The organism is Hyphomicrobium sp. (genome assembly GCF_035548195.1).
Taxonomy (GTDB): domain Bacteria; phylum Pseudomonadota; class Alphaproteobacteria; order Rhizobiales; family Hyphomicrobiaceae; genus Hyphomicrobium_B.
On the sequence record NZ_DASZTY010000038.1, the window covers coordinates 1 to 47635 of the forward strand.

The 47635-nt window shown below is 59.2% G+C and carries 46 protein-coding genes; 27 read left to right on the forward strand and 19 right to left on the reverse strand.

From position 1 onward, the window contains the following. The 14 genes from VHB22_RS16095 to VHB22_RS16160 all read left to right on the forward strand — a co-directional run. The coding region (locus tag VHB22_RS16095; RefSeq protein ID WP_325458005.1) for a site-specific integrase at window positions 1-1000 on the forward strand (1000 nt) is incomplete at its 5' end. Beyond that, window positions 997-1431, forward strand: coding sequence for a hypothetical protein (locus tag VHB22_RS16100; protein WP_325458006.1), 435 nt, complete (start codon window positions 997-999; stop codon window positions 1429-1431). The genes VHB22_RS16095 and VHB22_RS16100, both read left to right, overlap by 4 nt. A gap of 84 nt (window positions 1432-1515) precedes the next feature. Continuing rightward, a complete protein-coding gene (locus tag VHB22_RS16105) occupies window positions 1516-1689 on the forward strand; it encodes a helix-turn-helix domain-containing protein (RefSeq protein ID WP_325458007.1) in 174 nt (57 codons plus the stop codon). Next, window positions 1686-2084 (forward strand): hypothetical protein, encoded by a 399-nt coding sequence (locus VHB22_RS16110; RefSeq protein WP_325458008.1) that lies wholly within the window; start codon window positions 1686-1688, stop codon window positions 2082-2084. Before VHB22_RS16105 ends, VHB22_RS16110 begins: the two co-directional genes overlap by 4 nt. A gap of 225 nt (window positions 2085-2309) precedes the next feature. Continuing rightward, entirely contained in the window at window positions 2310-3143 is an 834-nt protein-coding gene (locus tag VHB22_RS16115) for a bifunctional DNA primase/polymerase (protein WP_325458009.1), read from the forward strand. Next, window positions 3136-4176 (forward strand): AAA family ATPase, encoded by a 1041-nt coding sequence (locus VHB22_RS16120; RefSeq protein WP_325458010.1) that lies wholly within the window; start codon window positions 3136-3138, stop codon window positions 4174-4176. Before VHB22_RS16115 ends, VHB22_RS16120 begins: the two co-directional genes overlap by 8 nt. Window positions 4177-4304: 128 nt before the next feature. After that, window positions 4305-4952: a hypothetical protein gene (locus VHB22_RS16125; protein ID WP_325458011.1), complete on the forward strand. Its 648-nt coding sequence runs from the start codon at window positions 4305-4307 to the stop codon at window positions 4950-4952. A 62-nt stretch (window positions 4953-5014) separates the two neighbouring features. Beyond that, window positions 5015-5551 carry a hypothetical protein gene (locus tag VHB22_RS16130; RefSeq protein ID WP_325458012.1) on the forward strand — a complete coding sequence of 179 codons (537 nt, stop codon included), beginning with the start codon at window positions 5015-5017 and terminating at the stop codon, window positions 5549-5551. Continuing rightward, window positions 5544-7163, forward strand: coding sequence for a hypothetical protein (locus tag VHB22_RS16135; RefSeq protein ID WP_325458013.1), 1620 nt, complete (start codon window positions 5544-5546; stop codon window positions 7161-7163). Before VHB22_RS16130 ends, VHB22_RS16135 begins: the two co-directional genes overlap by 8 nt. Next, complete coding sequence (locus VHB22_RS16140; RefSeq protein WP_325458014.1) at window positions 7163-7447, forward strand: hypothetical protein; 285 nt, start codon at window positions 7163-7165, stop codon at window positions 7445-7447. Before VHB22_RS16135 ends, VHB22_RS16140 begins: the two co-directional genes overlap by 1 nt. 110 nt (window positions 7448-7557) lie before the next feature. After that, complete coding sequence (locus VHB22_RS16145) at window positions 7558-8187, forward strand: hypothetical protein (protein WP_325458015.1); 630 nt, start codon at window positions 7558-7560, stop codon at window positions 8185-8187. A 186-nt stretch (window positions 8188-8373) separates the two neighbouring features. Continuing rightward, window positions 8374-9318, forward strand: a complete 945-nt coding sequence (locus VHB22_RS16150; RefSeq protein ID WP_325458016.1) for a tyrosine-type recombinase/integrase — start codon at window positions 8374-8376, stop codon at window positions 9316-9318. A 226-nt stretch (window positions 9319-9544) separates the two neighbouring features. Next, window positions 9545-10378 carry a type IV toxin-antitoxin system AbiEi family antitoxin domain-containing protein gene (locus VHB22_RS16155; protein WP_325458017.1) on the forward strand — a complete coding sequence of 278 codons (834 nt, stop codon included), beginning with the start codon at window positions 9545-9547 and terminating at the stop codon, window positions 10376-10378. Beyond that, window positions 10365-11345, forward strand: a complete 981-nt coding sequence (locus VHB22_RS16160) for a nucleotidyl transferase AbiEii/AbiGii toxin family protein (RefSeq protein ID WP_325458018.1) — start codon at window positions 10365-10367, stop codon at window positions 11343-11345. Before VHB22_RS16155 ends, VHB22_RS16160 begins: the two co-directional genes overlap by 14 nt. 93 nt (window positions 11346-11438) lie before the next feature. Here the strand turns inward: VHB22_RS16160 and VHB22_RS16165 are convergent, their stop codons facing one another. The 4 genes from VHB22_RS16165 to VHB22_RS16180 are packed head-to-tail and all read right to left on the reverse strand — an operon-like array spanning window position 11439 to window position 14031. Further along, window positions 11439-12005, reverse strand: a complete 567-nt coding sequence (locus VHB22_RS16165; protein ID WP_325458019.1) for a hypothetical protein — start codon at window positions 12003-12005, stop codon at window positions 11439-11441. 4 nt (window positions 12006-12009) lie between these two features. Further along, window positions 12010-13095, reverse strand: a complete 1086-nt coding sequence (locus tag VHB22_RS16170) for a hypothetical protein (RefSeq protein ID WP_325458020.1) — start codon at window positions 13093-13095, stop codon at window positions 12010-12012. A 2-nt stretch (window positions 13096-13097) separates the two neighbouring features. After that, the gene (locus VHB22_RS16175; protein WP_325458021.1) at window positions 13098-13388 is read right to left on the reverse strand and encodes a hypothetical protein; all 291 of its coding nucleotides are present in this window, start codon (window positions 13386-13388) and stop codon (window positions 13098-13100) included. Next, window positions 13381-14031: a ParA family protein gene (locus tag VHB22_RS16180; RefSeq protein WP_325458022.1), complete on the reverse strand. Its 651-nt coding sequence runs from the start codon at window positions 14029-14031 to the stop codon at window positions 13381-13383. Before VHB22_RS16180 ends, VHB22_RS16175 begins: the two co-directional genes overlap by 8 nt. Before the next feature lie 260 nt (window positions 14032-14291). Between VHB22_RS16180 and VHB22_RS16185 the strand changes: the two genes are divergently transcribed. Genes VHB22_RS16185 through VHB22_RS16195 form a run of 3 tightly spaced genes read left to right on the forward strand, consistent with a single transcriptional unit; the run spans window position 14292 to window position 15366 of the window. After that, a complete protein-coding gene (locus tag VHB22_RS16185) occupies window positions 14292-14531 on the forward strand; it encodes a hypothetical protein (RefSeq protein WP_325458023.1) in 240 nt (79 codons plus the stop codon). 27 nt (window positions 14532-14558) lie between these two features. Next, window positions 14559-15017, forward strand: coding sequence for a hypothetical protein (locus VHB22_RS16190; protein WP_325458024.1), 459 nt, complete (start codon window positions 14559-14561; stop codon window positions 15015-15017). Further along, a complete protein-coding gene (locus VHB22_RS16195; RefSeq protein WP_325458025.1) occupies window positions 15010-15366 on the forward strand; it encodes a hypothetical protein in 357 nt (118 codons plus the stop codon). The genes VHB22_RS16190 and VHB22_RS16195 overlap by 8 nt, the downstream gene beginning before the upstream one ends. A gap of 54 nt (window positions 15367-15420) precedes the next feature. Here VHB22_RS16195 and VHB22_RS16200 read toward each other — a convergent pair whose 3' ends face one another. After that, a complete protein-coding gene (locus tag VHB22_RS16200) occupies window positions 15421-16140 on the reverse strand; it encodes an outer membrane protein (RefSeq protein WP_325458026.1) in 720 nt (239 codons plus the stop codon). Window positions 16141-16438: 298 nt separating this feature from the next. Here VHB22_RS16200 and VHB22_RS16205 point away from each other — a divergent pair, with 298 nt between their 5' ends. Then, window positions 16439-16843, forward strand: coding sequence for a GNAT family N-acetyltransferase (locus VHB22_RS16205; protein WP_325458027.1), 405 nt, complete (start codon window positions 16439-16441; stop codon window positions 16841-16843). Between the two features lie 11 nt (window positions 16844-16854). Here the strand turns inward: VHB22_RS16205 and VHB22_RS16210 are convergent, their stop codons facing one another. The 4 genes from VHB22_RS16210 to VHB22_RS16225 form a co-directional block, all read right to left on the reverse strand. Then, window positions 16855-17997 (reverse strand): alpha-hydroxy acid oxidase, encoded by a 1143-nt coding sequence (locus VHB22_RS16210; RefSeq protein WP_325458049.1) that lies wholly within the window; start codon window positions 17995-17997, stop codon window positions 16855-16857. Window positions 17998-18054: 57 nt separating this feature from the next. Beyond that, a complete protein-coding gene (locus tag VHB22_RS16215) occupies window positions 18055-18432 on the reverse strand; it encodes a cyclophilin-like fold protein (protein WP_325458028.1) in 378 nt (125 codons plus the stop codon). 255 nt (window positions 18433-18687) lie between these two features. Then, entirely contained in the window at window positions 18688-19932 is a 1245-nt protein-coding gene (locus tag VHB22_RS16220) for a beta-ketoacyl-[acyl-carrier-protein] synthase family protein (protein ID WP_325458029.1), read from the reverse strand. 96 nt (window positions 19933-20028) lie between these two features. Continuing rightward, window positions 20029-20298 (reverse strand): acyl carrier protein, encoded by a 270-nt coding sequence (locus tag VHB22_RS16225; RefSeq protein ID WP_013215797.1) that lies wholly within the window; start codon window positions 20296-20298, stop codon window positions 20029-20031. A gap of 327 nt (window positions 20299-20625) precedes the next feature. Here VHB22_RS16225 and VHB22_RS16230 point away from each other — a divergent pair, with 327 nt between their 5' ends. Together VHB22_RS16230 and VHB22_RS16235 are read left to right on the forward strand one after the other, a co-directional pair. Beyond that, window positions 20626-22347, forward strand: coding sequence for a long-chain fatty acid--CoA ligase (locus tag VHB22_RS16230; protein ID WP_325458030.1), 1722 nt, complete (start codon window positions 20626-20628; stop codon window positions 22345-22347). Continuing rightward, the gene (locus VHB22_RS16235; protein ID WP_325458031.1) at window positions 22344-22778 is read left to right on the forward strand and encodes a MerR family DNA-binding transcriptional regulator; all 435 of its coding nucleotides are present in this window, start codon (window positions 22344-22346) and stop codon (window positions 22776-22778) included. Before VHB22_RS16230 ends, VHB22_RS16235 begins: the two co-directional genes overlap by 4 nt. 48 nt (window positions 22779-22826) lie before the next feature. Here the strand turns inward: VHB22_RS16235 and mfd are convergent, their stop codons facing one another. Together mfd and VHB22_RS16245 are read right to left on the reverse strand one after the other, a co-directional pair. Continuing rightward, window positions 22827-26312, reverse strand: a complete 3486-nt coding sequence (mfd, locus tag VHB22_RS16240; protein WP_325458032.1) for a transcription-repair coupling factor — start codon at window positions 26310-26312, stop codon at window positions 22827-22829. An 8-nt stretch (window positions 26313-26320) separates the two neighbouring features. Next, complete coding sequence (locus VHB22_RS16245) at window positions 26321-26593, reverse strand: succinate dehydrogenase assembly factor 2 (protein ID WP_325458033.1); 273 nt, start codon at window positions 26591-26593, stop codon at window positions 26321-26323. A 227-nt stretch (window positions 26594-26820) separates the two neighbouring features. On the opposite strand from VHB22_RS16245, the gene recG reads away from it, so the two are divergent. After that, entirely contained in the window at window positions 26821-28935 is a 2115-nt protein-coding gene (gene recG, locus VHB22_RS16250) for an ATP-dependent DNA helicase RecG (RefSeq protein ID WP_325458034.1), read from the forward strand. Here recG and VHB22_RS16255 read toward each other — a convergent pair. The 4 genes from VHB22_RS16255 to glmU all read right to left on the reverse strand — a co-directional run bounded on the left by VHB22_RS16255 (window position 28932) and on the right by glmU (window position 34480). Further along, on the reverse strand, window positions 28932-29771 hold the full coding sequence (locus VHB22_RS16255) for a DUF502 domain-containing protein (RefSeq protein ID WP_325458035.1): 840 nt from the start codon (window positions 29769-29771) through the stop codon (window positions 28932-28934). The two genes, recG and VHB22_RS16255, sit on opposite strands and share 4 nt — an antisense overlap. A gap of 42 nt (window positions 29772-29813) precedes the next feature. Next, entirely contained in the window at window positions 29814-31070 is a 1257-nt protein-coding gene (locus VHB22_RS16260) for an SPOR domain-containing protein (RefSeq protein WP_325458036.1), read from the reverse strand. 94 nt (window positions 31071-31164) lie between these two features. Continuing rightward, complete coding sequence (gene glmS, locus VHB22_RS16265; protein WP_325458037.1) at window positions 31165-32985, reverse strand: glutamine--fructose-6-phosphate transaminase (isomerizing); 1821 nt, start codon at window positions 32983-32985, stop codon at window positions 31165-31167. A gap of 142 nt (window positions 32986-33127) precedes the next feature. Then, window positions 33128-34480: a bifunctional UDP-N-acetylglucosamine diphosphorylase/glucosamine-1-phosphate N-acetyltransferase GlmU gene (glmU, locus tag VHB22_RS16270; protein ID WP_325458038.1), complete on the reverse strand. Its 1353-nt coding sequence runs from the start codon at window positions 34478-34480 to the stop codon at window positions 33128-33130. A 354-nt stretch (window positions 34481-34834) separates the two neighbouring features. On the opposite strand from glmU, the gene VHB22_RS16275 reads away from it, so the two are divergent. Then, window positions 34835-35689 (forward strand): SPOR domain-containing protein, encoded by an 855-nt coding sequence (locus tag VHB22_RS16275; RefSeq protein WP_325458039.1) that lies wholly within the window; start codon window positions 34835-34837, stop codon window positions 35687-35689. Window positions 35690-35816: 127 nt separating this feature from the next. Here VHB22_RS16275 and ypfJ read toward each other — a convergent pair whose 3' ends face one another. Beyond that, window positions 35817-36770: a KPN_02809 family neutral zinc metallopeptidase gene (gene ypfJ / locus VHB22_RS16280; RefSeq protein ID WP_325458040.1), complete on the reverse strand. Its 954-nt coding sequence runs from the start codon at window positions 36768-36770 to the stop codon at window positions 35817-35819. A gap of 140 nt (window positions 36771-36910) precedes the next feature. Then, entirely contained in the window at window positions 36911-38350 is a 1440-nt protein-coding gene (locus tag VHB22_RS16285; protein ID WP_325458041.1) for a malonyl-CoA decarboxylase, read from the reverse strand. Window positions 38351-38432: 82 nt separating this feature from the next. Between VHB22_RS16285 and VHB22_RS16290 the strand changes: the two genes are divergently transcribed. From VHB22_RS16290 to VHB22_RS16300, 3 genes are all read left to right on the forward strand, one after another. Then, complete coding sequence (locus VHB22_RS16290; protein WP_325458042.1) at window positions 38433-38930, forward strand: hypothetical protein; 498 nt, start codon at window positions 38433-38435, stop codon at window positions 38928-38930. A 334-nt stretch (window positions 38931-39264) separates the two neighbouring features. Next, window positions 39265-40713 (forward strand): YcjX family protein, encoded by a 1449-nt coding sequence (locus VHB22_RS16295; RefSeq protein ID WP_325458043.1) that lies wholly within the window; start codon window positions 39265-39267, stop codon window positions 40711-40713. Further along, window positions 40710-41747, forward strand: coding sequence for a TIGR01620 family protein (locus VHB22_RS16300; RefSeq protein ID WP_325458044.1), 1038 nt, complete (start codon window positions 40710-40712; stop codon window positions 41745-41747). The genes VHB22_RS16295 and VHB22_RS16300 overlap by 4 nt, the downstream gene beginning before the upstream one ends. Before the next feature lie 5 nt (window positions 41748-41752). Here the strand turns inward: VHB22_RS16300 and mdoH are convergent, their stop codons facing one another. Both mdoH and VHB22_RS16310 read right to left on the reverse strand, forming a co-directional pair. After that, a complete protein-coding gene (gene mdoH, locus VHB22_RS16305) occupies window positions 41753-43726 on the reverse strand; it encodes a glucans biosynthesis glucosyltransferase MdoH (protein WP_325458045.1) in 1974 nt (657 codons plus the stop codon). Continuing rightward, a complete protein-coding gene (locus VHB22_RS16310; protein ID WP_325458046.1) occupies window positions 43711-45270 on the reverse strand; it encodes a glucan biosynthesis protein G in 1560 nt (519 codons plus the stop codon). Before VHB22_RS16310 ends, mdoH begins: the two co-directional genes overlap by 16 nt. Before the next feature lie 264 nt (window positions 45271-45534). Between VHB22_RS16310 and VHB22_RS16315 the strand changes: the two genes are divergently transcribed. After that, window positions 45535-45996, forward strand: a complete 462-nt coding sequence (locus VHB22_RS16315; protein WP_325458047.1) for a hypothetical protein — start codon at window positions 45535-45537, stop codon at window positions 45994-45996. A 325-nt stretch (window positions 45997-46321) separates the two neighbouring features. Next, window positions 46322-47635, forward strand: a 1314-nt coding sequence (locus tag VHB22_RS16320; protein WP_325458048.1) for a porin, incomplete at its 3' end; no start/stop codon positions are given.

Genomic DNA, 47635 nt, shown 5'->3' on the forward strand with positions numbered 1-47635 from the left:
CGGGCGCGACCCGTCCGTGCAGAAGCGACAGGAAAAGGTTGCGGCCCGGCTCGGTGGTGATGCGACATTCAAAGCGTTGGCTCTTGAGTATCTGAGCAATCAGCGCCACGCGCTCAGTCCCTATTATGCCGATCAGCTTCAGCGTCGGCTAGAGAGGGACATCTTTCCTTCCCTTGGTCGTCGTCCGATCGCAGAAATCGATGCGCTGGAATTGCTCGACGTATTGCGCAAGGTCGAGAAACGGGGCGCCTTGGAACAGGCCAAGCGTCTTCGACAGACCTGCGGACAGATTTTTCGGTATGCCGTCATCACTCGTCGCGCCAAGCACGACCCAACAAGCGGCCTGAAGGGCGCATTGAAGCCCAACGGTAGGCAGCAGCACCACCGCACGATGCCGCGAGACGAACTGCCAGCCTTTTTGCGCGCCCTCGATTCCTATGACGGTGATCCGCGCACAGCGATTGCACTGCGCCTTGTCGTGTTGACCTTCGTGCGAACTACTGAGTTGCGCGCGGCGCGCTGGGAGGAGTTCGAAGGCGTGGATGGCCGTGAACCGCTGTGGCGCATTCCGGCCGAGCGAATGAAGGCCCGGTTCGAGCACTTGGTGCCCTTGTCGGCTCAAGCCGTTGCGGCGCTCAAGGAACTTGCGGCCCTACCAGGATCTGACGCCAATGGCTTTCTATTCCCCTCGCCGTCTCGCGAAGGCTTCATGTCCAATAATACAATGCTCTATGCGCTTTATCGCCTGGGCTGGCATGGTCGCGCCACTGTCCACGGCTTTCGCGGCGTCGCCTCAACGATCCTCAATGAGATGGGCTTCAATCCTGATTGGATCGAGCGCCAACTAGCGCACGATGAGCGAGACGAGGTACGCGGTGCTTACAATTCCGCTCAGTACCTCTCAGGCAGGCGTCAGATGCTGCAGCACTGGGCCGACTGGCTCAAAGACATTCAATCATGCGGCAACGTCATCGTGCTACGCCGAGAAATTGCCGCATGATCAAGGACGATTGGACCGTTTTCATCAGGGATATCGACAAGCCTTTAACGGACGAGGAACGCGCCGAAGCGATCGCCGACGTGCTCAGGGCTGGAACACCTTCGCAGCTCTTCTGCCTATATCTCGCGGAGATGATACGACCTCTAAGCAATAACAAACTGAATGCGAGCTCGTGGCGCTTCAAGCTTTGCCGCAAGGAGAACGGGCGTCCGAAGGACACGTTCAGGCAAGTCGATTTTGAAATGGAGCACCTTGTCGATGTGGAGGGTCTATCCGTCGATGCTGCGGTGGCTGAGGTTCAGCGTCAGCACGGCATCAAGGGCAACAGCAAACGCAGTTGCGAAGCAGGTTTAAAGCGAGCGCAGGAATGGAGCCGCATGGCCCGAATGCTTGACGAGTGGGAGAGCAAGCCTCCGCAAAAAACAAAATAGTTTTCTGCGGTCGTTTATATTGGCGGCCCCGGCACCGAATAACTGAATGTTCTCTCCGAACCGAATGTGTTCGCGGAGAACCGTATGACCGAGAAACTTGCCTATTCGCCGAAGGAGGCCACAGAGGCCGCTCCAGTCGGGAGAACCTTTCTCTACGAAGCCATCAAAAGCGGCGCTCTCAAGACGCGAAAGTTGGGCCGCAAGCGTCTCATCCTGCGCGATGATCTGACGGCGTGGCTCAAGGGCCTCCCGACATGAGGCATACATCCGCGCTCGCGGGGTCTTTGTCGGCAACCGTCGCCCGCATCTATCTCCAGCGCGTTGGCATCTGTGCCAAAGGCCCGCTCTACGATACTTTCGAATTCGGCATCGATGGCAAGCCCGGCAATCGGCTGGCGATCCATTCGCGCATGCCGGCGCTCGACACCGCAAGGATTTGTGCGTACCGCGGACTGAAGGGCTTCCTAGAACTCTGGCGGCCTGGAGCGAAAGCTCCATGCATGATCGTCGCTGTCGAAGCAGCCGCAAAGCTCACTGTCATCGACTCAGCCGAGCAAGGACCTAGGTTCACCACCTGGAAGCCGTTTGATGCGGCATGCACTGGGATAGTGATTGCCGATCACCCCGCTGAGCTTGGAGCGGCTTCTGCATGATCGCCGCTACCTCACAGCCTGAAACCTCAGAAGTCGCCCAGAGCTCCGACGCTAACCGGGCAATCGCGTTTGCGCGTCAATCACACCGACCAAAACAAAAAGGCCGCTCGGGTTGCACCCCAAGACGGCCTGGAAATTCAGCATCAACTGGTGGTGGAAGCTTACACGCTTCCGCGTATATCCGCAACTGTCGCGGAGCCATCTCGACCAATCAAGAGGTCCAGCATGGCCCATTCTCCGTCTTTAGAAACTGAAGCACTCCGCTATTCCGGCGAGTTCGGCTGGCCTGTGTTCCCGCTTGCGGAAGGATCAAAAATTCCGCCGGCAGGCACCCGTGGCTTTCTCGATGCCGTCACCGATCCGCATGCAGTCGCGTCCGCTTTCTCCAGGTTCCCGCGCGCCAATATCGGCATCGCGACTGGCAATGGTTTGCTCGTTTTCGATATCGATGGACGGAACGGCGGCTTTGAAAGCATCGCATCGCTTAAAGCCGAGGGCCGACCGTTCGGGCATTGTCCCGTCGCGCGGACCGGCAACGGCGGTCGCCATCTCTACTTTGCCATTCACGAGCCGATTAAATGCCGAACGGGAATTTGGCCGGGCCTCGATATCAAGGCAGATGGCGGTTATGTCGTTGGGCCGCCTTCACGGATCGGCGCAAGCAAGTCGGGCACTGGAGGATCTTATGCCTGGCTGATCGATCCCTTCCGAACACCTTTGCCACCGATACCCGATTGGCTTTTGACGGAGCTTCGCCCGAAGGCGATCGCGGCAAAACCAATCGATTCATCCGGTTCGCCATTCTCTGCCGTACGTCGTCTCGACGGCCTTGCTCGCTTCGTTGCCGGTGCTGCCAGTGGCAGTCGTAACGCGGCACTCAATTGGGCGAGTTTCAAGGCAGCCGAGCTGATCAGACAAAATCAGATCGGCACTTCTGAAGTCGTCGGCACGTTGCGGACTGCCGCCCTCAATGCCGGCTTAGACATCCGCGAAATCACCGCAACAATCGAGAGCGGGTTGCACGCAGGCATCGAGAAAGGCGGTTCGGCGAATGTCTGACGATCTCTCAATTGTGGATGCAAACCACGCACTGGCAAACGGCTTCAATGCGCTGGGCGCCGATCCAACTGCGTATGCCCCTCGTCGTAAGCCCACTTGGCGGGACGACGCCTTCACAGCGAGGACGCTGCAGGCCCGCTCGTATCCGGAAATCAAGTTTATCGTTCCCGAGATAATTCCGGAGGGTCTATCGCTCCTCGTCGGCCGTCCGAAGATCGGCAAGTCTTGGTTCGCACTCGATATCGCGCTTTCTATCGCAGCCGGCAGGGTGTGCTTAGGCGATAAAGAGCCCGAGCCCGGCGATGTTCTGTACTGTGCTTTAGAGGACAACGAGCGTCGGCTGAAAAATCGGATCCGAAAAGTGTTACCTGGCTCGTCCGCATGGCCAGAGAGACTTACTCTCTCGACAAAATGGCGGCGCTTGAACGCTGGTGGCGTCCAGGACATCGCGGATTGGGCGTCTCATGTTGCGCGTCCCCGTCTGGTTCTTCTGGACACACTCGCCAATGTTCGGCCGATCTCGACGCAAGAGGGCTACGCTCAGGACTACAAGGCTCTCACTGATGTGCACCGAATAGCCAACGATCTGGGCATCGGCGTTGTCGCTCTGCATCATCAGCGGAAGGTCGATGCTGAGGATCCACTCGACACCGTTTCGGGCACGCTCGGCATCGTCGGCTGCGCCGACACAACCTTAATCCTCTCGAGCGGCAAGGGCGGAAAGACGCTCTACGTTCGCGGGCGAGACATCGAAGAAGCCGAGCACGCTGTGGAGTTTGACGCCGCGACCTGCCGTTGGCGCATCCTTGGGTCTGCCGACGATGTTAGACGCTCAGATACCCGGAAAAAGATCCTTGCCGCCTTACTTGAGCATGCGGACGTAATGGGCCCAAGGGAGATCGCCGAGGCGTCCAGGCTGCCAGAAAGCGTCGTCAAAGTCCGACTTGCCGACATGCTTCGCGACGGTGAAGTGCTCAAACGCGGTCACGGCAAATACGCTCACCCCAGCATCGGGGAGGCGTTACAATCGTGACTTCGTTACTTTCCGACCAAAAACCCCCATTTTGCGGCGTTCCTGCCGAGCCCAAAAGTAATGGACCATCTGAGCGGGACGTTACTCGTCACTCTGACGGCCGCTCCGATGTCAAAAGTAACGAAGTAATGGAAGTAACGGCATTTCTAATGGGAGGCTGGGACGGTCCAGTTGTCCAGTTGGAAATCCCGGGTCTTCCGGCCGTAGAAGGTCCGCCGAAGAAGCGCTGCTCATCCTGCTTCAGCGTCAAAGTTGTCAGTGAATTCTCTCGCGATCGATCTCAGCGTGACGGGCACTCGCGGATCTGCCGACAGTGCGACAGTGAGCAAGGACGGGAGCGCCGGCGCGAGAAGGGCGACCTTATTCGTGTCCGCGAGCGTCGTCGGTATGCCGCCAATCCCTACCGGCAGCGCCAGAAGGCCGCCCAACACCGTCGATCGGATCGAGGCAAAGCGATAAACCTGCTGGCCGTTCGCCGCTATCGGGAGCGGAACGAGCAAAAATATCAGGCGCACATCCGAGTTCGCCACGCCATTGCGGCCGGCACACTCGTTAAGGCCGATCGCTGTGAGTTTGCCAATCTAGGCGGATGTGCCGGCCGGATCGAAGCTCATCACGAAGATTATGACCGCCCGCTTGATGTGCGTTGGCTCTGCGTCGAGCATCACAACGAGCGTCATCACAAGCCGCGGACCTACTCGACCCCAACTCCGCTGTTCGATTTCGAGCAAGCGCTGGGTGAACCCGAGCCGCCGTTTCTGGAGGCTTCTGAGTAGTGAAATCCAATCCAGCAATCAGTGGCGTTGCGTCCGTCCCATAATCCCAGCAGGAGCCACCCATGGCGAAAGCCAAAACCACCAAACGCCGACCGCCGAAAAAGGCTGCCCGGCCACAGAAGCCGATCAGCAAGCCGATCGCAGCAGCAGTTGAGCCTCGGAAGATGGGGCGCCCCTCCCTCTACTCAGAGGAAATCGCCACCCGCATCTGCACCGAGATCGCGCTGGGCAAGTCGCTCGTCAAGATTTGCGAGACCGAAGACATGCCGTCGCGGACCACAGTGTTTCAATGGCTTGATAACAATATAGAGTTTCAGGACAGATACGCGCGCGCGAGGATGGCTCAGGCCGACACTTTCGCGGATCAGATCGTTGATCTAGCCGACGCCGCGGAGGATGCAAATCTCGCCCGGTTGCAGATAGACGCCCGGAAGTGGACGGCGGCCAAGCTCCGACCCAGCCGCTACAGCGAGCGCTTCCTGAACGAGCACACCGGCAAGGACGGTGCGCCGATCGCCGTCAAGCAGATCACCGCCGACATGACGCCTCAGGAAGCCGCCCAGGAATACGCCCGCAGCCTTGAGGCCGACGATGCTTGAGACATGGCCGCCGAACTACACAAGCGTCTTCGCCCAGCGCCAGAGCCGTCACAAGAAGCTCCGCTCGAACCTCATCGGCGCGAAGGAGTACTATCGGACGAGGCCGGTCGAGTTCATCGAACACTGGGTCTCGACGTACGATCCCCGCGTGACGGGTGGCGAACTGCCGTCGCGGCTGCCCTTCGTGCTCTTTCAGCGGCAGAAGGATCTGGTCGCGTTCCTACTTGCCTGTCTCGATGGTGAGGCCAACGGCCTGATCGAGAAATGCCGAGACGTCGGCGCCACCTGGGTCTGCTGCGCCTTCTCCGTATGGCTCTGGCTGTTCTGGCCTGGCGTCGCCGTGGGCTGGGGTTCTCGCAAGGAACAGCTCGTCGACAAGATCGGCGATCCAGATAGCATCTTCGAAAAGATGCGCATGATTATCCTCGGGTTGCCGCGAGAGTTCCTACCGGAAGGCTTCAGCACGAAGGACGATCTCGCTTATATGCGCATCATCAACCCGGAGACCGGGGCGACGATCACGGGCGAAGCTGGCGACAATATCGGGCGCGGCGGCCGTAAGCGCATCTACTTCAAAGACGAGAGCGCCCACTACGAGCGGCCTGAGAAGATCGAAGCGGCCTTGGCCGACAATACCCGCGTTCAGATCGACATCTCGTCGGTCAACGGTCTCGGAAACGTCTTCCATCGTCGCCGGGAAGCCGGACAGGAATGGCAGCCCGGCCGTCCCGTCTCGAAAACCAGTGCCAACATCTTTCTCATCGATTGGCGAGATCACCCGGCCAAGACACAAGCCTGGTACGACGAACGCAGGGCCAAGGCTCAATCGGACGGCCTGCTTCACGTCTTCGCCCAGGAGGTCGATCGCAACTATGCCGCCTCCATCGAGAACGTCATCATCCCGGCCGAGTGGGTCCGGTCTGCAATCGATGCACACCTAAAAGTTGGCTTCGGCGATGATGGCCTGTGGGTCGGCGCGCTCGATGTCGCTGACGGTGGCGGTGATCGGAATGCGCTCGCGCTGCGGAAGGGCTCGGTCTTGAAGCACGTCGAGGAGTGGGGCGAGCGTGATACCGGCCTCACAGCACGGCGCGCCGTGACCGCTTGCCAGAAGCTGGGGCCGGTTGATGTCCAGTACGATTGCATCGGCGTGGGATCAGGCGTGAAGGCCGAAACGAACCGGCTTCGAGATGAAGGCTTGATGCCCTATAGCGTCAATTTCATCCCTTGGGATGCCGGCGCCTCCCCACGCGACCCTGACAGCTTCGTCATCATCGGCGACTACAATTCGCCCCTCAACAAAGACTTTTACGGAAACATGAAGGCGCAGGGCTGGTGGCAACTTCGCCGTCGGTTCGAGAACACACATCGCGCCGTGACCGAGGGTCTTCGGCTGAGCGTAGATGACATGATCAGCATCCCGTCGAACCTTCCCCTGCTTCGTCAGCTTGAAAAAGAACTCAGTCAGCCAACGGCGAGCAAATCGGCGCGGATGAAACTTATCGTCGATAAATCTCCGGAAGGGACGAGATCACCGAACGTTGCCGATGCCGTGATGATGGCGTTCTGGCCGGCCAAGACGACCTTGACCTATGGTGAGTGGGTGAACTGATGCCAACGCACGCAGAAAGCATCCGAGCCTTCCGGCTCTACGAAAAGACGTCGAAGAACGGGAACACGTATCTGACTGGGCGCTGGGGCGGTGCCAAAGTCGCAGTCCTAAAATCACGTGATGTCGCCGACGACGGCAGCGCCATGTGGGATGTCTTGCTCAGCCCAGCGCCGGAGCGGGTAAAGCCGGAGGTCAGCAACACGACAGCGCATCCTTCGCCTCCAACTAATGGCCTTGTTCCAGAGCGGGGGCCGTCAAAGCTGAGCGACGAGATCCCCTTTTGAGACGCGGAAGCGGCTCCCTCAAAAGACCTTGTGTAAAACCTCAAGGCCACGTGTTGTTTATCGCACTACGAGTTAGCGTTGCTCAACTGATTCACAAGGGGGCGACGACGATGAGAGGCTTATCTGCTGCGATTGCCAGCGCCATATTCCTCTCGGGTTGTGCGTATGATGCGAAGCCCATCTCGACAGGCGCAGTCAACATTGTATCCAACCATTCGCAAAAGGCTCCCGGGCGCTATGCTCTCTACGTTGATCCCGGCGAGTTGAATAAAGTCATCCATCCGCGTGGCACAAACTGTGCCGCTCACTCTTATCCCCTCAATATGACCGATGGCTTCAAGTCATCCGTGCGAGCGACGCTCGCAAATATCTTCGATCAGGTCGAGGACGTGCCAACGCCCTTGCAGGGTCAAACCCTTCGTACCGCAGGTTATCGTGGGCAAATCATTGTCCGCGGGGAATCGATGGAAGGTCGGTTGATCGCTGTACCTGGGTTCTGGAATGCGACCATCTCGACGACAATTCAACTCGCGGCATCTATCACCGTCGACGGGCCTGACGGTCGATTGGTGGGCAAAACCCTCGAAGGCATGGCAGAGCGCGAGAGTGATGCAGGCGCACTTTGCTCTGGGGGAGCCGCGTCCGTCGAAGATGCTGCCACTGAAGCAATGCGAAAGCTTATGGTGCAGCTGGGTGAGACCGTCGCAAACACGGATAAGTTGTATCTGGCGTCGCGGTAAGCCCAATTTTAAACTTGGAAATAATCGGAAAGTCTGGAGTGTCTTCGCGCAACTTTCTGTGCCCAACAACTGCAGCACCCTCGCCTCCGGCCCCGTGAAACACACTTTTTGATGAGCGTGTCTTGCGCGAATCTGGTGCACTCCTATATGCTGATAATTACCGTTATCGGTATATATGAGGAAGCCATGATCGGAACTGAGTTGCAGATCATCCAGCCGGAACGAACGGAAATCGCTGGCTCGGACGCAGAGCGGCTTCCGACGATTCACACGACTGCTCGCCGTGACGATGAGCTGGTTTCGGTCTGGCTGAAATCCCATGCTGGCGGATCGCGTCACACGCTTCGAGCCTATGACCGGATTGGCCGCCGGTTCATCGCCGCAATCGAGAAAGCTGGCACCAATCTTCGGCGGGCGACGATCGACGATGTGCAGACGGCGCTCGAAGACATGCGGGTCAGGGAAGACGGATCGCCGGCAGCGGCCGCCACGGTCAATACGCAAGTCGCGGCAATCAAAGCCCTGCTCGGCTTCGCCCATCAGGTTGGATACACGACTTTCAACGTCGGCCCCCTGATCAAGCTCAAAAAGGCACCCCGAAAGCTCGCCCAGCGCATCATGCCGGAAGTCGAGATTCAGTTGCTCATCCGCGCCACCGCTGACAGCCGCCATCCCGAGCGCGATCGGGCCCTGTTCGAGACGGCCTACTACGGTGGCCTTCGCGTTTCCGAGCTAGCATCTCTCACCTGGGATCAAGTGATCTCACGCGAGACCGGCGAAGCTCAGCTCGCCGTCATCGGTAAAGGCGACAAGGACCGGCACGTCTTGATCCCGACCGAAGTGCACGAGCACCTGAAGGCAATTCGTAACGGCGCTCCCGTCTCGGCCCTCGTGTTCGGCATCAAGGAGCGCGAGATCAACCTACTGATCAAACGGACGGCAAAACGCGCTGGGGTGAATGAGGCGGCATCCGCCCATTGGTTCCGGCATGCTCATGCTTCCCACGCGCTCGACAACGGCGCTCCGATCTCCCTCGTCTCGCAGACACTCGGCCATGCCGACCTCAAGACGACTTCGGTCTACACACACGCCAAACCGAATGAGAGTTCGAGCCGGTATCTGAAGCGATGACTGGTCCGCTCTTTCTGTGAAGCGCTTTCCCGCTGCTATCTTCTAGCGCAGTCGGCGGTGTTCAGTGGCTGTGGCGCATATATAAACGCGGGATGGAATGGTTTTGACCATTGGTGCATGCATCGAATGCCGAGTTTGAATAATAACGATTTTACTAAGTTAAACTTAGCAAACTCACGCAATTACAAACTAGACGGGAGTTTGCAGATCAGTTATTTTACTAAGTATGCCTAAGCAAAAGCGGTCTTCCCTGAACTGGCTAGAGCAGCACCTTCCTGAGGGGCTAATCGTGGATTCCGCCTGGCTGGGGCGCCATGGGTATTCTACAAGCCTGCGTACCCAATACCTAAAGGCAGGATGGCTGCACCAGCCGGCACGCCGCGTCTATACCCGCCGCGACGCTCCGTTGTCCTGGCAGCAAGTCGTTATCTCCCTGCAGACATTGCTGGAACAGGATCTCGCCGTCGGCGGGCGAACCGCGCTCGAGCTGCAGGGCTTTGCCCATTACCTGCAGCAACAGGAGGGCGCGGTCTATCTGTATGGGCAGCGGCCACCCCCAACCTGGCTCAAGAACCTGCGCGCAAGCGCCTCTTTCGCTTACCGCAACGACAAAAAGCTATTCCGCGAATTGCGCGTCCCAGCGCTTCCGCGTGCGCTGACCATCGACCCGACCTCGAAGACGAAGCGGCACGACACGCTCACCCTCGTCTCGTGGGGTCAATGGAGCTGGCCCCTAGTATTGTCCAGTCCCGAGCGAGCCGTGCTGGAATTGCTCGACGAGCTTCCCAACCGCGAGTCATTCCATCAGGTGGACATGCTGATGGAGGGCTTGAGCACATTGAGCCCTGCTCGCCTGCAGGCGCTGCTCGTCGATTGCCACAGCGTGAAGGTCAAGCGCCTATTCTTTTTCTTTGCCGAACGCCACCAGCACGCTTGGCTGCGACGGCTCGACCGTAAGGCGGTCGACCTCGGCAGCGGAAGGCGCAGAATTGCCCGGGACGGAAAATTCGATGCCCGGCACCTCATCACAGTCCCGAAGGATCTCGATGGCGTTCGCTGACCATTACCGGCGCCAAGTCGCCCTGTTGCTCCGCACCTTGCCATACATCGCTAAGGAGAAGTGCTTCGCATTGAAGGGTGGCACCGCTATCAATCTCTTCGTGCGTGACCTGCCGCGCCTCTCCGTTGACATCGACCTTACCTACTTGCCGGTCTATGGCCGTAAGAAATCGCTGGGCGCTATCGACAAAGCGATGAAGCGCATTGAGGCCCGCATCAAAGCAGGACTCCGGACGGCGCGAGTCACCAGCAGCATCCACGAAGGCGCCGTCACCAAGCTCGTTGTGCGTGATGCTGGCGTGCAGATCAAGATCGAGGTAACTCCTGTCCTCAGAGGATGTGCCTTCGATGCAGAGCTTCGCGATGTATCCCAGGGCGTGGAGGAGATATTCGGCTTCGCCGAGATGCGCGTGGTCTCCTTTGCCGATCTCTACGCCGGAAAAATCATGGCCGCACTCGACCGGCAGCATCCCCGTGACTTGTTCGACATTCGCGATCTGCTGGCCAATGAAGGCATCGACGATGCGCTCCGCTCGGCCTTCATCGTCTACCTCGTCAGCCATCACCGGCCCATGGGCGAGGTTCTTGGGGCCGCGCCCAAGCCGATCGACGACGCGTTCGTAGCCGAGTTCGAGGGCATGACCGAAAATCCGGTGAGCAAGAAAGATCTTGTCGATGCGCGTCGCGCGCTCGTTGACGAAATCGTCGGCGCGATGCCTGAGCGCCACAAGCAATTCCTTATTGGCTTTGAGGCTGGCGAGCCAGATTGGACGCTGCTTGACGTCGAAAACGCCGCCAAGCTCCCGGCTGTTAAATGGCGCATGCAGAATCTCGACAGCATCACAAAGAATAAACGCATCGCACTCGTCACACGACTGGGCGAGGTGCTCGGCACTGAGGTGCCGGAGGCGCAATATACGCTCTTCGCCGAGAAACAAAGGAAGCCGCGCGCCAAGCGCAAGCGCTAGAACATCCGGCAAGGAGCGCGCAATGCGATTGACTGGTGTACGCGATCGGAAGGGATCAAATTAGGAAAGGAGACCGGTCGTAATAGTAAACTCTTATAGGCCTCCTTCGGCGCCAGCTTCATCGTACTTCATGTAATCCAGCTTGCAGCTTTGATCGCCGATTTGCATCAGCACGAGCACGTTCCCGTGCCGTTTATCCCACCATTTCGCAAAGCTGACGATCGGCGTTGCTGATGTCTTCGGCGGTCCATAGATATTCGAAAGTCTTCCCTGAAGCTTGGGGCAATCGGCTGGCGTTACAAGATGCAGATTCACGTGGCTAAGTTTGTTGCTAGGATCGAATAAAAAATTGATGTCGAAGTCAAAGCCTTGCGACTGATACTTTCCATCCAAAAGGTTTCGGGCCTCATCGGTGCCGTGCATCGCGGGATCTGAAGCAGTATGTGCCTTGTTCTTTGATGCGGCGATCACCTGATCAGGACTCATGCCCCAGCGAGTGTACTGCCAATTTGCGGCAGCTGGGCCTGACCAAACGGCCAACGCCACGCCGAAGAGTGACAGAGTTCTCATTGTTCCCCCGATTCCAAACCCTGAATTACCGCTGACCTTAGCCCGTTGGCCGTTTTCAACGTATTGCGGATGCGTCGATATCCACTGCACCGGCCTATTCCGTCCTAATAGCTACGCCGATTGCGCAGCCGTCCACGATTTTGATCCCGGCAGTGCGAAAGAGCTTGCCCAGCGCCGGAGCTATATCTTCGATCGGCAGCGGTTCTTTGTCGGTCTTCTGGCACCAGCCCTCGTATGCAGCGCGAAGATCGCTCGGCGATAGGCTGCAGCCTTGGCCCGGCCGCACCATCGCCACGCCGAACTGCTCGGCTTCATCATCAGGATTGCGGGACTTCGGTTTTGAGGACAGAAGCAAAGGCTTCCGATTGCTCTCCGCTTTCGACGACGGCACTTCTTCCAACACAATGGGTGCCGCAGCCTTTTGCGTTGTTTCTTCCTGTTTCCGGCCCATCTTCACCCCTAGCGCGATCAACGCCGACGCCGGCAGGTTGATCGAGAAGGATAGCGCGAGCGCTTCCAGCACGTCGAACAACCATTCCGGCACTCCTGTGTAGTCGGCTAGCGGCGTCGCGCTCTGCGGCGGTGGAAGAGCGGAAACGACGGCCTTCGCAATCTCAGCCCGCTTGGCGATCGCCGCGGACTGATCCGCTTCCTGCCGCGCAACATCAGCACGAGCTGCTTCAACTTCGCGCTGGGCTGCATCGACGGCGGATTGCAGAAGGAGCCGGCAATTCTGGCGGCATCCTCGCTCTGCCGACTTTTCTCGTACAGCTTTTTCGGCCTCTGCCTTCGCCGTCTCCGCAGCGTCAAGCCGAGAATGGTCCACCGGCTGAGGTGTGGCAGACTGCGCCTTGGCAAGCTCGTCGAGTGCCGCCTGTCGTTTGAGTTCGAGGGCGACCATCGGTGCGCGACTGGCTTCCCGTGCAGCGGTGACGCGCTGGGCCGTCTGGATCATCGCGCCACCCTCGCCCGCCAGCATCCCAAGTCCGACAACAACGGCGATGCCCGTATGCCCGCCCGCCAACGCCGTGCCCACAGCTGCGGCTCCGACAGCGAGAATAACCGCCATCGCGATCAATGCCGGTGCGCTCCCCGATTGGATGCCGCCCGACGCCATGACGGCCATGTAGCAGGACGCCGAAAGCGCGAGCAGCCCGGCTCCGATGTAGACCCAGCGCATCGCTATTCCCCTCCGCTGAACCTTTTCGCCTTCGCCAGCAGAGCAAGGGCTTCTTCCATCACGTCTGCGATGCTGGCGTCACAATGCTTGGCGAGATCGGACGCAAGTTGCTTATACGCAGGCGTGCAGCGGTAATTGATCTGCGCCGTCCGGGTCGCTCCCCTCTTCCGCTGTTTCGCCGTTAGCGACGACCGGCGCTCGGCGCGCTGCCGCTTCTCTATGCGCTCGGGCTCGGCCGCATAGCCGGTCTGGAACATGCTCGCAAAGCTATCGACGGCTTCATCCTCACGCATGGGAAGCCTCCTTTTGCTTTGCGCCGGCAAGCGCTGCCTGCTTGATCTCGGCCCAAAGCGCATCGATCTCCGCCGCTGCGGCCTTGTCCTTCTCAGGACCCGTTTTCCCGCTCGTCATGGCGTTGATGTACGGCACGCGATGCGCAACGGCCGTCCGGGCGATCGGGATCTTGTAGGTGTGCAGTGTGTTGCGGGCATTCTCGCCAAGAGACTTCGCCTCCCGAGAGTTCACGTCGTTGAGCACACAGAGATAGGCCGTCCCGAGCTGCTGGCAGAGCCGCACGCAGTCCTGAGACGCCATCAGGTCCAGACCGCTCGCCCGCATGGGGATGATGACCAGATCGCAGACCTTGATTGCATCCTCGGTCACCGTTAGCGAACCGGGCGGACCATCGAGCAGCACGATCTCATAGGGTGCCGTCAGCCGCAGTGCCTCGATCGCATCACTTGCTCGGTCTTCCCCAGTCAGAAGCGCTGGGTTGTCTGGCGAACCGCGCCGCATGTACCAGTCGGAATAACTGCCCTGGCTGTCGAGATCGACGACACAGACGGCATTGTCCTGAGCGGCGCGTACAGCGAATGCGGCCGTCAGAGTTGACTTACCAACCCCGCCTTTCGAGTTCAGCACACCAATCACGAGCATGCCTAGTCCCTCCAAAAATGCCTAGGCGTGATGTCTAGGCAAAAACTCGATGCCTATACGTTGGCGAAATGCCTAGACAATGCAGAATGACTGAACAGAAACAGGCGCTTGCGTGTTGCATTGTCTAGGCACTTTCCAATCTGCATTGCAACTTATGAGACCCGATTTCAGGCATTACTAAACCATATTGACAGTAGTAAGATAGCTTACTATAGTAGATGTGTCAACTACGGTTCAATAGGAATCAGGGATAAGCTGCCATGCAGGACTTCGACACTATGGAGAACGACGGCATGGGACCTAAACCTGGGTACAAGCAACCAAGCCGCGAAGGTCAAAAGGCCGTCGCGTTTTGGCTCGAAGAAGACGTGAGAGCTGCCTTCAAGATCGCCGCTACTGAAAACGGCACCACGATGCAGGAAGCGTTCGAGACCTGGGTGCTGGAATATGCCGCGGGACCGTTGAAGCGCATGAAACGCAAGGACAGGCCCAGCGCCTGATCAACAACTCAACGAGGAAGAGACGTCATGGCTTCAAATACGAATGGGCAGACGATGCCCGATGATACTGCAAGACCCTCGCGCCGACGGGCCTTGTCGGTACTGGCCGCTAGCGTCCCGGCAATCGCAACGGCAGGACAGGTAAATGCTGCAGCGATGCCGTCTCGAGAATTTCTCGAATGTAAGGCGCTGTTCAACGAAGAGACGAAGATCGGCGAAATTTACGGAAACACTTCCCCAAATTCACCGGACTATGACCGCTACCAAGAACAATATGGCGAGGCTGGCGAAAAATTCGATGTAGCGCTCGATCGGCTCATCGCCACACCTCACACTAGGCAAAAAATGGAAGAGCTTATAACGCTGGCAGCGTACGACGAAGATCTCGCGCCATTCGGTTTGGAAAATTATGACGAGCGGCAGATAAAAATAATGGCCGCAGCAAGGGACACGTTCAAAGCGATCGGAGGATGCGTCAATGTCTGAAATTATCTCACGGCGGCTTGGCACGCCGACCTATTCGCCCGAAATGCTGGAAATTGTCCGCGCGTGGAACGAGTGGGGAAGCACCGATACCAACGATGAGACTGTGATCGATCATCTCCGCGGGAATTGCAATACAGCGATTGCTAAGTTGGTCGAAACGAAAAGGCTGACTTGGGCTCACGTTGGAGAACTGGCATTGGCGTGGCGCATTCTCTGCTGGCAAGGCGACGAATGCATCAGCTGGGTTGAAGATGCCAGCGTAGAGCGCGCATTATGGAAGGCTATCGAGGAACTGACCGGCGCATCGATGGACGAAGGAGAAACTATCGCTCTTCGGCAAGCTTCCTAATCTAGTGGTAAGGCGGTTCGGAGCAATCCGGCCGCCTCGTTGCTCTAGACATCTTCAGCGAATTGGCAGCACGTAGGATAAGCCCAAGCGCACCGTTTCATAATTTCCCCCGAGAACTGTCGACTGCGAAGCTTGCGCTTCCTTGGAAAACGACACATTCTGGAGCGTTTCAAGCTTTGTGTAGCGGACCTCTAGATTGGCATGCCAGCTCTCGGTGAGACGATATTCGAAGCCGCCGCCGAAGGTCGGACCACTCAGGGTCGTTCTCACGTCTTCAAGATTGAACGATTTTTCGAAACTCTGATCGACCTTTGAAAACGTCCATCCCCCCAATCCGTAGATCAACGTCGTCGGAGAGGCCAGCCAACCCGCCTTTCCGACAAAGCTTGCAGACCATGCAATATCCCGAGTGCACCGCCCCTCTTCTTCCGAGGACACGTAGACGTTGCTTTCCATGCCATCCGACCAATGATAGTGGCACTTTTGAGCAAGGCTCGTTCCGAATGGATCGTAATCAATCCCTACTCCGATGACGGCGTTCTGTATTCTCCAGTTGGCAGCCAGCGAGAAACCTCCATTCCAGGTCGTGTCGCTTCCGTCCATCGATCGGGCGGTATCGTCGATTTCGCTCACAAACGAACTTTGGGTTGCGCTGTTGTAGTGCCCCAGCTGCGTATAGGCTCCAAATGAAATAGCCGACCATTCGTCAGCTCTGACTTGGCCTGACGCGGTGCCCGCAAATAGCCCCACAAGAATTGCTATCGTTCCCTTCATACGAATGCCCTCCCCCCCAGCAATTCGCAGCGTCGCATGTGGCTGCGGAGAAAAACAGGATTTGAGCGAAAGGCTTTGGGGGATAGAGAAGCGATCCGCAGTGGCTCTTGTTGGTATTTTTGTTGGTATGTTCTGAAGATTGAAAACTTAAGTATAAGAAATAAATCGCTTTTTTGCTTGTCGTGTGTATGCTGGCGGGCCACCATTTGCGCGCGATGGTCCGGTTGAGGGATATTCTCTCACACCACCATATTCCTCCGGGTGGTCTGCACGCGCGAGGGCTGGAAGGGGTCGACCCATGGCAATTCATTATCAGAAGGTCGACGGGCTCGATCCCGATACATTCATCGATTTGCTGAGAAGTTCAGGGCTAGCTGAACGGCGGCCGGCCGACGATCGCGATCGGATCGCGCGTATGCTTGCGGGCTCGAACCTCGTCGTTGTCGCACGCAATGGCGACAAGGCTGTCGGCGTTGCCCGATCCATAACGGACTATGCATACTGCTGCTATCTGTCCGATCTTGCCGTCGATGTGAGGTATCAAGGACAGGGCATCGGGCGGCAACTGATCGCGGAGACGCGCCGGGCGGCAGGACCCGAAACCATGTGCCTGCTCGTATCGGCGCCGAATGCAGCTGGTTTTTACGAAGCTATTCAAATGCCAAGGCAGGCAAATGCTTTCATGTTTCCGCGCCAGCAATAAGGGCCGCGAGTTCAGCTTGCACCGATAAGCGCCGTCCTATCGATATCCGCAACGTGGCGAAGTCCAGCGAGCGCCATTGTAACGTCGAGTTCCTTGGCGATGATGTCGATGGCCTTGCTCGCTCCTTCTTCGCCTGCCGCAGCAATACCGTAGAGGTAAGCCCGGCCGAGCAGGCACGCACGTGCCCCAAGCGCCAGGGCACGGAAGACGTCCTGTCCGGTACGAATACCTCCATCGAACAAGACTTCTGTCTCTGAGCCGACGGCATCGACGATGCCTGGCAGCATAGAGATCGACGACGATGCCCCATCCAGCTGACGTCCGCCATGGTTGGATACAACGATAGCGTCGGCACCGGCTTTGACCGCTTCGCGCGCATCTTCGACATCGAGGATACCTTTGATGATGAGCTTTCCCGGCCAGCGCTCCTTAATCCAGGCAACATCGTTCCAAGACAGCGCCTGATCGAATTGGCTATTGATCCAATCCATGTAGGACCGGAGGTGCTCGGTCCCGGCGATGCGGCCCTGCACATTGCCGAAGCTTTTGCGCTTACCGAGAAGAACACCCGCGATCCACGCCGGTTTCGAAAGGATGTGCGCAATCGTTTGCAGACGGATGCGCGGTGGAACCGTCATGCCGTTACGAATATCGCGGTTGCGTTGTCCCAGGACCTGCAAGTCGGCGGTCAAGACGAGTGCGCTGCATCGAGCGGCCTTTGCGCGTGCAATAAGATCGGCGATAAAGCCGCGGTCCTTCATGAAATAGAGCTGGAACCAGAAAGGCTTTTCGACCGCTGCTGCGACATCCTCGATCGAGCAAATCGAAAGCGTGCTGAGAGTATACGGAATGCCGGCTTTTTCGGCCGCACGCGCTGCCGCGATCTCGCCATCGCGCCAGGCCATGCCTGTCAAACCGACAGGACCGAGAGCTAGCGGAAGCGGGTTACGACCGCCGAGAACCGTTTGCGATAGATCCCGATTAGCGGCGCCTCGCAAAATACGCTGTCGGATTTTGATGCCTGCGAGGTCGTCGCGATTGGCTCGTAGCGTCTCTTCGGAATAGGAACCGGATTCGTAATAGTCCATGAACTCGCGCGGCACGTTGCGGTGCGCGAGACGACGCAGATCTTCGATGCAGGCGACGGATTTCAGCTTCACGTGCTCAGTCCGGAGGTGCCTGCGATTGCCGGTCGATGGATGCCGGAAAACTCAGCCATCTTCATGGATGGAAATTGCCACGCCAGGGTGAACCGACTTAAGCTGGCGCACGTCATCCAATGCTTGGGCCCATACATTGCACGGTCCGGCAAGACGAATTTCAGTGCGCGTCCGCGATAACGGGGTAGGACCGAACCCGATCGCGATTGCATCGCCGTCAGGCCAGAAAGCGATGTCGCCGGGCTTAACGACGACGCGGGCATCGGGCTCTGCTACGGAGGTCACAGGTGCGTCGAAATAGACTTCTTCGCCCCACGTCCTGGCGGCGGCTTCGATCGGCAGCGCGGCCCAAATTCTCTCCGCGGTCGGCGTATCCAGCAATTTTGCACGGATCGCCACGCCTCCCGCACGGATCACGATCTTTCGCATACGCCTCAACCCCTTAAGGCCTGCGCGACCTACCGACGTCAGACGGCCGCAAGGAATAAGTCTCTCATTGCAAGCCAAGGTCTTCAAGGGTTTCGAGACGCGCACCGCCAACAAAATGCTCCGACACTGTAGAGGTCCCACAGGCCCATTCAGCTGTGACGTCGGCGCAGCATTGTTGTAGTGATGCCGCGCTTTGCTATGGCCGCGGAAAAATCGCCGGCCGCGCGTACTTCAAATGCGCGCCGTTGAGCGATTTCAGGCAGGCGGCGGACCGAACACCAACACCGCATTGAGGCCACCGAACGCGAACGAGTTCGACATTACGTAGGTGACCTTCTTCTCACGGCCAACATTCGGGATGTAGTCGAGATCGCAGCCCTCGCCGGGCTCGTCGAGACCAATCGTGGGGGGGACCCAGCCCTCATGCATTGCTTTGATGCAGGCAACGGCTTCGATACCGCCGCCAGCGCCAAGCGGATGCCCGTGCATCGATTTGGTCGACGAGATCGGCAGCTTGTAGGCGTAGTCACCAAAGACTTCCTTGATGGCCTTCGTCTCGTTGATATCGTTGTCCATGGTCGCCGTGCCGTGAGCATTCAAGTAGTCGATCTGCTCCGGCTTGAGCCCCGCGTCGGCAAGTGCATCGCGCATCGCGACGCTCGGCCCTTCGACGGTTGGCTTGACCATGTCCTGGCTGTCCGACGCCATGCCGTAACCGCAGAGCTCGGCAAGAATCGTTGCGCCGCGCGCTTGCGCGTGCTCAAGGCTTTCCAGGACAAGAATGCCCGCGCCTTCGGCCAGCACGGTGCCGTTGCGCTTCTTGGCAAACGGAAAGCAGCCCTCGGGCGATAACACGTGAAGCGCCTGCCACGCCTTCATCGTTCCGTAGTTGATGACGGATTCGGATGCGCCGGCAATCGCAACATCGACGACGTTGTCGCGAATATAGTCGCGGGCGATGCCGATGGCGTGCGTCGCCGTCGAGCAAGCCGAGCAGGTCGCAAACGTCGGACCTTTGACGCCGAATTCGATGCCCACATGGGCAGCCGCCGAAGAACCGATGATCCGTAGCAGCGTCAGCGGATGCGTAGCGCGCTTGTTATGAATGAAAAGGTCGCGATAGGCAGTTTCGAATGTGACGAGACCGCCGGCACCCGAGCCGATAATGCAGGCCGAGCGATAGGGATCGGCCTCCGGCAATTGCAGCCCCGACATGCGTACCGCTTCATCGGCAGCCGTCGCCGCGAACCAAGAGTAACGGTCGGCGAGCGTAATGATCCGGTCGCGCTTAAAATGCTTCAGCCGCTGCTTCGGGTCGAAACCCTTGATCTGCGCCGCAATCAGAATCTTGAGATCGTCCAGCGGAAAGCCTTCAAGAGCGCTGACGCCCGATCGGCCGGCTTTCAACCCCGACCAGAACTCATCAACCGTCGTGCCGATCGGCGTTACGACTCCTAGGCCCGTAACAACGACGCGCCGTCCCGGTTTACTTTGCGACATCAGAACTTTCTTTCTCGTCTCACGACTATGCGGACGCTGCGGTCAGGGCCGGCGTCCGCATCATCGCTTTCGTAGAGGGGGTTGCCGCTGAAATCGTCAAGCTTTAGCGGCAGACGCCTGCTTCGCTGCGATCAGCGACTTGACGCGGTCAACGACGGAGCCGACGGTCTTGAACGCCTCGACTTCTTCGTTGGCATTGTAAGGAATTTCGATACCGAAGCCGTCTTCGATGTCGAACACGATCATCGCAAGATCAAGAGATTCGATCTTGAGATCTGTAAGCTGGGTGTCGAGCGAGATATCGTCGCGCGGCTCCTTCATATGCTTCTTGAGGATATCGATAACCTTAGTCGCGACTTCGTCCATTGGCCTCTCCCACCCTCGCAGACCACTGCGATGGGCCAGTTTTGCTTGGCATCTACTAAATCAAGACCACTATATCAGCAAGCGGGGGGGTCACTTATCCTTAAACGCCAGTCAAGTCCAGCAGCGGACAGTCGCGGGCCGGATATGGCCGCAAAAAGTCCCCGAAATCGGCGGGTTAAGCGCCGTTTCGAGTGCGGACATCGTGTATCGTCGGCTAGCCTTTAGAGCTCAAAAGTTGTTCAATCCGTCGCGACTCTGCGACACGGATTCGATATTCGGATTCCCAGATAAGCGACTTGGATCCACCTCTGACCCAATCGGCCCGCCATGACGCCTGAAGCCGCCGCCCAGCCGCCCGCGTCGACGTCCCATCCCTGGCTCGCCGCCTATCCGCCGGGTATCGATTGGCACATGCCCATCGCGACGGGTCCGCTTCCGTTGCTTCTGGAGCGCGCAGCCGAGCGTTTTTCCGACCGCCCCGCCATCAGCTTCCTGGGCCGGACGACGTCCTATGCCGATCTCGCCACGCAGGTGGAACGCGTCGCCGCAGGTCTCCAAGGGATAGGGATCAAACGCGGGACGAAGGTCGGGCTTTTTTTGCCTAATACGCCGACTTTTGTCGTTTATTACTACGCAATACTGAAAGCGGGTGGCACGGTCGTCAATTTTAACCCTCTTTATACCCTTGAGGAGCTGACCTTCCAAGCCAAGGACAGCGAAACAGAGGTGATGATCACCCACGACCTCGCGGCACTCTTTCCGAAGCTTGAAGAGCTGATGCTGCGCGGGATCATAGGCCGCACGGTCGTCGTCCCGTTCCGCAGCGTCCTGCCGCCTTTCAAGGGCCTTTTGTTCTCGGTCTTCAAAAGGGCAGACATTGCAGACGTCGCCCATTCCCGCGCCGCGGACAAAATCATCGAGGGAGCGCGACTTGCAGCAACAAGCAGGAGTTTTGCGCCTGTCGAAATCGACGCCGACAACGACGTCGCCGTGCTTCAATACACGGGGGGCACGACCGGAACGCCGAAGGGCGCGATGCTCACTCACACGAACCTGACAGCCAACACCGAGCAGATCAGGGCGTGGGGCATCAATCTCGTGCCCGGCGAGGAATCGATCCTCGGCGCTCTCCCCCTGTTCCACGTTTTTGCGATGACGGTGGTCATGAACATGGCCGTGGAGTTGGCCGCGAAGATCATCCTGATCCCGCGTTTCAAGCTCCTGGATGCTTTGAAGCTGATCGACCGGGAAAAGCCGACGATCTTGCCTGCGGTGCCGACGATCTTCACCGCCATGCTGAACTATCCGGAATTCAAGTCCTACGATGTGTCGTCGCTTCGGTTTTGCCTCTCGGGCGGCGCGCCGCTTCCGATGGAAATCAAGCTGAAGTTCGAAGCCGTGTCCGGCGCCAAAGTCGTCGAAGGTTACGGGCTGTCGGAGGCATCCCCAGTCCTAACGTGCAATCCGATCGAGGGCGAGCCCGTCGCAGGGTCCATCGGGCCCCCTCTCCCCGGTACGATCATATCACTGCGTGATCTTGATGACCCGACGAAAGAAGTCCCGCAGGGCGACCGCGGAGAGCTTTGCGCGAAAGGCCCGCAGGTCATGAAAGGTTATTGGAAGAAACCCGCAGAAACCGAAAAACAGTTCGTCGGCGACTTCCTGCGCACCGGCGATGTTGCGGTGATGGACAAGAACGGCTGCTTCTCAATCGTCGACCGGATCAAGGATCTGATTATCTGCTCCGGCTACAACGTCTATCCCCGCCGGATCGAGGAAGCCATCTACGAGCATCCGGCCGTCGAGGAAGTCACGGTGATCGGAATTCCTGATGCCTATCGCGGCGAAGCACCCAAGGCTTTCATCAAGCTGAAAGGCGGGACGACTGCGACGGCTGCCGATATTCTGAAACATCTCGAGCCGAAGATTTCGAAGATCGAAATGCCGGCCGAGATCGAGTTCCGCGATCAGCTTCCCAAGACGATGATAGGAAAACTGTCGAAAAAGGAACTCGCTGCGGAGGAAGCCAAGCGCGGCGGAAGAGTATGAACGGCAAGGCGCCTCATCTCGCTGAGCATAAGGTGGCCGATAGCGGCGCCGGGGCAGACGCCACCCATTCGATATCGGCCCTGGCAAAAGAATTCGGCATCACGACGCGTACGATCCGTTTTTACGAAAGCCGCGGTCTTATCTCGCCCCAGCGCATCGGTACGGCACGACGCTATTCGAAGCGCGACCGGGCGCGGCTGATGCTGATCCTGCGCGGACGTAATCTCGGTTTTTCCATTGAGGACGTCAGCCAATATCTCGCGCTCTACGATGCCGATCCGGGCCAGCTCGCCCAGACGCGGCTGCTGCTCGACAAGGTGAGAACCGCGATCAACGAATTGCAAATGAAACGGCGCGATATTGAGCGTTCACTGGCCGACCTAAGCGATATCCGCGCGCGCTGCGAGGCTCATTTAAAACGTGGCGACTAACGGACCTTGCGCTCCGTTACGGGGATTTCGGCTATCGATTTACAACTCTCAGGCCGCCTGCTTGGTCTTGCTTGCAATATCCGCGAACTGCTGGATAAGCGTCCTCACTCCCTTGAGACGTGTTTCGGGTAAATCCCAATCGGCGCGATAGACGAGCCGCTGATCGGGCTGCACCTTCAATGCGCCGCGTGAATTCTGAACGAAGGCAATCAGGCCCTCCGGATTTGCGAAACGCCCCTTGTGCAGCGTGATCACGCCGCCCTTCGGCCCGGCGTCGACCTTCGCGATACCGGCAGCGCGGCAGAGCCCCTTGATCTCCATGACGTCGAGCAAATGCTCGACTTCCGGCGGCAACGGGCCGAACCGGTCCACAAGCTCTGCGGCGAATGAATCGATCTCGGAACGCTTTTCGAGACTCGACAGACGTCGGTAAAGCCCAAGCCTGAGCTGCAAATCCGCGACGTAGCCTTCCGGAATCATAATCGACGTGCCGAGCTGGATTTCCGGGCTCCACTTGTCATCGGCTTCGATTTCGCCGCCCTTCATCGCAGCGACGGCCTCTTCCAGCATCGACTGATAGAGTTCGAAACCAACCTCGCGAATATGTCCCGACTGTTCCTCGCCCAGCAGGTTGCCCGCGCCGCGAATATCGAGATCGTGCGATGCCAGCGAAAAGCCTGCGCCAAGCGTATCGAGCGATTGCAGAACCTTGAGACGCTTTTCGGCGCCCTCGGTTAGCGACTTGCCTGGCGGCGTCGTGATGTACGCATAGGCACGCGTCTTCGAACGTCCGACGCGGCCGCGCAACTGATAAAGCTGTGCGAGTCCGAACATGTCCGAACGATGCACGATCAGCGTGTTCGCATTCGGAACGTCGAGACCGGATTCAACGATCGCCGTCGAGAGCAGGATGTCGTACTTGCCCTCGTAGAATGCGGTCATCACGTCTTCGAGTTCCGTTGGCGACATTTGTCCGGTCGCTCGGGCAAAGACGAGATCGGGCACGGCTTCGCGCAGAAACTCGGCGATATCGTCGAGATCGGAAATGCGCGGTGCCACGTAATATGTTTGGCCGCCGCGGAATCGTTCGCGACGCAACGCCTCTTTTAAAATCACCGGATCGAATGGCGAAATGAACGTGCGGACCGCCATGCGGTCAACCGGCGGCGTCGTGATCAGCGACAGCTCGCGTACGCCGGTCAGCGCCAGTTGCAGCGTGCGCGGTATCGGCGTCGCTGAGAGCGTCAGCACGTGCACGTCCTCGCGCATTTTCTTGAGGCGCTCTTTGTGATTGACGCCGAAGTGCTGTTCCTCGTCGATGATGAGAAGCCCAAGCCGCTGGAACTCGATTGACTTGCCGAGCAGCGCATGCGTGCCGACGACGATGTCGATGTCGCCGCTCTTAAGACCAGCTTTAACCTCGGCGAGACCTTTGGCGCCGACCATGCGCGACGCTTGCGCAATGCGAACAGGCAAGCCTTGGAACCGCTCGGTGAATGTCCGGAAGTGCTGGCGCGCAAGCAAGGTCGTCGGAACGACAACGGCGACCTGCAGGCCATTCATCGCAGCGACGAACGCCGCGCGCAAAGCGACTTCCGTTTTGCCGAACCCGACATCGCCGCAGACAAGCCGATCCATCGGTCTGCCGGACGCGAGATCGGCGAGCACCGCGTCGATGCTCGCGGCCTGATCCTCCGTTTCTTCGAATGGAAAGCGCGCGACAAATTCATCGAATGCGCCGGTCGGCGGAACCAGTGCGGGCGCTTCCCGCAAAGCTCTGAGCGCCGCGATCTTGATCAGCTCGTTGGCGATCTCGCGCAGACGCTTTTTGAGCCGCGCCTTGCGTGATTGCCACGCAACGCCACCGAGACGGTCGAGCTGCGCATCACCTTCGTCAGCGCCATAGCGCGACAGGAGTTCGATGTTCTCGACAGGCAAAAACAGCTTGTCGCCGCCGGCGTAATGCAGTTCGAGACACTCGTGCGGCGCGCCGAGCGCTGTGATCGTCTGCAATCCCGCAAAGCGGCCGATGCCGTGGTCGCTGTGCACAACGAGATCGCCGACGGAGAGGCTCGTTGCTTCCGTCAGGACGTCAGCGGCCTTCCGCGCACGGCGACGCTGGCGCACGAGACGATCGCCGAGCACGTCCTGCTCGGCAATGACGGCGAAATCCGGCGTCTCGAAACCTTCCTCGATGCCGAAGACTGCAAATGCCGTTGCATCCGGCGGAAGCGCCAGTACCTCGGAAAAATTATCGACCTTGTGAATGTCCTTGAGACCATGATCGGTGAGGAGCGTGATCAGGCGTTCGCGTGCGCCAGGCGTCCACGACGCTACGATCACGCGGCGCGGTTCGCCATGAATGCGCCGTATGTGTCCGACGACGGCATCGAAAACGTTGTTGTCGGGATCGGCACGCTCCGCAGCGAACGTGCGCCCGCGACGCCCTTTCATCGCGTAGTTGTTGGCCGTGCCGGGATCGTCGAAGGGCGTCAGTCGCGAGACCGTCCGCGCGCCCAAGGCCGAAGCCCAATCTTTGCCGTCGAGGAACATCTGATCGGGTGGCACGGGCTTATACGGCGGCGCACCGAACCGCTGACCTTCGAGAGAATCGACGCGCGCCTCATAGTGCTCGCGGATCTGCTCGAAGCGCTTTTGGATGGCTTCGTCCGCCATATGGTCGAAGCTGACTCCGGCACCCGGCAGATAATCGAATAACGTCTCCAACGACGGATGGAAGAACGGCAACCAGTGTTCCTGGCCTTGATAGCGCCGCCCGCTGCTGACCGCTTCGTAAAGTGGATCGTCCCCTGTATTGCCGCCGAACAGCGCGACATAGCGCGTCCTGAATAAAGCGGTCGCGGCATCGCCGAATGCGACCTCGCTCACCGGCATCAGCGAGAATTTCGGTACGGCCTTCAGCGAGCGCTGCGTTTCGGCGTCGAACGATTTGATGCTTTCAAGCTGGTCGCCGAAGAAATCGAGACGCAGGGGATTGATGCGCCCCGGAGGATAAAGATCGAGAATACCGCCCCGCTGGGCGTATTCGCCCGGCTCCATCACCGTGCTCGACCGGTCGTAGCCGTAGGACTCGAGACGTTTGATTAGTTCCGCTGGATCGATCCGCTGTCCTGGGGCAATTGTCTTGACGGCACCGCGAATGAAACTCTGCGGCGGTACGCGTTGCAAAACCGAATTGACGGTCGTGACGACGAGCGTCGGCTTTTTGCGTCCGCCGATGGCAAGGCGCCCAAGCGTCGTTATGCGTCGCGCGACGATCTCTGCGTTCGGGCCTGTGCGATCATATGGAACGGTATCCCATGAGGGGAACGGAACGACCGCAACGTCGGGCGCAAAGAACGCGACGGCTGCCTGAAGTTCTTCCAGCCGCCTGTCGTCCCTGGCAACGTGCAGGTGGAGGCCGGGTTGATCGCCGCTGCGCGCTGCGCGTGTTATGTCCGCAATGACCCGGCCGTCGAACCCCTCGGGGACGCCGGAAAACACGATATTGGAACTTTGCGACTTGTCGGTCATTTCGAAATTCAATTTGCCTTGTCGGCGAGCCGATGAAAAACGCGAATATCTGCGACCAGATCCCCAAACTCAGCCGCGGCACCCTCTCCCGAGAAGACCCAAGTCTGCACCATGGGGTCGGGCAAATTCAGCAGCATCTCGAAACGCGCAAGCTCGTCAGGCGTAAAATCTGCCAGCCGGGCGTCCGCGTAACGGCCGACCAGAACGTCCATTTCCTTCGTGCCGCGGTGATGCGCACGATAGGAGGCGCGTCGCCGCCGCATATCGAAATCGTCCGTCATCGGATGCCCGGGTTGCATGACAAAGGGATATCGGCCCCTCCGGCTTGACTGGCGAGCGGTGAGCCGCCACGGTGCGCCGTCCGTGCGAAGGGTTCCTATAGCGCTCAGAGCCTTCGACGCCTAGCGCAGAGAGCGGTGCGTATTGCCGCGACCCATCGTTTACGGCCCTATTGTGATGACGCCGGCAACGGTGCACGGACCTTCCTGAATTTTGGCCGATTTCGACAATGCGCCCCTCGTCTCTCAATCCGCTGTTCGCGTCGGCGCAAACCCTGTCGGGCATCGGGCCGAGACTCATCCTGCTTCTGAAGAAGTGCCTGGAACTGCCGCCGGGCGTGGCAGAGCCGCGCGTCATCGATATGCTCTGGCATATGCCGACCGGCGTTATCGATCGCCGCGCCGAGCCGCAACTTGCTGCTGCCGTTCCGGGGACCATCGTGACGCTTCAGCTGCGCGTGCTCAAGCATAAACCGCCGCCGCGCGGAAACAAGAAGGTGCCATACAAGGTCACGTGCGAAGACGACACTGGGCGCATCGATCTCGTATTTTTTCACGCCGAACGCAAATTCATCGAGAAGCAACTGCCCGTCGGCGAGTTGCGTTTTGTCTCCGGCCGCATCGAGCGCTACGGCGAAGCGTTGCAGATGGCGCATCCCGATTACATCGTCTCGCCGGAAGCGCGCGACGAGCTGCCGATGCTGGAGCCGGTGTATCCGCTCACGGCGGGATTATCTGGAAAGATCGTCGTCAAGGCGACGCGTCAGGCAATCGACCGCATTCCCGATCTGCCGGAATGGCAAGACGAACGGTGGCTCGCGGCGCGTAACTGGCCGCCGTTCAAGGAGGCGTTAAGCCGGGTTCATCACCCGACCGACGCTCAGGACGTATCGAACGGTGCTGGCCCGTGGCAACGCCTGGCCTACGATGAATTGCTCGCCGGTCAGCTTGCGTTTGCGCTGGTCCGGCAAAATCTGAAGGCCGAGCGCGGCCGCAGGCTAGCGGGCGATGGAAGCATACAAGCGAAAATCGTTGATGCGCTTCCGTTCTCGCTGACGACCTCGCAGAAAACGGCGCTTGGAGAAATCGCGGAAGACCTCGCTGCGCCACACCGAATGTTGCGTCTTCTTCAAGGCGACGTCGGCTCAGGCAAGACGGTCGTGGCGCTGATGGCGATGGCTGTCGCAATCGAAGCGGGTGCGCAGGCGGCCCTGATGGCGCCGACAGAAGTGCTCGCCCGCCAGCACGCGGAGACGATTGCGCCGCTTGCGGAAGCTGCGGGGCTTGGCATCGGATTATTGACGGGACGTGAGAAAGGCAAAACGCGCGACGCCATCCTCGAACGGCTTTTGTCCGGCGAAATTCAGATCTTGATCGGTACCCATGCTCTGTTTCAAAGCGATGTGCAATTCAAGGATCTCGCCGTTGCCGTCATTGATGAACAACATCGCTTCGGCGTGCACCAACGCCTGGCGCTTCAAGCGAAAGGCGCAAACAACGACACGAACGTGCTGGTAATGACGGCGACGCCGATACCGCGCACGCTTCTGATGACCCACTACGGCGATCTCGACGTGTCGAAGTTGACCGAGAAGCCGGCCGGCCGCAAGCCGATCACCACCAAAGCGATTCCGCTGGAGCTGCTCGAACGGCTGATCGACCGCATTCGCACGCAGCTTGCCGAGGGCGCGCAGATCTATTGGGTGTGCCCTCTTATCGAAACGTCGGAATTGTCCGATCTCGCCGCCGCAGAGGAACGTTTCGCGCATTTGCGTCAGACGTTCGGTGACGGCGTTGGCCTTCTTCACGGCGGTCTTTCCGGCAAGGAGAAAGACGAGACGATGGCCGCCTTTGCCGAGGGGCAGCTTAAAATTCTGGTCGCGACGACTGTCATCGAAGTCGGCGTCAACGTGCCGAACGCAAACATCATGGTGATCGAGCACGCCGAGCGCTTCGGCCTCGCGCAGCTGCATCAGCTTCGTGGCCGCGTCGGCCGAGGCTCGCGCGAGTCGTTTTGCATGCTGCTCTACAAGGCCCCGCTCGGCGAAACGGCAGAGCAGCGCCTCAAGATGATGGAAGAGACCGAGGATGGCTTCAAAATTGCCGAGAAGGACTTGGAGCTTCGTGGCGGCGGCGAAATTCTTGGCGCGCGCCAAAGCGGAGCGCCCGGCTTTCGCGTCGCCGAAGTGCCCGGTTACGAAAACCTGCTGGCGGCCGCAAGCGATGATGCCGCGCTCGTGCTGGCGAACGACCCGAATCTCAATTCGCCGCGCGGCAAGGCGCTCAGGACATTGCTCTATGTCTTCGAATGCGACGAAGCCGTGCGGCTGTTTCGAGCGGCTTAAGTGCCCGTCTTATCGCGTCCGGCCGGGAAGGTGAATCCAGGCGGCATGCCTATACCGACGCGCTTTAGCTTATCGTCGACATTCGGCATGACGATACCTGCGGAAAGAATGATCTTCGCGGCCTCCTCAACCGTCATCGACAGAAAGACGACGTTCGCGCGCGGTACAAAGCAGATGAAGCCGGTCGGCGGCACGATCCCCGTCGGCATAAACACCGTTAAAAGATCACTCTCGCCGCCGGGGGCCACGTCTTTGATTTCCCCGGTCGTCTCCCCGGTAACAAAAACAAGACTCCAGATTTCCTTCGATGGAAACTCGATCATCCCGACTTTTTGAAAGCTCTGGTTCGGTCCAGCCGTCGAGATGACGCTTTCGAATATTTGCTTCAACGCGCCGTAGACGTTGCGAACGATCGGCGTGCGCGAGAGCATCAACTCGCCGGAAGAAACCAGCGTACGGCCGAGAAGGTTTGCGGCAAGCGCTCCAATGAGCGTGAGCCCGGCGATAGCCACCACCAGGCCGAGCCCCGGAATCGGAAAGGGCAGATAGGTGTCGGGATTGAACGCCGTCGGCAGGAGAGGCTTGATCCAGGCATCAACCCAATGGATCACGCCCCACATGATCCAAAGCGTGATCGTGACCGGGCCGACGATGACGAGGCCGGTCAGAAAAGCGTTGCGAAAACGCGATCCCAGCCGCCATCCGGATCTGTTATCGCTGCTGCTGCTAGCCAGCCGCTTCAAGCCTTCCGTGAGTTGGGCTGCATCCGGTCCCCCGGCTCCTGCTTGCCGCTTGGGACCATGCTCCGGATCGGGTGCAGAGGGAGTAACGCTCATGCTCTCCTACGCGGGACAGACGCCCGACGGAGTTCGGGCGCCCTAGTTTGTCACGACCAGGCAATCTAGGCCACTGGTCCTGAGCTTGTTGCAAATTCCTCTTGGTTCATCTTGTGAAGCGTAACTGCCGATACGGACCCGATAGAAGGTTCCCATGCTGCCGATAACCTTTTCATCGACCGTCGGCACGCGATTGTCGAGTTCCGCACCGTGCTGGGCCGCAATCTTCTGCGCCAGCGCTTCGGCTTCGGCGCGGGAGCGCAATGCTGCGATATGGATTTTGTATTTGCCCTTAGTCGCGTGCGTTTTGGCGTGCGCTTTGTGACGGTCAACCTCGCGGGCGGAAGAAGCACCATGATTGACGACAGTTGCGCTACTCCAGCTTGAGATTTCTGGCGACGTCGGCGCGGTCGACGCGGTCGTGACACCTGCGGCTGCAGACGGAGCTGTTGAGGCCGGCGATGCGCCGCCACCGAACAGATTCGAGAAGAAATGGGTGACGCCGGAGCCGAACGAAGATGATTGTGGCGCCGCCGCAGCTGGTGCGGGCGTACCTCCCGCCGTAATCGTAGAGCCAGCAAGCGAGTCGACCGGAGCATAAGCCGCGCGCGCGCGTGCCGCCTCCTGGGCCGACGCGCTTGACGCATCCTGACGGGTCACAGGCCCGGTGGGGCTCGAATTGCCAGCGGCTTTTTTATTCGCCGCTGCCGCTTGCGCCACGGCGGCGGCGGACAATCCCGCTGCATTCGCATCGGCACCAGACGTCGGCGGCGTTGTTGCCGCGCCAATAACGCGTTCGGGACCTTTGCCGGTATCCTGGATTCCAGCCATTTGATAAGCCTCGGCGCGTTCGGCCGTCGCCATATCGCGATCCTTGCCGGTGAGGCCGTTTTTCAGCCAAAGCGCGCTTGTCAGGTCTGAAATGGCGAGACCGGGCTGCTTCTGCTTTTTGTAGGCGATGCCCCTCGTATAGAGGGCCTTTGCTGTTTCCGGCGGGCTGAGACCGCCCGTTTTGAGAGCAGCGGTGAGTTGTTCGACGGCAGGTTGGTATCGCCCATTGGCGAACTGCTTCAGGCCGGCATCGTAGGCTTGCCGCGCGGCTGCTCGTTTTTGCTCGTCCCGAGATTGTTTCGAGTCCTTGGCGGCTTGCGCTGCTTGTGGCGTGGCCTTCGAGCTTTTTGCCCGCGCGACGCTCGACGATCCTGCCCACGCCACCGCAAACGCGCACGCCGCGGCGCAAGCGAGCATGAAGCTTCGCGCGAGCCTCCGGTATTGCGTCATGTGCGATTCGTCCCTCATGACCACGTCTTTAGGCGCCGCAACCTCCTCCCCCTTATTGCAATCAGCCGAACTGGGCAATTTCAGGGCCCGGTTTCTGCTGCCTTTTCCCCTTCTATTCGACAGTCACCGACTTAGCCAGATTGCGCGGCTGATCGACGTCGGTGCCAATCTGCACGGCCGTTTGGTACGCGATGAGTTGGGTCGGCACCGCATAGAGCAAGGGGGTTATGAAGGAACTGATCTTAGGCATCTGAATATGCGCGGCAAGCTTGCATCCGGCCGCTTCCGGTGATGCGTCCGAGATCAAGATGATCTGACCGCCACGCGCCGCTACCTCCTGTAAGTTCGAGACGGTCTTTTCGAAAAGATCGTCTTCCGGCGCAACGACGATCACAGGCACGGTTTCGTCGATCAGTGCAATCGGTCCATGCTTCAGCTCACCGGCAGCATAGCCCTCTGCATGGATATAGGAAATTTCCTTGAGCTTGAGCGCGCCTTCAAGCGCAATCGGGAAGCTCGATCCGCGACCAAGATAAAGAACGTCGCGTGCCTTCGCGAGGTCCTGGGCGATGCTGAGATATATTTCCTCGTTACGCAGGATCGAGGCGACGTGCCGGGGCACTTCCGTCAAGGCCGTGACGAGCGCTGTCTCTTGTTCGGGTTTAATTTCGCCTCGCGCACGGCCAATGGCAATTGCCAAACAGGCGAGGACAGAAAGCTGACAGGTGAACGCCTTCGTGGAGGCAACGCCGATTTCGGGGCCTGCGAGGGTCGGTAAGGCCGCGTGCGATTCACGCGCGATGGTCGAAGTGCGGACGTTGACGATGGAAGCGATACGTTGCTTGTTGCTCTTGCAATAGCGCAGCGTCGCCAAGGTATCCGCCGTCTCGCCCGACTGCGAGACGAAGATGGCGAGGCCATTTTCTGCCAGCGGAGCCTCGCGGTAGCGCATTTCCGACGCGACATCGATGTCGACAGGCACGCGCGCCAATCGCTCGATCCAATACTTGGCGACAAGACCGGCATAATAGGCCGTGCCGCAAGCGGAGATTGTCACGCGGCTGATGCCGGCGAGATCGACGCCGAGATCAGGAAAATTTACGCGGCCGGATGCCATGTCGAGATAGTTTGCGAGCGTATGAGAAATGACTTCCGGCTGCTCGTGGATTTCCTTCGCCATGAAGTGGCGGTAATTGCCTTTATCGACCAGCAGAGAACTCGCGACCGCTTTGATCACGGGCCGGTCGATGCGCGCGCCATCTCGGTCGTAGATTTCGGCACCCGACCGGCGCAGGACGGCCCAATCGCCTTCCTCCAGATAGGTGATAGCGTCCGTGAACGGTGCCAATGCGATGGCATCGGATCCGAGATACATCTCGCCCGAGCCATGACCGATCGCGAGAGGCGAACCCTTGCGAGCCGCGATCATCAGATCGTCATGCCCGGCGAAGATTATTCCGAGTGCGAACGCGCCTTGAAGCTGATTCAGTGCCTTGTGCACGGCGGCGATCGGATCGTTGCTTCTCTCCATTTCATCAGTGATGAGATGGACAACGGCTTCCGTATCGGTATCTGTCTCGAAGTGATGTCCCTTGGCTTCGAGCTTGGCGCGGAGATCGCGGAAATTTTCGATGATGCCGTTGTGAACGACGGAGACTTTCTCCGTCATGTGCGGATGGGCGTTGCGCTCGATCGGCCGGCCATGCGTCGCCCAGCGTGTATGGCCGATGCCGGTCCGTCCCGCCAACGGCTCATCGAGAAGTCGTCTTTCGAGATTGCGCAGCTTGCCTTCCGCGCGCCGGCGCGCAAGCGTGCCATCCTCAACCGTTGCGACGCCAGCAGAATCGTAGCCGCGATATTCAAGCCGACGCAGCGCATCGACTAAGTCGTTCGAGACGGACGACTTTCCAAGTATACCGACGATCCCGCACATCAGGTGTCCCCCAGCTGACTCGCCCCGTCCGAACGATGGGGGCCGTTAAGGATCTTCTCAAATCACAGAGTGTTTCAGATTAACGCCTGCATGTGATGTAGCAAGTCTAATCCCCAAGTTCCCAATATCGTTAATAGATTGCTTAACGTCCCGCCTTGCGGCGGGCCATCAGCGTGCGGAACTTATCGGCCCATCCAGGCCGCTCCTCCTGGGTCGCGCGCTCAAGCGCCAGAGCGCCCGGACTGACGTCTTTCGTAATGACGCTGCCGGAACCGATATATGCCCCCGCGCCGACCGAGACGGGCGCGACGAGCGAGGTATTCGAGCCGATGAAAGCGCCCTCTCCGATTTCCGTCTTATGTTTGAAGTACCCATCGTAGTTACAGAAGATGGTACCCGCGCCGACGTTCGCCTTGGCTCCCACGATACCGTCGCCGAGATAGGCAAGGTGGTTCGCCTTTGCGCCCGGTCCGAGTGTCGTATTTTTTACTTCGACGAAATTACCGATATGCGCGCCCCGTCCGATCCGGGCGCCGGGCCGGAAGCGGGCAAAGGGACCGATGCGCGCACCTTTTCCGATCACCGCATTTTCGAAGTGGCAAAATCCTAGAATTTTGGCGCCTTCCTCGACGACGACGCCCGGCCCGAAGACGACGTGCGGTTCAATGAAAACGTCGCAGGCAATCCGTGTGTCGAACGAAAGCCACACAGTATCGGGCGCGATCATGGTCACGCCTTCGCGCATGAACGCCGTCCGGGCGCGCGACTGCCAGATTGCTTCGGCCGCCGCCAACTGGTCACGCGCATTGACGCCAAGGACCTCGTCCTCGTCGCATTCGACAACGGCGGCGGTCAGACCGTCCACAATCGCAAGTTCGACGACGTCCGTTAGATAAAATTCACCCTTGGCGTTGGTATTGCCGATCCGGGACAACAGCTGCGAGAAGTTAGACACGCGGAGTGCCATCACGCCCGAATTGCAGAGGCTGATCCGCCGTTCGACGCCGGTCGCATCTTTTTCCTCGCGAATTGCGACAAGACTGCCTTTGTGATCGGTCAGCAGCCGTCCATATCCTGTCGGATCTTTGGGGCGGAATCCGAGAACGGCAATATTCGCACCGCCGTCGAGCGCTCTTTGCATTCGCGCCAGCGTCTCGGCGCGGATGAGCGGCGTATCGGCGTAGAGCACGAACACGTCGCCGCGATGTGCTTCGAGTTGCGGCCGTGCTGCCAGCACTGCATCCGCGGTGCCTCGTTGCTTCGCCTGGATGAAAACGTGAGCGGCCGGGATCACGCGCTGCGCCTCGCGCGCAACAGCGTCCATCTCCGGGCCGACGACAACTGCTACCTCACCGCTGAATTCCGACGTGGCATTCAACACGTGCGCCAGCATCGACTGTCCGGCTATCGGATGCAGAACCTTCGGCAACGACGATTTCATGCGCGTGCCCTTGCCGGCGGCAAGAACGACGAACAGCGGGACGGAGGCGCTCATGAAGAACCTTGCAATACGACGACTGGAGCAGAGAAGCTCTCCGGCCGTTGCGCCGGAGCGACAAGCCATAGCGCCCGCCGTCCCCTGGCCGCAAGCGCGCCGCAAGGAAGCAGAATTTCACCTTTGGAAAAGCGCCCGACCGTTCCCGCAGAGAAATCATTTTGCTCAGAATTTTCCAATGGATGCCGCTCTCCTAAGGCATCTTTGCAACCATCCACAACTTCGGCGCAACACATCCCATCCGAGCATTGCGAATGGCTGCGCGGCGACCCAACGTTTCCGATGCAGCAGAAATGATTCGGGGAAATCGCTCTGCTCGACCTTTCCCCGACGGAATTTGGGATACTACAGCTCATGATCAAACCCGCCATTGACAAGCCGGTCCGTAGGAAAGCGGTTTTAACGCCCTACGCCGTTCTGTGGTCGATGCTCGGAACACTGGGCTTAGGATATCTCGGCGTGGCGATCTTCGAGCCGCAATGGCTCGGCGATCTGACGCCATCGCACGCCGACAGCCAGCGGGCCGCAACAGAGGCCGCCGTCACGCAGCTCACCGCAGACGTCGCCAACTTGAAATCGTCCGTGGCAAATATCCAGACCGACGTCGTTGGCGTGAAGTCGGAGATCGCGGCACAGGCTCAGCAAACACAGATGCTGGGAACGCAGCTGACGGCGCTCGACGATAAGGTCCGCTTGGCCCAGACGCCCGTTGCGTCGAACACCGCGACGCCCGAAAATCCCGCGCAACCGGCCAATGCCGTTGTCGCTTCGACTGATACCGACCTACCAAGCGATGCGGACGGCGCCGAGCAACCGCTCCCTGCAACAAAGATTATCAACGCAAAGCCGGAGAAATCGCAAATCATCACCGGCAGCGTTGAAAAACGGCACGCGAAGCCGAAAGCAAGTGCCGCGAATTTCGGCGCTCCCGAGGTCAAGCCCGTGCGTAAACCCATCGGCATCGAACTCGCGTCGGCTGCATCATTGAACGGTCTGCGGTTGAACTGGCTGCAGCTCTCGACCGAGCACGGCAACCGGTTGAAACGGCTGAAGGCGCGCTACACCAGCAACGGCAATCCGGCGAACCCGAATTTCAACCTGATTGTCGGCCCTGTCAGGACGAAAGCGGAAGCCATTAAGCTTTGCCGCGATTTGCAAGCAGAGGCCGTGTCATGTCGGGTGGGCGATTTTACCGGAAACGCGCTCTAAAAATTATATCGTTGCCCGCTGCAGGGTACCATTTGCTGCAGAGGGTACCATTTAAAGAAACAAGAAGGCGCCGACTGAAACGTGTCGGCGCCTTTCGTTATATATAAAATCTCGATCTCACCCAATATTACGGACTGGACGTGTTGAACGTATCGCACGCGTCCATGCGGCCCGTTTCGAAACCTGTCTTGAACCAGTGGACACGCTGCGCCGCTGTTCCGTGTGTGAATGCATCCGGAACGATGCGTCCCGTCATTCGCTTCTGAATCATGTCATCGCCGATCTGCGATGCCGCATTCAACGCTTCCTCGATGTCACCCGGTTGCAGGCGCTTTTTCATCTGATCGTTAAGGTTCGCCCATACGCCCGCCAGGCAGTCGGCCTGCAATTCCGTTCGCACCTGAATATGGTTTGCGGTTGCTTCGTCGCCAGCGCGCTCTTTTAGCTCCTGCACCTTGTCGAGGATACCAAGCTGCTTCTGCACGTGATGGCCGACTTCGTGCGCAATGACATAGGCCTGAGCGAAGTCGCCGCTGACATTGAACCTTCTCTTCAATTCGTCATAGAAGGCGAGATCGACATAGACCTTTTGATCGAGCGGACAATAGAACGGACCCATCGCAGCCTGTCCTGCGCCGCATGCCGTGCGTGTAATGCCCGAATAGATAACGAGCTTGGGATCGGGATACGTCCGGCCGAAGCTCTTAAAGACCGCTGTCCAGACGTCCTCGGTATCGGCGAGAACCCTGCTGATGAATGCTTTCTCGTCGTCTTCACTTGCAGTCTGCGTCTGCGGCGAGCCGGGTAGCCCCGGGATATTGCCCGGAGATCGCTCCGCGGGGCGTTCGGAATGAGGCATTTGAGGCATGTTGATCTGCCCACCCGTGCCGAACAGCACATCGAGCGGATTGATGCCCATGAACATCATTAGCGCGCCGATGATCAAGAGCGTCGTGATGCTGAAACCGCCCTTGCCCCCGATCGGAATTTGAATCCCGCCACCCGGAAACATTCCGCCGCCGCCTTCCCCGCGGCGATCTTCGACGTTGGAGCTCTCACGGTCGTTCTGGTCGTAGCGCATGGTGGCCCTGTGCTTGGCGAATGCGTTCCTGTTTCGGCATCGCGTAATATCCGCGCGCCGCGTAACGGCGGCGACTCATACTGCACGGGCAAAATGCCAAGACAAGGGCTTCCTTCAGGCCCTTGCAGCGCACATGCCGATTATTCGGCCTCCGGCGGACGATCCCGTTTTGGCTTTCTCGCGCTCGGCAACGCAAGGAAATCGGGCGCATCCGCGAGCGCCTTCACTTTGCTGCCCGATTTCAGCAAAGACTTGACGCTTCGCGAAGCCGCAACTGTTCCGTCCTGGGCGTAAGCTTCGTGATTGCGTTCGATCTCGGAAAGCTCATAGCGATAGTTGACCATCAGCCCGTGGGCTTCCCGCAGGCCGCGCTCGGAAGTGTCGGCCAACCAGTTCAGCCGCTCCAACCGTGCGCCGTTGCCGAGATGAAACCGTGCAACAGGGTCGACCGGCCGCTCATCCGCCGATTTTGCGACCAGAAAGTATTGTGCAGCGAGCGACAACAGGATGGGCCTGATCTCCTCGGCATCCCCATTATCGCGTAATACATCATCCACCCAGCGGGGATCATGGAGCTTGGCGAGCACGTTGCGATCGTCGGAGCTAAGGCCGCCATCGCCTTCGACAGCCAGCACACGATCGAGCCAGCGCGCAAAGCTCGGAGCCGGTGAAAGTGTCACAAATGTCTTTAGGCTCTGGCTATCGCGGACGAGGTCCTCGACGACTTGCTTTAGCAGGAAGTTGCCGAACGAAATCCCCTTTAGCCCTTCCTGGCAATTCGAAATCGAATAGAAGACCGCTGTCGTCGGCGGCACGTCGTCATCGTCGCGATGCGCATCGAGAACGGCCGAAATCGTGTCGGGTATCTCCCGCATCAGAGCCACCTCGACGAAGATCAACGGCTCGTCGACCAATGATGGATGAAAAAACGCAAAGCAGCGCCGGTCTTTCGGATCGAGCCGGCGGCGCAGATCGTCCCAGCCACGAATTTCGTGTACGGCTTCATATTCGATGATTTTTTCGAGGATCGCCGCCGGGGTTTGCCAGTCGATGCGGCGCAATACCAGGAATCCGCGATTGAACCAGGATGTCAGCAACCGTTGCAGATCACGATCGACGGCAGCCAGTGTATCGTCCGATTTGAGATGCCGGACGAGATCAGCTCTTAGCGCCACGATTTCGCCCGTCGCGCCGGGTGCGAGGTTCAGACGCCGGAAGAACTCCATGCGCGGGCTATAGGCAGCGTTCTGAAGAACCGCCAATGTCTTGTCCGACGGGTGATCGAGATAGTCGCGCGCTGCATCTGCGAGCAGAGCTGCATCCGGCTGCAGCTCATCCGCGAGAAAGCGATAGAATTGCAAACGTTCTTCAGCCGCCGCTTTTTTGAGTTGTATGAGTAGCTGCCGAGCGATCGCAACCCCAGAAGCTTCGCCGCGCCCGGACATCAATGCGCGTGAGAGAACCTCGATCGACTCACCGCCTCCCGCCCCGAACAGCGCCTTGGGCAACAGAGCCCGGCTTTGCTCGGCAATGGAGTTCATCAGCTCTTGGAAGAACGAGACGTTCACGCGTTCACTCATTTGCGGCAAAAACCTCGCGTTAACTTTTGATTAACGATATCGGCCGAGCATCGCTCCATTCCTTGTATAGGGCATATGCGACATGACCGAACGCTTATCGAGCGGCCGTCCGACGTCGAGCCTCGGCTCCGCGAATAACGATACAGGCCGCGTAGCGTTCTGCGGACCTTATGTTCTTTCCGCAATCACCGGCTACGGCATCTCGAAAATCGAAGATGTAATTCGAGAAGGCCGCGAGTTGCCGCCGCACCGCAAACCCGTCGTACGCGGAACGTATGCCGACGAGGTTGAATCGGCATTGGCTCATTTCGGTTATCGCATGGTGTCGAAAGAAACCTATCTTCATCGTGCCCGAAAGGAACGCCCGACGGTCTGGACGTGGATGCAAAAGCCGCGAAACGCCTGGGCGTATTACATCCTTGCGATTCACAAGGGCAAAGAAGGGCACTGGATCCTCGTGAAGGGCGTCAAGATGTGCGACACCTTTACCGAAGGCAAATGGACCTTCGTTGTCGATGGGCCGCATCGCGGCTGTCGCATCATGGAAGTCTTCGAGGTCAAGAAGGCGCACGACGCTTAGGCGTTACGCTCTCCGAAAGCCGAAACGGCGCATGTGATGAACGCGGTGTGAATTACCGCTTCAGGCTCTGTTCACGCGCTCTGCATTGGAATGCCCGGGAGGCTGGCGGGCGGCAGAGTAAAGCAGAGCAGTTTACATGTCCGAATTTTTGCGCTCGGGCGCCCTGGTGCTCATGGCGTTCGTGGTTCTTGGAGCCGGCATCGCGGTGATCTTCTACGGATGAGTTCGAGAAACCCAATCGTCTTGCCCGATCGGACCTTGTCCTGGCATCGGAGTTACGCCACTTAAAGGGACCGACCGGTCCCTTTTTGATTTGGATGGCGCGCGGCATCACTTGGCAGATCTCACCTATTCCGATCTCTTCAGAGACGCGCAAATGCGTCTGGGCGACTATCTGACCCCGTCCGTTCGACTGGGCGTCACCGGCCTGTCGCGTGCCGGCAAAACGATCTTCATCACGGCGCTTGTCCGCAACCTGATATCGGGGGGCCGACTGCCCTTCTTTGCAGCCGATGCCGAGCACCGCATCGTCAGAGCCTATCTCGAACCCCAACCGGACGACAGCGTACCCCGCTTTGACTATGAAGCACATCTCGCCGATCTGCTGTCGTCGCCGCCGGCTTGGCCCGATAGTACGCGGCGCATCTCGGAATTGCGCATTACAATAGAATACCGGTCGGCATCCTTATTAAAGCGCGTTATCGGCCTTTCGAAGTTGCATCTCGATATTGTCGATTATCCGGGCGAGTGGCTTATAGATTTGCCGCTGCTCGATCAGGACTACCGAGCCTTTTCATCCGAGGCGTTGGCGCTCGCTGCGGCCCCGCAACGCGCCAAAGCAGCTAAACCGTTTCTGTCCTTTCTCGCGGGCACCGATCCTGCTGCCGCCGAGGACGAACAAATCGCCATGACTGGCGCCAAGCTTTTCACCGAATACCTTCGCGGCATGCGAGAGAGCGGAGCGCAATCGACCCTTGCGCCGGGGCGTTTTTTGCTTCCCGGCGACTTGGAAGGCTCGCCGCTGCTGACATTTTTTCCGATGCCGCTCTCTTCCGAATACCGTCTGCCGCGCGGCTCGCTCGCGGCGATGATGATGCGCCGTTTCGAGAGCTATAAAACGACAGTCGTCAAACCGTTCTTCAACGAGCATTTTGCGCGGCTTGACCGGCAGATCGTGCTTGTCGATGTGCTGACGGCTTTGAACCGGGGCGCAGACGCGGTTGCCGATCTCGAACGGGCGATGACTGCAATCCTTAAAGCATTCCGCCCCGGCGCCAACTCCTGGCTCTCGGCGCTGCTCGGGCGCAAGATCGATCGCGTCCTCTTCGCTGCGACAAAGGCCGATCATCTTCCGGCGTCGAGCCACGATCGCCTCGAAGCCATCCTGAAAGTCATCGTTGACGAAGCGATCTCGCGCGCAGAGACGGAAGGCGCCGGTGTCGGCACGTTAGCCGTTGCCGCTCTCCGGGCGACGCGGGAGACGACTGCAAAGCATGGCAACGAAGTTCTTCCTTGCCTGCGTGGCACTCCGATCAAGGGCGAGACGATCGGCGGCGTGACGTTTGATGGCGCGACTGAGGCCGCAATTTTCCCTGGCGATCTGCCGATCGACCCTGAATCCGCGTTGAGCGCCGCACGAAGTCAGAACGCAATCTCGCTTGAGCTTGTCCGCTTTGCGCCTCCTAAGCTTGCCGACACATTGGCCGACGGCAGACCTACGGCCTTTCCGCATATCAGATTGGATCGTGCGCTCGATTTCCTCATCTCGGATTATCTCGCATGACATTCGATAATGACGCTCCCCCGCCGCGAAAACCGCGTGTGTTCAAACCAGACGACATCGTCGTCGAACCGGAGGTTGACGAAGGTCCATCGCGTGCGGGAGCCGTTACCGCGCGGCGGGCGGCACGGGCGCCGACGCGACATTTGACTGTCACCGACATCAACCGCGGCTTCCGCTTCGGCGGCATTCTTTTTTCTGCGATCGCAGCTCTTGCCTCGCTTGCCGCGGGCGTTTGGTTCGCACGCTTCATATCCGTCGCCCTCGAACGACAAGACTGGGTGGGATGGCTCGCCTTCGCGTTGGCGGCGATCATCGTGCTTATGCTTGTCGCAATCGTGCTGCGCGAATTGATCGGTTTCCGCCGGCTCGCCCGTCTCGCCAAGCTGCGTGCGCTCGTGAAGCAAGCCATTGCCAAGCCCGATGCCGCTAGCGAGCGCAAGGCCGTCAACGCGTTGATTTCGCACTATCGCGGCCGCGCCGATCTGGCGTGGGGTCTGGCGCGGGTCCGCGACCACTTGGGGGATGTATTGCAGCGCGGCGAGCTAATCAGACTTGCCGACCGTGAGCTGCTGCGCCCGCTCGACAGCGAGGCGAGGCGCGTGATCCTCAGGTCGGCCAAGCGCGTCGCAACCGTATCCGCCATCTCTCCGATCATGTGGATCGCGATGGGATTCGTGCTCGTCGAGAACGTGCGCATGTTTCGATCGATTGCGGGGCTCTATGGCGGGCGACCGGGAGTCCTCGGGGCGCTGCGGCTCGCGCGCCTTGTCGTAGCGCACGTCATCGCGACGGGCGGCATCGCGATGACCGACGATCTGTTCGGACAATTCGTCGGGCAGGATGTCTTGCGGCGGTTGTCGCGCCGTCTCGGTGAAGGTGCGTTCAACGGCGCGCTGACGGCACGTCTCGGTGTCGTCGCCGTCACGGTCACGCGACCGCTGCCCAACCTCGATTCCGAGCCGCTTCGCTTGCGCGAGATTTTCAGCGAGCTTCTCCTCTCGCTCCGAGGCGCGGAAAAAGCAGAAAAGTCCTGACCGTCCTAGGCGGCCGCCGCTTGTGGCGGCGGCGCGAGACCACCCGGCGTCGCGGCCCGCCGCGCCCAATTGCGCTCCCGATGCCCGGCATCGATAAGCACAGGCGGGGGAGCTCGGTCGACGCATGTCGTCAATGCCCAGCGCTCGATCGGTCCGGCCCGAAGCGACGTCAGCCAGCTCACCGGCCCCGCAAGCACCAGACCAAGAATGACCGGAGCCATCCAAGCGAGAAGACCGGGAGAGACAGTCCACACAATCAGTCCCACAATAATCCCGATCAGCGTGTGCCATCGCGCGAACCACATGGCATCGTCGAATGAGAGCGCGCCGTCGCTCCGCCGCTGCGGCTTCCATCCGGAATCGAGACCGGCCAGGATTTCAGCGGCCCCCACTGTCTGCGTGACCATGAAGATTGGAGCGATCAACATCGAGTAGATCGTCTCGATTATCACGCCAAACGTCACGCGGATCGCACCGATAAGATCGTTCTCCGCACGCGCCTGCTTCCAGGCCAAAATCAATCCCAGCACCTTCGGCAGAAGCACGACGATAAGCGTCGCGAGAAAGAGCCGGAGCGCAGCACCGGGGTCGATAATCGGCCAGATCGGAAACAGAGTTTTCGCGTCCCGGAAATAGCTCGGGATCATTTGCTGACCCTGCAATGCGAGAATGATGCCCACGATCAACGACAACGCCCAAACCGCCGAGATCAGGTAGGAGGTCGCGCCCATGCCGAGATGCACGCGGCCCATCGGCGTGATGCCTGGCTGTGATACGATCGCCAGGTGCTGCAGATTACCCTGAGCCCAGCGACGGTCCCGCGCGACGACATCGATGATGTTCGGCGGCATGCCTTCGAAGGAGCCTTCGAGCGACGGCATCATATGGACGCCGTAACCCGCGCGCTGCAAGAGAACCGCCTCCACGAAGTCGTGGCTCATAATGTGGCCGCCGAACGGTTTGCGTCCGGGGAGATCGGGCAGACCGGCGGCGGCGGCAAATGCTGCCGTCCGGATGATAGCGTTATGGCCCCAATAGTTGCCTTGATCGCGATGCCAGAACGCAAGGCCCGCGGCCACCGGCGGTCCATAGGTGTTGCAGGCAAACTGTTGCAGGCGCTGGAGCAGCGTCTCGCCGCCCACGATGCGCGGCACTGTCTGAATGAGGCCAGCTTTGGGATCGGCCCCCATTGCCAACGCCAAAGACACGAGCGTCCCGCCGCTCATGACGCTGTCGCCGTCAAGAATAACGAACGAGTCGTATGCGCCGCCAAAGCGCCCGACCCAATCGGCGATATTGCCAGCTTTTTTGGCGGTATTCTGCAGCCGTCTCCGATAGTAGACCGGAACGATGGATTCAATTTCTCGCCCGAGAGCATGATAGACGTCGGCCTCGTGAGCGCCGTCTTCCTCTCCGCGCGTATCGGAAAGTACGAAAACATCGAAATGAGAATTCCGGCCGAGGGCGTCGAGTTCGCGGGCCATGGCCTCGATGGCGCCAGCAATCCTCGCCGGATCTTCATGATAGACCGGGAAAAGCAGCGCCGTGCGCGTCGTCAGGGGCGTTTCCGGAGGCGGCGGCTCGATCGTGTCGGGCCGTTCACCGGCAAACAAGGGCAGAAAGCCAAGCGCGGCGCTTAGACTTCCGATTGCAATCCAACCGAACGCAATCGTCGACAAAATAAGAAAGAGGAATTGCACAGGCGTAATGACGACAAACGCCAGAATACTGAATAATTCATGCGCGAAGGCTGCTGTCAGCGCGGCGGCGCCTGCGAAGATCGCAGTTCGCGGAACCCAATACCCTCGCTGCCGGGGCTCTTTGACGAGGTCCACGCGCTGCGCAAAGTCCTGTTGAGGCATATGGAGCGGCGCAGGCTCTGGCAGACATCGCCAAGGCCCGGCATCGGGGCCAGGTGCGAACCCCGCCGATTCCATTGGTATCTCGCCTTTGAAATTTTCGTTTACGGCTTCGTCCATCGGTAGAGCCAAGTCTCGGAGATGGGCTGGTCACCAGCTTTCAAAACACACCGCAACTCTACGAGCTCGGCGTTCCCGGGCGTCAATTCGAAGGTCACCCGAACACCGGAAATCTCAAGATTACGCTGAACGACGACATTCGAAATTTGGCCTGCACTCCCCGAAACGTCCGCCACCGGTAAATCCTTCGCGTCCCTGACGGAAGGGCCTGTCAAATCGATGACAAACAAAACGTTTCCAGACTTTTTTCCGTTCCCTATGCGTGTTTTTGAAACACGCGCCCCGGACCAGGAAGTGGGAACGTCCCTCCCCCAGAACAGACGATAGTTAAAGACGTGCGGCCCGCCGGGGGTCAGCTCTTTGGCCGGATGCCAATAGGCGACGACATTATCGTGAATCTCATTTTCGACTGGAATCTCGACCAACTCGATGAATCCGTCGCCCCATTGCCCTTTCGGCTGCACCCAAACACTGGGGCGGCGCTCGAAATGAGCTTCGAGATCTTCGTAGCTGTGGAACGCGCGATCCCGCTGCCATAAGCCGAAGCCCGCCGGGCTCTTGTCCATGAAGGCGCTGACCTGCAGTGTCTTGGGGTTGTTCAGTGGACGCCATAAACGCTCGCCGCTACCGTTAACGATAGCAAGCCCATCACTGTCATGGACTTCGGGGCGATAATCCGAAACGCGACGCGGACCGCGGCTCGCGTGTAGGAACATACTCGTCAAAGGCGCGATCCCGACATGTGGAAGCGTCGTACGGGGATAGAGCGTCGCTGAAACGTCCATGACGGTCGTTTCTCCAGGTTCGATGACGAACCGATACGCTCCGGTCGTGGACTGACTGTCCAGCAACGCGTGAATGGTGATTTGGGTTGCACCGAGCCGCGGCTTTTCCAGCCAAAATGTGCGGAAGAATGGGAATTCTTCCCCGCCCGGGCGCGCCGTATCGAGTGCCAGTCCGCGCGCCGATGCACCATAGCCTTCCCCGCGACCGACAGCGCGGAAATAGCTCGCGCCCTGAAACACGGCATACTCGTCGAAGGCGTCGGAACGATTGATCGGCCCGTGGATGCGAAAACCCGAAAATCCATAAGGAGCCGCATCCGGTCCCGGTCCGATTAGCGGCCCGAACGAGAAAAGCTTGCTGTCCGCCACAAGGCGCGTTGCCGCTCCTTTTTCGACGACCCAAAGATCGACGGGCATATCGTAAAGCCAGCCCATCGCGAACGGCTGAATCTCGAAGTTGAGATGCTCCCCTTTCCAGATCGCCTTCTCTGGCCGAAAGCGAATATCCCGGTACTGGTCGTAGGTGAGTTTGTTGAAAGGCGCCGGCAGGTTTAAGCTCGGCTTGGAGAACGGCTGATCCGCAAGCCGTTTGGCTTCGGCATTGACGTTGGTCGCGTTGAAAGGTCTCGGTTGAGCGGATCCGTCGCTCGCCGCCTCGGCGCGCGTTGCGGCAAAGCCAATTTTTGCTGCCGCGAGCGCAAAAGTCCCCATCGCGGCCTGCCCAAGTACCGACCGCCGGTCGACTATTTTCCCTGTCATGTCAGGTATGCTGCCAGCCCTTGCAGTGAGCGTTCCACGGTCTGGTCTACGCTCCCAGCAAGCGCATCCCAAACACCAAGATCAAATTTGCTAAACGACGATTGTGGCAGATTTTCCACTTCACGAAGCTCAGTGTGTGACTTTCGCGCCGGAAAATCGGAATAGCAGCAGGATCGGCCGGATTAGCGTCCGCGGCCATCTATTTTCCCAGCGACTTTGCCAGTCTATAGACCGCGAGGGGGAATGGCACGGACCCGAGGAACAATGGCACCGCTCCAGGAAGGCACGCTGGTCGAAGCGATGATGGATATGCGCAGCCAGGTCGATTTCCTCTGGCAGTTCTTCGTCACCGTTCACATTGCTCTCTTTGCACTCCTCTTCATCTACGACCACGCGGTCGAGGGCCTGAATGCCGTTGCGAAATTTTTTGCCGTCGCCGGTGTCGCGGCTTTCGAATGGATCAACGGCAACGCACTGACCAACGCATATAAACTACTCGACGCCATGCAGGAGCAGTATCGTTGGAGCTTCGGGCAGGTCGATCGCTTTCATCCGGCCTTCTACGAACACTTCGTGCTCGCGACCTATGCGACGCGCCCGACGATGGTGCTCATCACGCACTCATCGGCCCTCGCAGTTATTCTCTTGGCGTTCTTATCGAGACGCTTTATCCAGAGCCGCTCGGCTGGCGGCATGCGGGAGCGACATGAGGCGGCAAATCGCTGACTCCAGCGTCTCTTTGGATTGCATAACACCGGAGCATAGCCCTCTTTGAGGCAGATCGGCTACGCTGTGGCCGCTTCGATTGCTCGTGGCTTTTCTGTCACAAATCCCGGCAATTCCACAGGCTGATTCATCAACGCTGTTTCGCCTGCGAATCTTATCTGCTTTAAACGTCGCCCTGAGCGGTGATTCGGGGGGATGCCCGTAGACCGCAGAAGACGGGTTTGAGGACGGGTTTAACAAAGAACATCGCATAAGAAGAGTGTTGGGCTGAACACATTCCGTTCCGTCCGTCATTCCTCAAGTCGAAGCAGACGGGAGTAGGTCAATGAGCAAGTACAGTCTGAGTGCCCTGGTGGCGGCAGGCCTGCTGGCAAGCGGCATGTCAGTCAGCAGTGCATCTGCAGCCGACCTCGGGGGGAACTGCTGCGCGGACCTCGAAGAGCGCATCGCGGAACTCGAAGCCACGACGGCGCGCAAGGGTAATCGCAAGGTATCGCTGACGGTTTCCGGTTGGGTCGGTCAGCAGGTCACCTGGTGGGATGACGGCGGTGAATCGAACGTTTACGTCAACGATCTCGGCACCACGCTCGCCAGCCACGTGAAATTCACCGGCCAGGCGCAGATCCTGCCGGGCTGGACCGCGGGTTACGTGCTCCATCTTGAAGCCGTCGGCTCCGACAGCTTGACGATGAGCCAGGGTCAGCCGGACGGTCCGTCGGTTCTGACGGGCACCAACAACGGCGTCGGCACGCTGCAGTCGTTCTGGTTCATCAAGAGCGACCAGCTCGGTAAGGTGTCGGTCGGTAAGCAGTCGCAGGCTTCGGATAACACGGCCATCCTGGTCGACGGTTCGGGCTCGCTCGTTCCGGCCAACTGGGTCGACTTCGACATCAACGGCTTCTTCGTCCGCAACCGCACGACCGGTGCTCTTACGTCGATGAACTGGGGTACTGCTGGCGGTGGGGTCTGGGGCGACAACAATGGTGCTCCGACCAACTCGGTCCGTTACGACTCGCCGACCTTCGCTGGTTTCTCGGCTTCGGCTTCCTGGGGTGAAGATGACTTCTGGGATGTCGCTGCCCGCTATGCAGGCGAATGGGCCGACTTCAAGGTTGCCGCTGCCGCAGCCTATAGCCAGACGAACAGCACCTCTGGTGATAGCGGCAACGTTATTCAGCCGCCGGATACCGGTTACTTCCAGGTCGGCGCGTACATTGAGCATATCCCGACGGGTCTGTTTGCTTACGGCGCCTATGGTCACCTGAACTACTACAACAATGCTTACGGTGGCCTCGCCTCGAACAACACGTGGTATGCCAAGGGCGGTATCCGTCAGCGTTGGAACCCGCTCGGCCACACGGTATTCTACGGCGAATATGAGCGCGCTCAGAACCACAATTCGTCGACTGCATTCTTTAATCCCGATGGCACCATTGACATGGGCGATAACGGTGCAGGCGCTGCGTTCGTCGGGGAGTCTGAGGTCAGAATGTGGGGCGTAGGTGCCGTTCAGGAGATCGACGCGGCTGCCATGTCTCTGTGGGTCAAGTATCGCAATGTTGACGCCAGCACGAGCGGCATCAACGCCTTCGATACCGACACCTTCCAGGAAGTCACCGCTGGCGCTCTGATCAACTTC

What these genes read in the sequence shown, in the direction of transcription:
- VHB22_RS16100 (WP_325458006.1), top strand. Translation starts at nt 997, where the DNA reads ATGATCAAGGACGATTGGACCGTTTTCATCAGGGATATCGACAAGCCT.
- VHB22_RS16105 (WP_325458007.1), top strand. Translation starts at nt 1,516, where the DNA reads ATGACCGAGAAACTTGCCTATTCGCCGAAGGAGGCCACAGAGGCCGCT.
- VHB22_RS16110 (WP_325458008.1), top strand. Translation starts at nt 1,686, where the DNA reads ATGAGGCATACATCCGCGCTCGCGGGGTCTTTGTCGGCAACCGTCGCC.
- VHB22_RS16115 (WP_325458009.1), top strand. Translation starts at nt 2,310, where the DNA reads ATGGCCCATTCTCCGTCTTTAGAAACTGAAGCACTCCGCTATTCCGGC.
- VHB22_RS16120 (WP_325458010.1), top strand. Translation starts at nt 3,136, where the DNA reads ATGTCTGACGATCTCTCAATTGTGGATGCAAACCACGCACTGGCAAAC.
- VHB22_RS16125 (WP_325458011.1), top strand. Translation starts at nt 4,305, where the DNA reads ATGGAAGTAACGGCATTTCTAATGGGAGGCTGGGACGGTCCAGTTGTC.
- VHB22_RS16130 (WP_325458012.1), top strand. Translation starts at nt 5,015, where the DNA reads ATGGCGAAAGCCAAAACCACCAAACGCCGACCGCCGAAAAAGGCTGCC.
- VHB22_RS16135 (WP_325458013.1), top strand. Translation starts at nt 5,544, where the DNA reads ATGCTTGAGACATGGCCGCCGAACTACACAAGCGTCTTCGCCCAGCGC.
- VHB22_RS16140 (WP_325458014.1), top strand. Translation starts at nt 7,163, where the DNA reads ATGCCAACGCACGCAGAAAGCATCCGAGCCTTCCGGCTCTACGAAAAG.
- VHB22_RS16145 (WP_325458015.1), top strand. Translation starts at nt 7,558, where the DNA reads ATGAGAGGCTTATCTGCTGCGATTGCCAGCGCCATATTCCTCTCGGGT.
- VHB22_RS16150 (WP_325458016.1), top strand. Translation starts at nt 8,374, where the DNA reads ATGATCGGAACTGAGTTGCAGATCATCCAGCCGGAACGAACGGAAATC.
- VHB22_RS16155 (WP_325458017.1), top strand. Translation starts at nt 9,545, where the DNA reads ATGCCTAAGCAAAAGCGGTCTTCCCTGAACTGGCTAGAGCAGCACCTT.
- VHB22_RS16160 (WP_325458018.1), top strand. Translation starts at nt 10,365, where the DNA reads ATGGCGTTCGCTGACCATTACCGGCGCCAAGTCGCCCTGTTGCTCCGC.
- VHB22_RS16170 (WP_325458020.1), bottom strand. Translation starts at nt 13,095, where the DNA reads ATGCGCTGGGTCTACATCGGAGCCGGGCTGCTCGCGCTTTCGGCGTCC.
- VHB22_RS16175 (WP_325458021.1), bottom strand. Translation starts at nt 13,388, where the DNA reads ATGCGTGAGGATGAAGCCGTCGATAGCTTTGCGAGCATGTTCCAGACC.
- VHB22_RS16180 (WP_325458022.1), bottom strand. Translation starts at nt 14,031, where the DNA reads ATGCTCGTGATTGGTGTGCTGAACTCGAAAGGCGGGGTTGGTAAGTCA.
- VHB22_RS16185 (WP_325458023.1), top strand. Translation starts at nt 14,292, where the DNA reads ATGCAGGACTTCGACACTATGGAGAACGACGGCATGGGACCTAAACCT.
- VHB22_RS16190 (WP_325458024.1), top strand. Translation starts at nt 14,559, where the DNA reads ATGGCTTCAAATACGAATGGGCAGACGATGCCCGATGATACTGCAAGA.
- VHB22_RS16195 (WP_325458025.1), top strand. Translation starts at nt 15,010, where the DNA reads ATGTCTGAAATTATCTCACGGCGGCTTGGCACGCCGACCTATTCGCCC.
- VHB22_RS16200 (WP_325458026.1), bottom strand. Translation starts at nt 16,140, where the DNA reads ATGAAGGGAACGATAGCAATTCTTGTGGGGCTATTTGCGGGCACCGCG.
- VHB22_RS16205 (WP_325458027.1), top strand. Translation starts at nt 16,439, where the DNA reads ATGGCAATTCATTATCAGAAGGTCGACGGGCTCGATCCCGATACATTC.
- VHB22_RS16215 (WP_325458028.1), bottom strand. Translation starts at nt 18,432, where the DNA reads ATGCGAAAGATCGTGATCCGTGCGGGAGGCGTGGCGATCCGTGCAAAA.
- VHB22_RS16220 (WP_325458029.1), bottom strand. Translation starts at nt 19,932, where the DNA reads ATGTCGCAAAGTAAACCGGGACGGCGCGTCGTTGTTACGGGCCTAGGA.
- VHB22_RS16225 (WP_013215797.1), bottom strand. Translation starts at nt 20,298, where the DNA reads ATGGACGAAGTCGCGACTAAGGTTATCGATATCCTCAAGAAGCATATG.
- VHB22_RS16230 (WP_325458030.1), top strand. Translation starts at nt 20,626, where the DNA reads ATGACGCCTGAAGCCGCCGCCCAGCCGCCCGCGTCGACGTCCCATCCC.
- VHB22_RS16235 (WP_325458031.1), top strand. Translation starts at nt 22,344, where the DNA reads ATGAACGGCAAGGCGCCTCATCTCGCTGAGCATAAGGTGGCCGATAGC.
- mfd (WP_325458032.1), bottom strand. Translation starts at nt 26,312, where the DNA reads ATGACCGACAAGTCGCAAAGTTCCAATATCGTGTTTTCCGGCGTCCCC.
- VHB22_RS16245 (WP_325458033.1), bottom strand. Translation starts at nt 26,593, where the DNA reads ATGACGGACGATTTCGATATGCGGCGGCGACGCGCCTCCTATCGTGCG.
- recG (WP_325458034.1), top strand. Translation starts at nt 26,821, where the DNA reads ATGCGCCCCTCGTCTCTCAATCCGCTGTTCGCGTCGGCGCAAACCCTG.
- VHB22_RS16255 (WP_325458035.1), bottom strand. Translation starts at nt 29,771, where the DNA reads ATGAGCGTTACTCCCTCTGCACCCGATCCGGAGCATGGTCCCAAGCGG.
- VHB22_RS16260 (WP_325458036.1), bottom strand. Translation starts at nt 31,070, where the DNA reads ATGAGGGACGAATCGCACATGACGCAATACCGGAGGCTCGCGCGAAGC.
- glmS (WP_325458037.1), bottom strand. Translation starts at nt 32,985, where the DNA reads ATGTGCGGGATCGTCGGTATACTTGGAAAGTCGTCCGTCTCGAACGAC.
- glmU (WP_325458038.1), bottom strand. Translation starts at nt 34,480, where the DNA reads ATGAGCGCCTCCGTCCCGCTGTTCGTCGTTCTTGCCGCCGGCAAGGGC.
- VHB22_RS16275 (WP_325458039.1), top strand. Translation starts at nt 34,835, where the DNA reads ATGATCAAACCCGCCATTGACAAGCCGGTCCGTAGGAAAGCGGTTTTA.
- ypfJ (WP_325458040.1), bottom strand. Translation starts at nt 36,770, where the DNA reads ATGCGCTACGACCAGAACGACCGTGAGAGCTCCAACGTCGAAGATCGC.
- VHB22_RS16285 (WP_325458041.1), bottom strand. Translation starts at nt 38,350, where the DNA reads ATGAGTGAACGCGTGAACGTCTCGTTCTTCCAAGAGCTGATGAACTCC.
- VHB22_RS16290 (WP_325458042.1), top strand. Translation starts at nt 38,433, where the DNA reads ATGACCGAACGCTTATCGAGCGGCCGTCCGACGTCGAGCCTCGGCTCC.
- VHB22_RS16300 (WP_325458044.1), top strand. Translation starts at nt 40,710, where the DNA reads ATGACATTCGATAATGACGCTCCCCCGCCGCGAAAACCGCGTGTGTTC.
- mdoH (WP_325458045.1), bottom strand. Translation starts at nt 43,726, where the DNA reads ATGGACGAAGCCGTAAACGAAAATTTCAAAGGCGAGATACCAATGGAA.
- VHB22_RS16310 (WP_325458046.1), bottom strand. Translation starts at nt 45,270, where the DNA reads ATGACAGGGAAAATAGTCGACCGGCGGTCGGTACTTGGGCAGGCCGCG.
- VHB22_RS16315 (WP_325458047.1), top strand. Translation starts at nt 45,535, where the DNA reads ATGGCACCGCTCCAGGAAGGCACGCTGGTCGAAGCGATGATGGATATG.